Origin of the sequence: Sphingopyxis sp. H053, from assembly GCF_001468225.1 — a bacterium.
Classification (GTDB): domain Bacteria; phylum Pseudomonadota; class Alphaproteobacteria; order Sphingomonadales; family Sphingomonadaceae; genus Sphingopyxis.
Genome location: NZ_LNRU01000007.1, coordinates 114,532 through 169,921, shown reverse-complemented (window position 1 = coordinate 169,921; position 55,390 = coordinate 114,532). Strand labels below are relative to the sequence as shown.

The following is a 55,390-nucleotide window of genomic DNA, read 5'->3' as shown; positions in this document are numbered from 1 at the left end:
GGTCCAGCTGGCTCGCCGGACTCGCGGTCGGTGCGCTGATGCTGCCCGCGGCGGCGCAGGCCGAAACATTGCAGGGTGCGCTGGCCAAGGCCTATGAAAACAATCCGACGCTGACCGGCGCGCGCGCGGGACAGCGCGCGAATGACGAGAATGTGCCGATCCAGAAAAGCTTCGGCCTTCCCGAGGTCAACACCCGCGCGGATTATGAGGAAAATCTGATCATCCCCGGCAACAGCTTCAACGCGCCGATGCGATCGATTACCGCGAGCGGCCAGCTGTCGGTGCCGATTTATCAGGGAGGCGCCGTCCGCAACGCCGTGCGCGCAGCGAAATATCGCGTCGAGGCGGGACAAGCCGACTTGCGCGCAACCGAAGCAAGCGTGTTTTCGCAGGTCGTCGGCGCCTATATGGACGTCATTCGCGACCAGGCGATCGTCCAGCTTAACCAAAAGAACGTCTCGGTCCTGCGGACCAACCTTCAGGCGACGAGCGATCGCTTCGAGATCGGCGACCTGACGCGCACCGACGTTGCCCAGTCGGAGGCGCGGCTCGCGCTCGCCGAAGGCGATTTGCGCAACGCCGAGGCCAATCTGATCGGCAGCCGCGAATCCTATATCCGGCTTGTCGGCGACGCACCGACCGATCTGCAGGCACCGCCGAAGCTGCCGAACCTGCCCGCGAGCGCCGAAGAAGCGGTCGGAATCGCGCTCAACGCCAATCCCGATATCGAGGCCGCGAATCAGCTGGTCAATGCGTCCAAGGCGGACATTGGTGCGGCAAAGGCAGCCCGCGCGCCGAAACTCTCGGCGACGGTCGGCGGCGGCTACAATAATTACCTCGGCTCGCTGAACAGCGGCGTCACCGGCGTCGGCGTATTGCAGGAAACATCGAACGCGGCGGCCGGGGTTTCGGTAACGCTGCCGATCTTCACCGGCGGCCGCCGGTCGGCCCAGGTGCGGCAGGCGCAGTCGCGCGGCAGCCAGGCGATCGAACAATATGTCGAAACCGAACGCGGCGTGATCGCGCAGACGCGCGGCGCCTATGCCGCCTGGCAGGCAAACGAACGCATCATCACCGCGACGCAGCAGGCGGTCAGCGCGAACGCGCTCTCGCTCGAAGGCGTACGCGCCGAAAACAGCGTCGGCACGCGGTCGATCCTCGACATTTTGAACGCCGAACAGGAATATCTGAATACCCAGGTCCAGCTCGTGTCGGCGCAGCGCAACTCGTACGTCGCCGCCTTCTCGGTCCTCGCCGCAATGGGCAAGGCCGAAGCGCGCGATCTCGGCATCGGCGGCGGCGCGCTCTACGATCCCGAAGTCAATTACAAGCGCGTGCGCGGCGAGATCTGGGATTGGGCCGACGATCCGGCGCCGCAGCAAGTCGCAACCGACACGCGCGCCGTTCCCGCCGCCACCGCCAGCGTTCCCGTCGGTCCGCCATCGCTCTCGCCACAATAAGGCTTGGCAAAATCCACCCCGAATCGGTAAGAGGATGGTTAACCATCCGGTAATCGCGATGGTTTAGGGGGTTGGTTATGGGCGATATGTCGCGGGAACCATCGATGGAAGATATCTTGTCGTCGATTCGGCGCGTGATCGCTCGCGACGAGGCGCCGGGCTCGGCACGCGAGATCCGCGTCCCCGAAGCCGACGATATTCTCGACCTTCAGGATGAAGAAGACCGCGCCGATGCGGCGCCCGCAGCCGCGGAGCTCGTTTCCGAAGCAAGCGCCGATGCCGCGCGCCAGTCGCTCGAAGCGCTGACCGCCGCGGTCGCGCCCGCGGTTGCCGCTGCAACCGTTGCCGCCCCGCCCGTCGCCGGCCGCACGATGGAGGATGTCGTCCTCGACGCGCTGCGCCCGATGCTCAAGGACTGGCTCGACACCAACCTGCCCGCGCTGGTCGAGGCGATGGTCGCCAAGGAAATCAGCCGGATTACCGGCAAGCGGCTCTAGTCACTTTATCCTCCCTGTCGCGTAGCGATGGGGAGGGGGACCATCCGCGTAGCGGATGGTGGAGGGGCAGCAACGTTGCGCCATTAGCCCCTCCGTCAGCGCTTCGCGCTGCCACCTCCCCATGCCTGCGGCACAGGGAGGATTTATCTGGCCCAATCTTCCAGCAAATATCGCGCGATCGCCAGCGGCGGCGGCGCCATGAACGGCGCGCCCATGTCGCCCGCGAGCGCGGCGCGCACCTCGGCCTTGTCGACCCACATCGCGGCCTCGATCTCGGTCGTGTCGAGCGTCAGCGCCGGGTCCTTCGCGACCGCACGGCATCCGATCATCAACGATGACGGGAACGGCCAGGGCTGGCTCGCGACATAGCTGACATCCGAGACGCGGATGCCCGCCTCCTCGAACAATTCGCGCGCGACCGCTTCCTCGAGCGATTCGCCAGGCTCGACGAACCCCGCGAGCGCCGAGAAGAATCCCGGCGGAAACCCGCCCTGCCGCCCGACGAGCACACGCCCCTCGCATTCGGCAAGCATGATCACCACCGGATCGACGCGCGGGAAATGCTCGGCATTGCAGCTGCCGCAACGCCGCCCCCACCCGCCGCGAAACAGGTCGGTCGGCGAACCGCACACCGCGCAGAAACGATGCCGTGCATGCCAGTCGACAAGGCTGCGCGCGCCGCCATAAAGCGCCGCATCCGCGCCCGAGAGCAAAGGCAGCAGCCGCATCACCGTGCGCGACCGCGCATCGATCCGCGCTCCCGGCGCCGCCTCGCGGACGAAATGCGGGCTTCCCGCGTCGTCGATCCCGAGCAGCATCAGCGCGCGATCGTCGGCGGGATCGAGCGGCTCCCACAAGAGTCCGCCGCCCTCGCCCGGCACGAAGTCGATGCCGTCGAGCACGAGGCAGCGCGCCCGCGGATCGGCCGCTGCCGCAGCGAAAGCCGCCTCGTTGGTACGCAATTGATCGGCGCGGTCGAGCCACGCCCCGGTGAAACCGAGCGGCAAAGGCATCAGCGCGTCACATCCTTGAAGAAAGTCTCGCCGAACTTGCCCTGGAACGACACCGCGTCGGGCGGCATGATCTGCGTATAGCCGCCGACGCGATAGCCAAGCCCCCGATGGACGAAGCCGATCGTCCCCGCGGCGCCCGCCCAGCCGAAAATCCCTTCGCCACCCGGCGAGGTCGGCAGCGACACGCGGCCGCCGGCACCAAAGCCCTGCCCGTCGATGAACGTCCCCTTGCGGTCGACGCTGTCGGCGATGAGGTTCGACATCGCGAGCCGCGCGGTCTCGCGCTTCATCACGCGCTTTCCGCCGGTTTCGCCCTCGCCCAGCAGCATCGCGAGGAAGCGGTCGTAGTCGCGCGCGCTCGACACGAGGCCGCCGCCGCCGAAGGGATAGGGGGGCGGGTCGAGATAGATCGAGCTTGCCGCGGGATCGAAGGGAATCAGCGCGCCGCCAAAGGGCGCGTAATTGCTCGTGAAGCGTCCGACATCCTTCGCGGCGACCATGAAACCGGTGCTCGTCATGCCGAGCGGATCGAACAACCGCGCCTTCAGAAAGGCATCGAACGGCTGCCCCGAGACGACCTCGATCAGCCGCCCCAAGAGGTCGAGGCTGATCGAATAGCTCCATTTGGTGCCGGGTTCGTAGACGAGTGGCAGCGCCGCAAGCCGGTCGGCCATCACGGCGAGGCTCGGCGCGGGGGTTACCGGCGCGAAACCCGGGATCGGCAGCCGGCTCGCCTGCCCGCCAGTGATGCCATTATCGTCATAGGCCTTTTTGATCGGCCCCTTCTGGATGATATTATAGCCGAGCCCCGCGGTGTGCGTGAGCAGCTGGCGCACCGTGATCGGGCCTTTTGCCGGACGCACATCGGTGATCGAGCCGTCGGGCGTGTTCTGCACCTTCATATTCGCAAAGGCGGGCAGGAAGTCGGCGATCGGCTGGTCGAGCTTCATCTTGCCGTCCTCGATCAGCAGCATCGCGGCGATGCCGGTGACGGGCTTGGTCATCGAATAGAGGCGCCACAAAGTATCGGGGCCGACCGGCGTCGCCGAATCGTTCGACTGCACCCCGGCGCCGAAAAAGACTGCGGCCTCCTGCCCCTTGCCGATTGCGGCGAGCGTGCCCGCAAGTTCGCGGCGGTCGACAAAGCCTTTGATGAACGCATTGGTCGCGGGATAGAGCGCGGCGCCGTCGACCTTCCACGCCAGCGCGGCGCGCGGCAGCAACGCCCCCGCGCCCGCCAGCGCCATCCCACCCATCAGCGCGCGGCGCGACACCATCATGTTCATGCGTCTCTCTCCAGCATCTTGTCGGTCAGTTTGCGATAGAGCGTCGGCAGCCCCGCCGCGTCAAGGTCCGCGATCGGCCACCATCGGCCTTCCGCTGCGGCATCGGGGCCTTGTGGCGGAGCGTCGCGCCGCACCAATGTCAGCGTCAGGTCGAAATGGGTAAAACCATGGTCGACGCTGACGATTCCCGACTCGGACGGCCGCGCATCGCTCCAGTCGCCGCCGGGCAGCGCGCGCATCCCGCCGAGCATGCCCTTGCCCGGCCGGCGCACGAGCCAGACCTGCGCATCGCGCTCGATCCAGTGCGCCAGCCCATGCCGATGCGGCTTGGCTTTCTTCGGCGGCTTCACCGGCAGCCTCTCAATATCCGCTCGCCCGCGTGCGCGGCAGTCGGTCATCAGCGGGCAGGTCGCGCACGCGGGACTACGCGGCGTGCAGACGGTCGCGCCAAGGTCCATCAGCGCCTGCGCAAAATCGCCCGGGCGATCCGTGGGCACTAGCGGCGCCAGAGCGGCGCGAATCTCGCGCTTGGCCATTGGCAGCGGAGTTTCGATCAGGCGGTGGCGCGCGATCACGCGCTCGATATTGGCATCGACGACCACCGCGGCGCGCCCGAAAGCGATCGCCGCGACCGACGCCGCGGTATAGTCGCCGATCCCGGGCAGCGCGCGCAAGGCGGCCTCGCTATCGGGAAATATCCCGCCATGGTCGCGAACGACCGCGCGTGTGCAGGCGAGCAGGTTGCGCGCGCGGGCATAGTAGCCGAGCCCCGCCCACGCCGCCATGACATCGGCATCGTCGGCCGCCGCCAGATCGGCGACCGTCGGCCAGCGTTCGGTAAAGCGCGCGAAATAGCCCGCGACCGCGGCGACGGTCGTCTGCTGCAACATGACTTCGGCCAGCCAGATGCGATAGGGATCGGGGACGCCGCCGCTGTTCGGCGCGATCCGCCACGGCAGCACCCGCGCCGACCGGTCGTACCAGCCGAGCAGCCGGTCCGCGAAGTCGCGGGCGATGTCATCTGCCATGTGGGAAGTCTGGACGCTCACCCCCCGCCTATGGCATGGCACCCGGCATGACGAAAGACGTAGGCGAGGATGCGCCGGCCAAAAAGGCCAGGGCGAAAGGCAAGGCGAAATCCGCCAAGCCGCCCGTGCGCGTTTACGAACGCCCGCGCGGCGGCGAAGCGCGCATGGTGTCCGACCTCGTTCCCGAAATCGGCCGCGCCGCCTTTCGCAAATTCGGCTTTGTCCAAAGCTCGGTCGTCAGCCGCTGGCGCGAGATCGTCGGCGACCGGCTCGCCGACGTCACCCAGCCCGCGATGATCCGTTTCCCGGCGGGCCAGAAAGCGGGCGGCACGCTGCACCTGACGATCAGCGGCGCGCACGCGCCGATGCTCCAGCATGTCGCGCCCGACATCATCGGCGCGGTCAACCGCTTCTTCGGTTATGCCGCGGTCGCGCAGGTTCGCATGACGCACGGTCAGGTCACGCCCGCCGCGCCCGTTCAGCCGCCGGCAATGCTGAAACCCGTACCCGCCGAACTGGGGGACAGCCTGCGCGACATCGGCGACCCGGAACTGCGCACCGTGCTCGAACGCATGGCGGCAGGACTGGCGACGCCGCCCAAGCTTCCCCGTATCAGTTAGGAAAGACGGATGTCCGCTTTTGACGACCCGCTTCTCGATCGCCGCGCGGCGGTGCTGGCGCTTTCGGGCGCCGCGCTCGGCCTGATCGCCGCGACCCCGGCGAAACCCACGCTCTGGTCGCAGACCGTCACGACGACCCCGATCGGCGCCTTCCTCGCCGGCAACCCCGCCGCGAAGGTGCGGGTCGTCGAATATTTCAGCTACACCTGCCACGTCTGCGCCGATTTCGCGAAGGCGAGCGCGCTGCCGCTGAAGACAGGCTATGTCGATCGCGGACTCGTGCTGTTCGAATATCGCAACCTGGTGCGCGACCCGGTCGACATGACCGCGGCGCTGCTCGCGCGCTGCGGCGGTCCCAAGGCGTTCGCGGGCAATCATCAGGCGATCTTCAACAATTTCCCCGCGCTGATCGCCAGTATCCAGAAGGCGACCGAGGCGCAGAAGAAGAGCTGGTTCGAAGGCACCACCGGCGAGCGCGCGCGCAAGATCGCCGCCGGCACGGGGCTTACCGCGCTGATGCGCGCACGCGGCTACACACAGGCGCAGATCGACGCCGCACTCGACAGCGAGGTGGCGCAGGCCGAACTCACCGGCATGACGAACATCGGCCTCAATGCCGACAATGTCGAAGGCACGCCGAGCTTCTTCGTCAATGGCCGCAATGCCGGGGTCACCGCATGGCCCGCACTCAAATCGAAACTCGACCTCGCGATCAAGGCCGCTTAAAAGCGCCGCATTCCCGTTCTGTGGAGAAAGTAACAATATGACCGCATCGCTTCGTATCGCCCTTCTGTCTTCGCTCGGCGCGCTCGCCCTCGCCGGTTGCGGCGACGGCGCGACCGACCCCTCCAAGGAACAGTCCGTGGTCGCCAAGGTCGCGCCGCCGGCCGGCAAGAGCTGGTCGCAGGTCGTGCGCGTCGACGGCGACGGCGTCGTGATGGGCAATCCCGACGCGCCGATCAAACTCGAGGAATTTGGCGCCTTCACCTGCGGCCATTGCGCGCAGTTTACCAAGGATTCGCACGAAGAGCTGAAGCGTGACTTCGTCGACACCGGCCGTGTGTCGTACAAGCTGACGCCGTTCATGCTCCACCCCGTCGACGCGATTTCGGGCGCGATCGTCAAATGCACCGGCCCCGACCGCTTCTTCCCGCTCGCCGATGCGACCTTCCTCGAACATGAAGCCTTCATCGCCGGCGCGTCAAAGCCGGCACCGGGGATCGAAGAAGCGATGAAGCTGCCCCCCGCGCAGCGCTTCGTTGCGCTCGCCAAGGGCTGGGGCATCGACCAATTCTATCAGCAGCGCGGCGTCCCCGCCGCGACGATCCAGCAGTGCCTCGCCAAGGTCGAAAATGTAGAGGCGATCGAAAAGGGCACCAACGCTGGCGTCGAGAAATATCAGATCACCGGCACGCCGACCTTTGTCATCAACGGCCAGGTCGCCGAAGGCGTCGCATCGTGGGCTCCGCTGCGCGACCGCCTGCGCACGATGGGCGCACGCTGATTCGGATTTGATCCTCCCTGCGCCGAAGGCGTGGGGAGGAGGACCGCTCGCGAAGCGAGTGGTGGAGGGGCAGCAACGCTAGCGTCGTAGCCCCTCCGTCAGCCCTTCGGGCTGCCACCTCCCCATCGCTACGCGACAGGGAGGATCGTTTAGCCGGCCCTTGCGCCTCATCGCCCCGCGCGGCATGACGGCCTGCAGGGGGATATGTGACACCAAGGTTGCACCAGCTCCGATTCGATGACCTGCACGGGGCCGCCCCGTGCAGATAAAGCGGCTGCGCCTCACCGGTTTCAAAAGCTTCGTCGAACCCACTGAACTCCGCATCGAACCCGGGCTGACCGGCGTCGTCGGCCCCAATGGTTGCGGCAAATCGAACCTGCTCGAAGCGATCCGCTGGGTGATGGGCGAATCCAGCCCTAAGTCGATGCGCGGCGGCGGGATGGAGGATGTGATCTTCGCCGGCACCTCGACGCGCCCGGCGCGCGATTTCGCCGAGGTGGCGCTTCATTGCGATACCGAAGGGGCGCTCGTTGCGGGTCTGTCCGATTCGAGCGACGGCGACGATCTCGAGGTGATCCGCCGCATCGAGCGCGGCGCGGGCAGCGCCTATCGCGCCAACGGTCGCGACGTGCGCGCGAAGGATGTCGCGCTGATCTTTGCCGACGCCGCGACCGGGGCGCACAGCCCCGCGCTCGTCAGCCAGGGCAAGATCGCCAACGTCATCGCGGCGAAGCCCACCGACCGCCGCGCGATGCTCGAGGAAGCCGCGGGCATCGCGGGGCTGCACGTCCGCCGCAAGGACGCCGAGCAGAAACTGCGCGCGACCGAAACCAACCTCACGCGCCTCTCCGAGATCGTCGCCGACATGGAAGTGCGCGCCAACGCGCTGCGGCGGCAGGCGCGCGCCGCGGAAAAGTACAAGAAACTCAGCGACGATATCCGCATCGCCGAAGGACGGCTGATCTATGCGCGCTGGCGCGACGCCGCCGCCGCCGCCGATCAGGCACGGCGCGACGCCGACGCCGCCGAGACGGCGGTCAAGACCGCGCAGGACGAACTCGAAACCATATCGAAAGCGCAAACCGAGGTCGCAACGCGCGTCGCCGCAGCGCGGAGCGATGCACAGGCGCAGCGGGGCGCACTCGCCGAGGCGACCGCGACGCAGGTGCGCTTGCACGGCGAGGAGCGCGCGGCGCTCCAGCGGCTCGACGATCTGGCGGCGCAGCAACGCCGCATCGCCGACGACCGCGCGCACGAAGGCGAACTGGCGCGCGAAGCCCATGCGGCGCTCACGGCGCTCGACGCCGAAACCAGGACGCTGGCACAGGAGATCGCCGGGCACGACGCGGGCAAGGCTGCCCTTGCCGACGCCAGCCTCGCCGCACAGGCACGGCTGCGTGACGCCGAGGTCGCGCTCGCGCAGGCGCGCGCCAAGGCGGCGAGCGAGGCCGCCGACCGGCGCATCGCGGTGTCGGCTCGCGACAGCGCCGAAACTGCCGTACGCCGCATCGCGGGAGACAAGACGCGCGTCGACGCCGAGGTTGCCGCGCTCGGCGACAGCGCCGCGCTCGCCGCAACGCTCGCCGACAGCAAGAAGGCGGCCGAAGCCGCCGAGGCCGCGATCGCGACCGCCGAAAATGCGCTGCACGAGGCCGAGACCGATCGCGAAGCGACCGCCGCCGACCTCGCGGGCATCGAGGCGGGGCTCGCCGAAGCCCGCGCCGCGCTCGCCGCGCTCGAAGGCGAGGCGTCGACGCTCGAACGCGCGCTCGCCGCGGCGCGCAGCGATGCCGACCGCATTCTCGACCAGCTCCGCGTCGCGCCGGGCTATGAAGCCGCGCTCGCCGCCGCGCTCGGCGACGATCTCGACGCGGGAACCGACAAGGATGCGGCGCGCAGTTGGGGCGGTGCCGACACAGCGAAGGGCGATCCCGCGCTTCCTCCCGGCACCAAATCGCTCGCCGAATTCGTCCAGGCCCCCGCCGCGCTCGCGCGCCGCCTCGCGCAGGTCGCGGTGACAGAAAGCGACGACGACCAATCGCTCGCGGTCGGCCAGCGCCTCGTCACCATCGATGGCGTGATGCGCCGCTGGGACGGTTTCGTTACGCGCGGCGACGGCGCGACCGCGGCCGAGCGGCTGCAACGCCAGAATCGCCTCGACGAACTCGCCGCGCAGCGCCCGCAGGTCGAACTCGGCGTGCAGGATCTGCGCGACCGGCGCGATGCCGCCGCCGCAAAGGCGTCCGAGCTCACCGCCGCCGCCGCCGCGGCACGCAAGGCGCTGGCGCAGGCCGACGAAGCGCGCCGGGCCGCATTGCGCGCCGCCGACCAGGCGCAGGGTGCGATCGACCGCCACCGCGACGCCGCGGCGCTGTTCGACCGCCGCCTCGCCGAAATCGCCGAGGCGGCAAACGACGCCGCCGAACAGCTCGCGGTGCAGGAAAGCGCGCTCGCCGCGCTACCCGACGACAGCATCGCGCGCGCGGCGCTCGAGGCCGAGGAGCATGCGGCGGACCGCGCACGGACCGATGCCAATGCCGCGCGCGACGCGCTGGCGGCGCACGAGCGCACACTTGCCAGTCTGAGCGAACGTCAAGCGGTCGTCAGCGCCGAGATCAAGAGCTGGAAGGCGCGCGCGGGCGAGGCCGCACGCCGCGTGACCGAAATGGACAAGCGCGCCGATGCATTGGCGGCCGAAGCGGCGAAACTCGCCGACGTCCCGGCAATGCTTGCTGAGCAGCGCGCCGCCGCCGAAGCACAGCAGGCCGATCTGCGCGAAAAAGTCGCCGCCGCCGAAGCGCAGGAACGCGCCGCCGAGGCCGCGCTGCGCGAGGCCGAAACCGCCCTCAATGCCATCCGCGAGCGCGTCGCCGCCGCGCGCGAAACGCGCGCCGGCGCGATCGCGCGCTCCGAAAATGCCGAGCTGCGCCGCATCGAGATGGGGCGCCTGTCGGGCGAACGTTTCGAATGCCCGCCGCCGCTGCTGCCGCAAAAGGCCGGCTTCGAATCGGGCAGCGTCGGCGACGCCAACGCCGAATCGGCGCAGCACGACCGGCTCGTTTCCGACCGCGAGCGGCTCGGCCCGGTGAACCTCGTCGCCGCCGACGAACTCGCCGAACTCGACACCGAGCGCGAGAAGAACGCCGCCGAGATCGAGGAACTGACGCAGGCGGTCCATCGTCTGCGCGGCTCGATCGGCAATCTCAATCGCGAGGGCCGGGTGCGGCTGCTCGCGGCGTTCGAGGCGGTGAACCAGCATTTCCAGCGGCTGTTCACGACGCTGTTCAACGGCGGGCAGGCGCATCTCGAGCTCGTCGATTCGGACGATCCGCTCGAAGCCGGGCTCGAAATCATGGCGCAGCCGCCGGGCAAACGGCTCGGCACGCTCACCTTGCTCTCGGGCGGCGAACAGGCGCTGACCGCCGTGGCGCTGATCTTCGGCCTGTTCCTCACCAATCCCGCGCCGATCTGCGTCCTCGACGAGGTCGATGCGCCATTGGACGACGCGAATATCGAGCGTTTCTGCGACCTGCTCGACCGCATGGCGCGCGAGACGAACACGCGCTACCTGATCGTCACGCACAATGCGGTGACGATGGCGCGCATGCACCGGTTGTTCGGGGTGACGATGATCGAGCGCGGCGTCTCGCGCCTCGTGTCGGTCGACCTCGGCGGCGCCGAGGAGTTGCTCGCGGCGGAGTAACTAGGGCGCCATGCCCACGACGAGCATCGCCGCGAACACCAGCAGTCCCGCGAACCGATTGCTCCGGAACTTCGCCAGCGCATCCTCGCCGTTCGCCGGGTCGAGCGTGACCACCTGCCCCGTCAGATGCACCGCTGCGGGCAGCAGCGCGATCAGCACCAGCGGATCGGGCCGCACCGCCCATAGTGCCCCACCCCAGCAGGCGAGCGCGGCGGTGTAGCACATCGCGACCCCGCCCTTCACATGGCGGCCCATCGCGCGCGCGCTCGACTTCACCCCGATCAGCATATCGTCCTCGATATCCTGCAGCGCATAGATGGTGTCGTAACCGATCACCCACGCGATGCAGCCGGCGTAAAGCAAGGGCAGCGCGGGCCCTTCCGCTCCGCCCACCGCGACCCAAGCGACGAGCGCGCCCCAGCTGAACACGAGGCCCAGCCACGCCTGCGGCCACCAGGTGATGCGTTTCATGAAGGGATAGCCCGCGACGAGGATCAGACTGCCGAGCGCGACGATCTGTGCCGGGCGCGGCAACTGGAGCAACACAAGCAGGCCGACGAGCGACAAGAACAATGTCCACAGCAGCGCATTGCGCACCGACACCGCCCCGCTCGCGACCGGACGCGACGCCGTCCGCGCCACTTTCGCGTCGAGGTCGCGGTCGACGATATCGTTATAGACGCAGCCCGCCCCGCGCATCGCGATCGCCCCGACCAGCATCCACAGGAACAAGGGCCAGTGACTGACCGCGCCGCCGCCGAGCGCGAGCGCCCACGCACAGGGCCAATAGAGCAGCCACCAGCCGATCGGCCGGTCGAACCGCGCGAGCAGCGCATAGGGCCGCGCCGCGGAGGGCATCAGGGCGACGAAACCGCGAAGCTGGCTATCGGGAGGATGGGTGGCAGTCATCGATGCGCGGGCGATAGCAGGCGCGGCGCGCGCGATAAATGGCTGATTGAGCGAAGCCCGTCGCGGTCAGGTGCAGGTCGACGCCACGCCGGGCCCAAAGACCCCGCCAGTGAGATTGCGCGCCTCGCGGATATTGAAGGCGGCGGTCGTCGTGATCGTCCGGGCACCCAGCCATTTGCCATAAAGCAGGGGCTGATACTTATAGGTCACTTCGACGAACATCACGGCGGTCCCCGGCGCGGCCGTTACTTCCTCGCCCTCCGGCCCCATGCCTGCGAAGTCGTCGCCGTCCTCGCCCGTCCCTTCCGGACCAAATTCCGAATCGATGTCCAGATCGCCATAACAGCGCTGCCAGTGTATCCACTGACCATTATCGGTGTTGCGCTCGAGGCTGGAGAGGATGAGGCGACCATTTTTCTTGAATTCCAGCCCCCCCGCCTGCTTCTCGATGCCTGCGAACACGTCGTTGATATCGACTTCGCGGACTTGCGGCAGCGCCAGGTTGCTTCCCGCCGCGATGCGCGAGGCATTGTCGGCAACGCTCAGCCCGATCTGGCTGATGCGCGTATTGACGAGCGTCAGATTCGCAATTTCGAGGCCGCCGAAACCGATCAGCGCCAGCAGCGGGATGGCAAAGGCCATTTCGATGATGACCGCGGCCCGGGCGTTGCGCGCGAGCTGCCGGATTGCAATCCGCGCGCGGCGGACGATGTGACGGCGGGCCATCACAGGCACTCGTCCGGCGGCGCATCGCTACCGCTGGCGAACGGCTGATTGCGCAGAACCGTAGAATAGGAAAGCGTCGTCGATTGCGGCTGACCCAGCATTTTCCATACCGGCAGGACACGGTCGAATGTCATCGACACTGTATAGAGAACCACGTCGTCGGCGCCGCCGTTGCCCTCGATGCCGCGATCGGCGTCCCATCGGCCATTGTTGTTGAAGTCGTCGAAACATTCGCCCGCGTCATAGCTGCCGCTGTCGTTGTCGTCGGTATAACGTTCCTCGACGCCAACCTGATCGAAACGGTCATATGCCTTGCGGGTGAAGGTCACCGTCGCATTGTGGAATATGTTCAGAACCTGTGCCTCGATACGATCGTCGAGCGCAGACTGATTGAGCGCGTAGGCCTGTAGCGTGGAGTCGCGGCCGGCCTCGCTCACCGCGCCTTGCAGCACCTGCTGGGCATACATTTGCCAGCAAAAGTCGAATATTCCCAACAGGACGAGAAGGAAGACCGGCGCGGTCAGCGCGAATTCGACCAGGGCGGCCCCGCGCTCGTTCCGGCGCAGACGGCGAAGCAAGGCGGCGCGGCGCGTCACTGCGCCAACCTCAGCTTCGACATCTGCCGCGCGATCGACTGGAAATTCCTGTCCAATTCCTCGGTATTGCTCGACGCGAGCGCCTGACCCGAAGAGGCGCATCGGCCGAGATTCCGATTCGACTCGCTCTCTTCCTCCTCCGCGGAAAGGCCGAAGGACACCACCCAGACGGTGATGCCCCGATCGCGCGCGGCCCGGCAAAGCTGCAGGAACCGGTTGGTGTGCCGCGCATCCGAATCCGCCTTGCTGGTCGAACCGACCCGTACCATCGACCGTTCCAGCCCCTGGTGCGTGTACTGGGTGTTCGACGTGTCGATAAGGCCGTCGGTCATGAAAAGAATGTGCCGGTCGATCGGCTCGCCGTCGTCGGTGGCATCATTTTCGTCGGCGAACAGCCCGGTCGGCGAAATCAGCCGCGCCCCCCACGCCATGCCGACGTCGTGATAGGTGCCGCCGCCCGTAAGCAGGCCGTCGATATAATCGTCGAACGTCTCCTGGTCCGCGCTCGTCATCACGGTCAATTTCATCGCCGGATTGGGACAGGCGACATTGCTGACCCTCGAAAAGTTCGTCGATGACTGGAACGGCGCAACCTGCCGGCGATCGTGGACGAAAGCAGGAAGGAGCAGTTGCCATTGGGTGTCTGCGTTGGCGTTGGGCACCATGTCGATATTCATGTCGAAGGCGTCGGACGGCGCCGTCTCCTCAGGACCGAAAGCCGTGGTCTTCCGCTCCACGATGCAGCCGCCCCAACGGGTGGACACATTCGCGCCTTCGCTTCCCGTTGCGAACCTCAATATGGTGCCATTGGAGCCGATCGTGGGCGATCCGACAGTGAAGGTCCGATCCTCATAATGATAGAGGTTCTTCGTCACCATGCTGCAGACCCATCGCGGGTTCCTGTTCGACCCCTCGTTTCGGCATTCCTCTTCCTGGCCCGACCCCCACCGCCGTGAGGGCACCGTCACGGTTTGCGACAGCCACGCGGTGTTTTCGTCGCGAAGGATTTTTCCGACATTGACCGTGGTGCTATAGGGTACGACGCCGAAACGGAGCTGGCCGTCGCCGATGTCCGCGCTGGTCAGGGTGGTGAAGAAAGACTTCGCCGCCGCTTTCAGCCCGGTTATCTTGTTCTGGTCATCGCCTTCGTTCGTCTGCTCCATCGATCCGGTCACGTCGAGCACGAGCATCACATCGATGTTGGAGATTTCGAGCCTTGCCGTGCAGGCGGCGGAAAGGTTGAACTGGCCCTTGCCAAAAATATACATGAGCGCGGTGGGGAGGGTCGCGCTCGCGGTGCCGGTGACGTCGGCCGTGCCGTCGGCCTCCGACGAGAAGCTGATGGCCGTGGCGCCATAACGGCCGGTCGGGAAGTTGAAGTTGAACATCTTGTCCGCTTCGGCTTCCTCGTCCACGCCATAGGCTCCGGCCCCCATCGCGCGGCGCCCGGCGAGGACGCCGGCGTCGCACGCCTGCTGCAAACGCAGCTGCGTCATATAGGCGCGGCCGATGTCGACCGCCGAACCGACGATACCGATCACGGGCACGATCGCCGCCGCGGTCAGCATGAAAGCGTTGCCGCGCTGGTCGCGCAAAAGCTTTGTGGCGCCGAGCCGCAGCCGGCTGAACACGGTCCCTCGCATGGCCTAACCCCTCTTCGCCCCGCGACGCCCCCCACTAGATTTGGGCCGCTGGTATTCTCGCACCTAGGGGAAGACTGCTTACCAAAATGCTAATCGGGGGCGGGTCGACCGGCCCGGATCGGCGGTTCTGACCCGGATCGGGACAAGGCCCATCGCCTCACGGCAAAGGATGCACAAAATATCGCCTTCTGTTATCGGCCCCATATGCCCGCGACTCCTGCCTGGCCCCCCGCCAGCACACCCCGCCTGTTTGTCGATTTGCCGTTGGGGCCCGATGCCGCCCCCATGATCGACGGCCCCGCCGCGCATTATCTGCTCCATGTGATGCGGATGAAGGCGGGCGACCCGATCCTGCTGTTCGATAATATCAGCGGCGAATGGCTCGCGGTCGTCGCCGACGCCGCGAAACGCGCGCTGACGCTGCGCATCGAGCGGCAGATCAGCGAAATCGAGCAGGTTCCCGACCTCTGGCTGTGCTTCGCGCCGGTCAAGAAGGCGCGGCTCGACTGGATCATCGAAAAGGCGACCGAGCTCGGCGTCAGCCGCCTGCAGCCGGTCATCACCGAACGCACGATCGTCGAACGCGTCAAAAGCGAGCGGCTCGAGGCACAGATCGTCGAAGCGTGCGAGCAATGCGGACGCACCGCGCTTCCGACGCTCGCCGAGCCCGTCAAACTGCCCCAGCTCTTGAAGGACTGGCCGGCCGGGCGCACGCTGCTGTTCGCCGACGAAGCCGGCGGCGCGCCGCTCGCCAGCATCGACGCCCCCGCACCGGCGGCGATCCTCACCGGCCCCGAAGGCGGCTTTACGGAGCGCGAGCGCGAGCTTCTGACCGGCCATCCCGCCGTCCGCCGCATCGCGCTCGGCCCCCGCATCCTGCGCGCCGAAACCGCAGCGATCGCCGCCGTCGGCATCTGGATGGCGCAAAATGGCGATTGGTCGGCGGGCGGCTGAATTCCCGCTTTTGTCCCGTTGCCGCACAGAAATGCGGCCAAGTTGCCGATTTTAACCCGATATTAGCTATGCCCGGGCCATAGCGGCGCCATGCAACGGCGGGACCAGAGCCGATACCGCTGGCGTGGGGGCCAGTGTTTGCAGTCTGTGCGAGTATGTCTCATGCTCGTTTGGCTGGCGTTGACGCTTGCCAGCAATCCCGCCGCCGCACAGACGACCACCAGCTACAGCAACACGGCGACCGGCACGATCAGCGAAACCGCGACCGCGTGCGCCAGCCCGATGGTACGAAATTTCACCGTCGGCGCGAACGCACAGGTCACCGATGTGAATATCGGCGTGCAGTTCACGCACAGCTATCGCGGCGACGTCCGCGCGACGCTGGTTTCGCCGGGCGGAACCGTCGTCAATCTGATCACCAATGTCGGCACCTCGGCCGACAATCTGAACGTCCTGTTCGACGACAGCGCGGCGGCGAGCATCTCGACCCATACGAGCAACGACAATAGCGCCGCGGCGCCGCCCTATCAGCGCACATTCCGTCCAGAGGGATCGCTCGCGAGCTTCAATGGCCAGGGCTCGGCGGGCACGTGGCAGCTCACGATCTGCGACTCGCTCAATGGCGACAGCGGCAACTTCACGCGCACCGACCTGACGCTCACGACGGTGCCGATCGCGCCGTCCGCCGACCTGTCGCTGACCAAGTCGGTGAGCAACGCGTCGCCCGCGGCGGGTGCCAGCATCAACTATATATTGAGCGTGACCAACGCGAGCGGCTCGGCGCTGACCGCGACCGGCGTCACCGTGCAGGACACACTGCCCGCGGGCTTCGCCTTCACCAGCGCCTCGGGTTTCGGCAGTTACAACAGCACGACCGGCGTGTGGACGGTCGGCAGTATCCCGCCCGGAACGACGCGGACGCTGACGATCACCGGCACCGTCTCCGCCACCGCGGGCGCGAGCGTAACCAATATCGCCGAGGTCAGCGCGTCGTCGGCCTTCGACTTCGATTCGACCCCCGGCAACGGCGCGGCGGGCGAGGATGACTATGATGCAGCCAGCTTCACCGTGTCGGGCACGCGCGCCGCGGGAACACCGCCGACACTCGTCTGCCCCGTCGGTACGACGATGCACGACTGGGACGGCGTCACCTGGACCGCGGGCACGACGAGCGGCAGCTATGCCCTGACCGCGATCGGCACGATGAACTTCAATATCGGCATCAGCGGCGGCGCGTTCCTGAACAATGCGACCTATGGCGGCCAGTCGCCGACGCGCCAGAATGTCGTCACCGGCGGCCTCTCCCCGGCGCAATTTTCGATCTTCGAGATCGCCGATTTCACCAGCCAGGCCGGCACCATCACCTCGACGATCACGCTGCCGACCGCGGTGCCGGGCGTGCAATTTCGCGTGTTCGATATCGATTACGCGGCGGGACAATTCGCCGACCGTTTGACCGTGACGGGCAGCTTCAACGGATCGCCGGTGATGCCAACCCTGACCAACGGGGTCAGCAATTATGTCATCGGCAACAGCGCTTATGGCGACGCCACCTCGGCCGACGCCAGCGCCAACGGCAACGTCGTCGTCACCTTTGCCGCACCAGTCGACACGATCACCATCACCTATGGCAGCCACGGCCTCGCCCCCGCCGACCCCGGACAACAGGGCGCCGCGATCCATGATATCACCTTCTGCCGCCCGACCGCGAACCTGACGATCGCCAAGACCAGCAGCATCATCAGCGACCCCACGAACGGGACGACCGATCCAAAGGCGATCCCCGGCGCAACGATGCGCTATTGCATCCTCGTCACCAACAATGGCAGCGGCACCGCGACGGGCATCAATATCGCCGATCCGCTGCCCACCAGCACGGCCTTCACCCCCGGTTCGCTGCGCAGCGGCACAAGCTGCGCGGGCGCGACGGCGGTCGAGGACGACAATGCGAGCGGCGCCGACGAAAGCGATCCGTTCGGGGCATCGATCGGCGGCAATATTGTCGCCGCGACCACGCCGACACTCGCACCCGGCAATGCCTTGGCCGTCGCCTTCGACGTGACGATCAATTGATCGGCATGGCGCCGGGATCGCGCTTCACGATCAACCTTCGCGCCGGGGTGAAATAGCAGGCGGCAACAGCCGATTGCTTTCTGTACCGAACCGTATAATGGCGCGATATGAGCACGCGCACCGCCTCGGGCAGCAACGATCCCATCGTCGAAAGCCGCGATCAGCTCGCGGTCCCCATGATCAAGGGCGAAAAGCCGAAGGACCGCTGGCGCATCGGCACCGAGCACGAGAAATTCGTCTATCGCACCGCCGACCATCGCGCGCCGTCCTACGACGAGCCCGGCGGCATCCATGACCTGTTGATGGCGCTCACGCGCTTCGGCTGGGAACCGGTGATCGAGGGCGGCAAGGTGATCGCGCTCGCGGGCAGCGACGGCACCGTCAGCCTCGAACCCGCGGGCCAGCTCGAACTCTCGGGCGCGCCGCTCGAAAATCTCCACCAGACCTGCGCCGAAACCGGCCGCCATTTGAAACAGGTGAAAGAGGTCGGCGCCGAACTCGGGCTCGGTTTTCTCGGGGTCGGAATGTGGCCCGACAAGACGCGCGCCGAACTGCCGATCATGCCCAAGGGCCGCTACAAGATCATGCTCGACCATATGCCGCGCGTCGGCACGATGGGCCTCGACATGATGCTGCGCACCTGCACCGTCCAGACCAACCTCGATTATCAAAGCGAGGCCGACATGGTGCAGAAATTCCGCGTTTCGCTGGCGCTGCAACCGCTCGCGACCGCGCTCTTCGCCTCGTCGCCCTTCACCGAGGGCAAGCCCAACGGCTTCATGTCGTACCGCAGCCATATCTGGACCGACACCGACCCCGCGCGCACCGGCATGCTGCCCTTCGTGTTCGAAGACGGCTTCGGCTACGAACGTTATGTCGACTATATGCTCGACGTGCCGATGTATTTCGTCTTCCGCGACGGCAAATATATCGACGCCGCGGGGCAGAGCTTCCGCGACTTCCTGAAGGGCGAGCTGCCCGCATTGCCCGGTGAAAAGCCGCGCCTTTCCGACTGGAACGACCATCTCTCGACCGCCTTCCCCGAAGTGCGGCTCAAAAGCTTCCTCGAAATGCGCGGCGCCGACGGCGGCCCGTGGAACCGCATCTGCGCGCTCCCGGCTTTGTGGGTCGGCCTGCTCTATGACCAGGGTGCGCTCGACGCGGCGTGGGATCTCGTCAAGGGCTGGAGCATCGAGGAACAGCAGACGCTCCGCGACGCCGTCCCGCGCGACGGCCTTTGCGCCCCCGCCCCCGGCGGCGGCACCGTGGGCGAACTGGCGCACCGCGTCCTCGACATCGCGGCGGCGGGGCTCGCCGCGCGCGGCGAGGTCAATTCGATGGGCGATAACGAGGTCGGCTTCCTCGAACCCCTCCGCCGCATCGCCAAGAACGGCAAATCCCCGGCGCACGACCTGCTCGACCGTTACGAAGGCCCATGGGGCGGCGATCTTTCGAAAATCTACGACGAGCTCAGCTTTTAGCCCACCGACGCATGCGACGGGCGTCCTCCCTCTCGTCATCCCGGACTTGATCCGGGATCCACGGCAGCGCTGAAGTCATGGGCCCCGGATCAAGTCTAACGAGCCACGTGTCTCGTTAGAGGGTGACGATGATGGTTGGCGTCGTTCGCAGCCGACGGCAGCCGACCGACCCGCCCCCAAAGTGCAGCAAATGCGCAACACTGCTGACATGAAAGTCAGCGGCGCACGCTTCCGCGATTGATTGCGCGCGTGCGGAAAGCCAAAGAGCCTTTGGTTTTTCCACTCTCCCATCGTCAACTCTGTTTCAGGAAGCTCGCCATGCGCCACTTTCCTTCCACTATTGCTATAAGCATCGCTCTCGCCACGTCGGCCTGGGCCGCCCCCGCCGCCGCGCAGGACGCCGCCCCCGTCGCCGAAGACAGCGGCCTCGGCGACATCGTCGTCACCGCGCAGCGCCGCGAGGAAAGCCTGCAGGACGTGCCCGTCGCCGTCTCGGTGCTGTCGGGCAACACGCTCGACGCGATCACCTCGACCGGTTCGGACGTCCGCGTGCTCGCGGGCCGCGTCCCCAGCCTTAACATCGAAAGCTCGTTCGGCCGCACCTTCCCGCGTTTCTATATCCGCGGGCTCGGCAACACCGACTTCGACCTCAACGCATCGCAGCCGGTCAGCCTCGTCTATGACGACGTCGTGCTCGAAAACCCGATCCTCAAGGGCTTCCCGATCTTCGACCTCGACCGCGTCGAAGTGCTGCGCGGGCCGCAGGGCACGCTGTTCGGCCGCAACACCCCCGCGGGCATCGTCAAGTTCGACACCGTCAAGCCCGGCAAGACCGGCGGCTACGCCCGCGCCAGCTATGGCCGCTATGGCACCACGCAGGTCGAGGTCGCGGCGGGCGCCGCCGACGACAATGGCTTCTCGGTCCGCCTGTCGACCTTGTACCAGCACCGCGACAATTGGGTCGACAACATCGCGACCACCAAGAAAAACGATCTCGGCGGCTATGACGACATCGCCGCGCGCCTCCAGCTTCAATATGAAAACGGCCCCTTCACCGGCCGCGTCACCGGGCAGGTCCGCATCTATGACGGCTCGGCGATCATCTTCCGCGCCAACACGCAGCTTCCGGGCAGCAACAAGCTCGTCGGCCTCGGCGGCGCGGGCACCGAATTCAAGCGCGACGAAGTCTATCAGGACGGGCTCAATTTTCAGAAGCTCAACACCTATAATGCCGGGCTGAACCTCGAATATGATTTCGGGCCAGTGACGGCTTATTCGATCACCTCCTATTGGAACGGCAATTTCCGCAGCCGCGGCGACATCGACGGCGGCTTCGGCGCGGTGTTCCTGCCCGTGTCGGGTCCGGGGCTGATCCCGTTCCAGGCGCAGAGCCAGGACAATGTCCCCAGCCTCGACCAGTTCACGCAAGAGATCCGCATCGCGTCGAACAACAGCGGCGGGCTCGGCTATCAGTTCGGCGCCTTCTATTTCGACGAAAAGCTCGACATTTCGAGCTTCGAATTCGGCGGCCCGACCGACGCGACCCCCTCGGCGATCGCCATCCAGCGCCAGGACAGCGAGGCCTATGGCATCTTCGGCTCGGTCAATTACGCGTTCGACAATGGCTTCAAGCTGCAGGCCGGCGCGCGCTACAACCATGACACGCGCGACTTTGTCGCGTCGCGCCCCGTCGAAACGCGCCCGCCCTTCGTCGTCAGCCCTAACACGCCGGTCCCGCCGCAGGCGGCAAAGGTCAAGGGCAAGCTGCTGACGTGGGACGCCAGCGCGACCTATGAAGCGTCGGACGCGCTCACCCTCTACGCCCGCGTCGCGCGCGGCTATCGCGCGCCGTCGGTGCAGGGCCGCCTGACCTTCTCGCGCGTCATTTCGACCGCCGATCAGGAAGAGACGATGTCGTACGAAGCGGGGATCAAGACCAACTTCCTCGACAACCGCGTCCGCTTCAACCTGACCGGCTATTATTTCGACACCAAGGATCTGCAGCTGACCGCGGTCGGCGGCACGTCGAACGTCGCGAGCCTGCTCAACGTCGACGCCAAGGGCCATGGTATCGAGGCCGAACTGCAGGCGGCACCCGCCAAGGGCCTGACCTTCTCGATCGGCGGCGCGTGGAACATCGCCAAGATCGACGATGCCAACGCCTTTGTCGCGGGCTGCGGCTCGGCGACGCCGTGCACCGTGCTCGACCCGGCGCGTCCGGGCAGCCCCGGCATCTTCTCGATCGACGGCAACCAGCTGCCGCAGTCGCCGAAGTGGACGCTCAACTGGACCGCGGGTTATGAAATCCCCGTCGGCGACGGCGCCATCTATGCCTTCACCGACTGGTATTACCGCTCGAAGGTGCAGTTCTTCCTCTATCGCTCGGTCGAATTCTCGGACGACAAGCTGCTCGAGGGCGGCGTTCGCGTCGGCTACAAAACCGACCGCTTCGACATCGCGGGCTTTGTGCGCAACGTCACCAACGATGAATCGCCGACCGGCGGCATCGATTTCAACAACCTGACCAGCTACGTCAACGAACCCCGCATCTATGGCATCGAAGCGGGCTTCAAATTCTAAAAGCCTTCGATCCGCGCGGGGTTTCGCTCCGCGCGGATCGGGCTTCGCTTCCAATTACTTCCATGTTATCATCGCCCTGCAACGATATGGGAGTCGATGATGCGACGTTTGACCACCAGCCTGATCGCGCTTGGCCTGTTTTCCACCGCCGCGGCGGCGCAGGGCATCGATATCAACTCGGCCGCCACTATCGGCGCCAACGCCATGGGCGAACAGGTCCGGGCATTTCCCGCAGGCCGCGACAACAGCCCCAAGGCCGTCCTCGCGCGGCTCAATCAGCTCTGCACAAGCGAGCGGTCTTCCGACAAGCAACGCTGCGAAAAAGCGTGGCGTGCGATCAATGAGGCGCATGCCGAACTGCAAGCGCGCCGTGCAGCCGAGGCCGCTGCAAGCCATGGCGTTACAAACTAGCGCGAACGAAAGCTAGGCGACCGGTCCGACGCGCGCGTCGGGCTCGAGCCGGATCAGCGGGCTCGTGCGGCCGGTCATCCGGGCGAACAGGCGCGGCACCAGCGCATGCTCCTGCGCCCAGTTCCAATAGGCGACATAGGCGGGATCGGCGAGGAGATGCTTCTCCTCGGTCTTGGCGCGCCAGTAATAGACGCCGCTGACCAGCCCGAGCAGCACGACGTTGCGCGCGCCTTCGACCCAGCCGCCCGCGGTGACGAGGAAGGGCAGCGAACCGATCCACCAGGTCATATTCTTTGAAATATAGGCCGGATGGCGCGTGAACATGTACGGCCCATGCGTGATGATGCCGCGGTGCGTCAGGTTCGAAAAGCGGATCCCGAACGCCATCGTCGCCCAGCTGTAGACCGCGGTCAGCAACACCAGCACGATGCCCCAGACGATTAGCAGATTTTCGTGCCCCGCGAGCCAATAGCCCCAGTCGGAGCCGTACATCTGATAATCGAGCGGCCCGCCGTTCATCAGGATGAAGGGCGGATAACAGACGAGCGCCGCGACCCACGCCATGCCATAGGGGTTGGCGGTGCGGATATGCGCGTCGAGCGGCTTCAGGGTCAGGATATAGCCGACCGTCGCGATATGGACGTCGATCAAATAGAGGAAATTGATCGTCCAGATCCCGGTCTTGTACGGATTGGCCAGGATTTCGCTCAGCGGCACCGTGACCAGCGCCGAAAAATTGCCCGGCACGATCGACAGCATGAAGGCGGTAAAAAAGCCCTTCACCGCCCACGCGCGCAGATGATGGCCGATGGCCTTGCCGTCGACGGGCTGGCCGGGTGCGATCAGCCAGCGGCCGAAGGCGTAGCAACCGTCGCGCGGTTCGACCATGCGGCGGTCGAGCCACAGCATATAGGGCACCGAAAAGAGCAGCAGCCACGGCGCGACGGTTTCGAGCAGGTTCATCGAAAAGGCGTAATTGCCCTCCCAATAATAGCGCATCGTCGCATAGATCAGCGCGATCAGCCCCCAGGTCGCCCACATTCCGGCGAGCTTGGTCAGGCTGATGTCGAGCGTCTCGCGCCACGGACGGCGCAGCGCCCAGTCGATCCCGGTCGACGGATTGCGGTGAACCTTGTCGACGAAGATCGACCACAGCACCATCGGTCCGCCACAGGCAAGCACACTCGCGATCGCCGAATTGGGCCCGTTCATCGCCCCGCGGGTTCCCCAGTCGATACCGAGGAAGGCCGCAATGTCGGGCGCGAAACGCGCGATCAACAAATAACTCACCAGACCGGCGAGCCCGACGATGCCCACCCCGGCGCTGACGGCCGAACGCGGCCGGACGCCCGTCGGCGCGATCGGAGCGCTTGCCGATTCGTGGGCGTCGGATGATGCAGATTTCGCCATGATATTCACCCGCTTAGCGTTACCCGAAAATGGTAAGCAAGCCGTCAATCGCATTTTCCGATTCGCGGGCGTTTTCCTGCCAAAATGGCGGCGTTCCGACCGTTTGACACCGTTCACCGCGCGAAAATTTCGACTCGGCCCGAGTCGCCCTCCAAAGATTCGCACCTGTGCAACCGGCCTGATACAGCGCGCATCAATCGGGGCGGAGGGCTCCAATAAAACACAAGATGGGGTCGCCACTTGTCATCGAAAACAACGGGTCTGCGCGATTTGCGCCAGCGTTTTTCTGCGCTGTTTCAGGACCATGAAATCTTCGTCCGCACGCACGGACATGTCCGTTTCGTGCGCGTCAGCGCCATTTGGCAAAAGCGCGTCGCGCTGATCGCCGGCATCGTGCTGCTCGCATGGGCCGGCGCAACGCTGGCCGTGCTCGTCAACCAGCTCCTGAGCTCGGGTGAGCGCGCCGCGGTCGCGCAGCAGCAGGCTGCCGCCGCCGCCTCCGAAGCGCGAATCGCCAAATATCGCAACAATGTCGCCGAAACCGCCGCCGATCTCGAAGACCGGCAGGAACAGCTCGAAGAATGGTCGAAGGTCCACTTCGGCGTCGAGCCCGCGGCCGTGACACCCGAAGCCCATACCGCGGGCGCCGCGCCGGCGGCCGAACAGGCGCCCCTTAAAACCAGCGCGCTGATCGACCCGAACCTGCCCCCCGAAGCACAGATCCTCGCCCGCCTCGAGGCGCGGCAGGAAGATTTCGCGACGCGCCTGCTGACCGCGGTCAACGAACGCGCCGCGAAGGCCGAAGGCGCCGTCGCCAAGCTCGGCATGAACCCCGCCGCGCTCGTCCGCAACGCCGCGGCCGGCCGCGGTGGTCCGTTCATCCCTTATCGCGGCGGCAAGGGCCGCGCGAGTTCGCTCGGCAAGTCGTTCGCCGCGCTCGAAAGCGCGCTGTTCCGCATGGAAGTGCTCGAACGCACGCTCGTTGCCCTCCCCTCGGGCAAGCCCGCCAATGTGCTGATGCTCTCGTCGAGCTACGGTTATCGCAGCGATCCCTTCACCGGCGCCGGCGCGATGCACTCGGGGCTCGATTTCCCCGGTCCGATGGGCTCGCCGATCCTCGCCGCCGCCCCCGGCCGCGTCGTCTATGTCGGGCAAAAGTCGGGTTACGGCAATGTCGTCGAGGTCGATCACGGTCAGGGCATCCTGACCCGCTACGCCCACTTGTCGGGCTTTACCTCGACCGTCGGCGCGCAGGTTGCCGCGGGGCAACAGATCGCCAAAATGGGCTCGACCGGCCGTTCGACCGGCAGCCACCTGCATTTCGAAGTCCGTTTGAATGGCGTCGCGGTCAACCCGCGCCGCTTCCTGGAGGCCAAAGCCGATGTTCTCGAAGTCAAAGACGACGCCCGACAGCGAGTCGGTTCCGTCGCTGCCGCCCGTGGTGCCCGCTAAGATGGCGACCGGCGCGCGTCACACGACCTTTTCGATCCTCGGATCGGACGTCGTCGTCACCGGCAATGTGGCCGCCAGCGTCGACCTGCACGTCGACGGCAAGATCGAGGGCGACCTGAAATGCGCCAACCTCGTCCAGGGCGAGGCGAGCGAGATCAAGGGTTCGGTGGTCGCCGAAACCGCGAAGATCGCGGGCCTGCTCGACGGTGCGATCGAGGCGAAGACGCTGATCGTCCACGCGACCGCGCGGATCACAGGCGATGTGGTCTATGAAAACATCACGATCGAAAATGGCGGCAAGGTCGAAGGCAAGCTGAGCCACCGCCGCCACGGTGCCGCCGCGGCGAAAGCCCCGCCGCCGCTCGAGGTCGTCTCCAACTAAATCGATTCCGATGGGGCCGCGTCCGCGCAGCCTTCAATTCGTTCTCGCAACCTCGCGGGCGGACGCGCGTCCCGGCATGTCATAGTGCCGCTGAACGACCACCTTGTTACGCCCGCCGCGCTTCGCATCATAAAGCGCCTCGTCGGCGAGCCGGTATAATTGCTGGAAATCGCACGCCGGCCGCACCTCGGCGACGCCGACGCTGGCGGTGACCAGCCGCTCGCCGACCGTCGCGCTGTGGTCGCACGCGGCGATCCCGCGCCGGATGCTTTCGGCGAAGCGGCCGAGGATGATCCCTTCCATCCCGATCGTCAGCAACCCGAACTCCTCGCCGCCGAGCCGCGCGACGGTACACATCGGCCCCTCCCAGCGCTCGATCCGCCGTGCGATACCGCACAGCACCACGTCGCCCGCATCATGCCCATAGATATCGTTGATCGACTTGAAACGGTCGATGTCGACGAGCAGCAGCGCCGCGGGCAGATTGTCCGCACGCGCGCGTTCGAGCAGCGGGGTGACGCTTTCGACAAAGCCGCGGCGGTTGGGCAGGCCGGTCAGCGGATCGCGCCGCGCGAGTTGCTGCGCCTGCGCTGCGGCGCTGCGCGCATGGTCGCGTTCGATGCGCAGATGGCCGAGCCGCCGCGTCGCCGCCGCCGCCAGCCAAAGCGCCTGCCAGGTCGCGGCAACCAGCACGAGCAGCTTCGATCCGCCGCCCCAGAAACCGTCCTCGACATCGACGACATGGATGGCGGCCAGCACCGCCATCGGCAGTCCCCACGCCGCGAGGAAATCGCGCGCTTCGACCGATCCGCGCCGCCATGCCCAGCCAAGATAGACGGTCACCGCCGCCAGATCGGCAAGGACGACCAGCCCCAGCGCGTCGCCCAAGAGCCCCAGGCTGCTGCCGCGTATCAGCGCCAACGGGATGCCGGCGAGCCCGACTCCGACCCCAAGGATGAGCGTGCCGGCGCGAAGCCACTTCGGCACCCGTCCGCGGTCGACCGCCGTCGCCGCGCTGACCGTCGCGAGCGCGATGGCAAGGCAGGAAAGGAAGGTGCAGATTTGCGTCGTCACCGTCCCGGCCAATCCGGGCACGAGCGCAAGGTGGATCTGCGACCAGAGCGCGCCCCACAGCAGCATCGTGCCCGACCATGCCGCCTGCCACGCCAGATATTGGCGGCGCACCGCAAAGGCGAGCGACAGGCTGTAGATACAGCTGATGAGCAGCAGCGTGAGCGCCGCACCGATGGCCGCCGCCATGCCCGCCGACTGCATCGCCGCCTCGGCTTTGGGGATGAGCCGCGCGTGGATGAACTGGTGGCCGGACAGGCGATCGAAGCGCATTGTCACCGCGGTCAACGCCGCGCCGCCATCGGGCGCTTCGAACAGGATCTGCCCGCCGGTGCGCCAATGCGATCCATAATCGCCTGCCCGCACCTGCTGCCAGCGCGTCGTGCCGTCGGCGTAGGAAAAGGCGACGGCGAGTCGGTCGAAACGCGACTGATGGACCATCAGGGTGACATCGCCGCGCCGGGCGCCCGGCCCCTCAAGCGGCGCGCGCAGCCAGAGGCTGCCCTGCTGATAATCCGCGGGCGATCCGCTGCACGAAAAGCGAAGCGTGGGCAGGCTGCTATCGCGCCCCGCGACACCGGTCTGCGCATGGCAAAGATCGCGATCGACGTCGAGCGTCCCCGCCGCTGCCGGTGCCGCCCACATCGCGAGCACGAGGACGGCAAAGCCAAGCCCCAGCCGGCCGCACAGGTGCGCCAGAAGATGTGCCGCCGCGATCATCCCTACCCCATCGCATCAATATGTTCGGAAATGTTTACCACCATCGGGAGGGTCGCGCGAATCTAAGGCCGGCCGACGCGCATCCGGACCGCGATCCGATCGCCGAGGCCCACGGCTTCGGACCGCTGGACCGCGACCTTGATCGGCAGCAGATAGGTGCCGTCGCGCGGGAAAAGCGACGTAGCGAACGCCGTCTCCCCCACGGTCGCGACCACGGGCACGACACCCCAGCCATAGCTCTCTGTCATCGCGGCGTAGCGGACGGCACCGACATGTTCGCCCGGAACCGGCGCGAAAAGAAAGGGCGCCGGCCCGCGCCATTCGATGATCTCCGCCTCGAAGACGATCTCCTCCATCAGTTCCTCGGTGCCTGCCGCCGATAACTGAGCGCTTCGGCGATATGGATGCGCCCAACAGCGTCGCTGCCCGCCAGATCGGCGATCGTCCGCGCGACGCGCAATATCCGCGTATAGCCGCGCGCCGACAGCCGCATCGCCTCGGCCGCCTGCGCCAGCAGTTTGCGCCCCGCTTCGTCGGGGGTCGCGACCGCTTCGAGCAGCTCGCCGTCGATCTCGGCATTGGTCCGCGCCTTGTGCGTCGCATAACGTGCGGTCTGCGTCGCGCGCGCCGCCGCGACGCGCGCCGCGACCTCGGCGCTGCCCTCGGCGGGCGGCGGCAGGACGAGGTCGGCGGCGCTCACCGCCTGCACCTCGACGTGCAGGTCGATGCGGTCTAGCAGCGGCCCCGACAGCTTCGCCTGATAATCGGCGGCGCAGCGCGGCGCGCGGCTGCACGCGAGCGCGGGGTCGCCGAGATGGCCGCAGCGGCATGGGTTCATCGCGGCGACGAGCTGCACACGCGCCGGGAAGGTGACATGCGCGTTGGCGCGCGCGACGCTGACCTCGCCGGTCTCGAGCGGCTGGCGCAGCGAATCGAGTACGCCGCGCTGGAATTCGGGCAATTCGTCGAGGAACAGCACGCCCAGATGCGCGAGGCTGACCTCGCCCGGCCGCACGCGCAGTCCGCCGCCGACGAGCGCGGGCATCGATGCCGAATGATGCGGGCTGCGAAACGGCCGCGCGCGGATCAGGCGTCCGCCCTCGAGGTTCCCGGCGACCGACGCGATCATCGACACTTCGAGCGCCTCGGCGGGGGTGAGATCGGGCAGGATGCCGGGCATGCATGCCGCCATCAGCGATTTGCCGGCGCCGGGCGGACCCGACATCATCAGGTTATGCGCGCCGGCGGCGGCGATTTCGAGCGCGCGTTTGGCGGTCTCCTGACCCTTCACCTGGCGGAGGTCGGCGGAGCGCACCGGCATCTCGACCTCGCCCGGCACCGGCGGCGCGAGCAGCGCATGGCCCCTGAAATGATTGAGCAGCGACAGGAGGTCGGGCGCACCGATCACTTCGACATTGCCCGCCCACGCCGCCTCGGGCCCCTGCGCCGCCGGGCAGATCAGCCCGAGCCCGGCGCTGCCCGCGTGGATCGCGGCGAGCAGCACGCCGGGCGACGCCGCAACGCGCCCGTCGAGCCCGAGCTCGCCGACGACCACGTAGGAGGCGAGCGTCTCGGCATCGATCACCCCCATCGCGCCGAGCAGCGCGAGCGCGATCGGCAGGTCGTAGTGCGAGCCTTCTTTCGGCAGGTCGGCGGGCGAAAGATTGACCGTGATGACCTTGGGCGGAAGCGACAGGCCGATCGCGGCGATCGCGGCGCGGACGCGCTCGCGGCTTTCGCCGACCGCCTTGTCGGGCAGGCCGACGACGACGAAGCGCGGGACGCCGGGGGTGATCTGGCACTGCACCTCGACCCCGCGCGCGTCGATGCCGAGATAGGCAGTGGTTGAAACGACTGCGACCATATTCCCCCCGGAACAGCACCGATGTGCCCCCTTTGTTCCGACGCCCTGTTTAGGCGAAGTGGCGGGAAGGTCGAGTCTTTTCGCAACTTCTCGATCATCGCGCACATCGCCGAGGTCTATGCCGATTTGACAACATACCAACTAGTCGGTATGTCGATTCGCATGACGACGAATCACCCGCCCTCGATCCCCGCAGCCGCCGCCCGCGATGTCCCCCCGGCGGGCGGCGGCACCCCTGCGGTCCGCGCGCCGCGCGGCAGCGCGCGCGCCAAGCTGATCGCCGCGGCGCATGCCACGGTGCGCAAGCAGGGCTATGCGGCGACGACGGTCGATCAGATCTGCGCGGCGGCGGGGGTGACCAAGGGTGCCTTCTTCCATCACTTCGCGTCGAAGGAAGAGCTGGCGGTCGCGGCGGCCGAGGGCTGGACCGAACGCGCGCGGCCGATGTTCGAGCTGGCACCGCATGTCAGCCTCGAGGACCCGCTCGACCGGCTGCTCGGCCATATCGATTTCCGCCTGTCGATGCTCGACGGCCCCACCGAAGATTATACCTGCTTCGTCGGCACGATGGTGCAGGAAGCCTATGCGACGAACGACCGCATCCGCGCCGCTTGCGAGGCAAGCATCAACGCCTATTGCCAGGCACTCGCGCCCGACATCCAGGCGGCGATGGACGTTTATAACGTGCCCGAGGATATCACCGCGATCGGCCTGGCCCAGCATGTCCAGTCGGTGCTGCAGGGCGCTTTCGTCCTGGCGAAAACGACGAACGATCCGGCGATTGCGCGCGGCACCGTCACCCATTTGAAGCGTTATGTCCGGATGCTGTTCGGCGCCGGCGGCACGCCATGATGCGACAGGTAATTGTCGCCGCGCACCGCGCACGCTGACTTCAACAATCACCACCCCCCAAAGGAGAGAGTAATGCCCCAGATGATTTTCGTGAACCTGCCGGTCACCGACCTCGACAAGTCGAAAGCCTTTTACGAGGCGGTCGGCGCGGCGAACAACCCCGCCTTCACCGACGAAACCGCCGCGTGCATGGTCGTCGAAGAGGGTTCGATCCACGTCATGCTGCTGACCCACGCGAAATGGGCGGACTTCACGACCAAGACGATCCCCGACGCGCGCACGCATGCGCAGGTCCTGCTCTGCCTTTCGGCCGACAGCCGCGACGCGGTCGACGGACAGGTCGACAAGGCGGTCAAGGCGGGCGGCAAGGCCGACCCGACCCCGACGCAGGATTTCGGCTTCATGTACGGCCGCAGCTACGAAGATCCCGACGGCCATATCTGGGAAGTGATGTGGATGGACCCGACCGCGATCCCCGCCGGCGAGCCCGCCGAAGCATCGGCCTGACATAAAGCATAAGGGAGGAGGAAGAGGATGACCGATACGACCCCCGCCAAGGGCCAGTTGATCGCCGGCCGCGTTTTGAGCGGCCTTGTGATCCTCTTCCTGCTCTTCGACGCCGGGCTCAAGCTGGTGTCGCCCGAGACCGCGATCAAATATAGCCCGCCCGATCTAGGATGGCCGCTCGAGGTCGGCACGATGTATCTGCTTGGGTTCCTGCTGCTGATCCCGACCCTGCTCTATATCTGGCCGCGCACCGCGATCCTCGGTGCGATCCTGATCACCGGCTATCTCGGCGGCGCGATCGGCACGCATGTGCGCATCGACAGCCCGCTGTTCAGCCACAGCCTGTTCGGCGTCTATCTTGGCCTGATGCTGTGGGGCGGCCTGTGGCTGCGCGACCCGCGCCTCCGCGCGCTGATCCCGCTCAGGGCAGGAGCGAGCGCATGAGCTTCCAGGCCTATATCGACAATGTCGAAACCAAGACCGGCAAGTCGGCCGGCGCGTTGACGGCGATCGCGATCGACAAGGGCCTCGCCGACGAAAACGGCCTCGCTCCCGGTATCAAGGCCGGCGCGATCATCGACTGGCTGAAGGCCGATTACGACCTCGGCCACGGCCACGCGATGTCGATCGTCGCCTGGATCAAAGGCAAACGCTCCTAGCCTCCGTCTTTAGAATAAGAGGAATAGTCGAATGACAAACCACTCCTCCAGTTGGAGCCTCGTGCCCGTCTTTGCGCTGTTCGCCGCCGCGGCCCTGCCGCAGCCGGCGCACGCCGCGCCGCCCGCCGCCGCCCCAGAAACCGCCAAAGCCGCGGCACCGGTAACGGTCAAGAATGGCGACGCCGATGTGAATGGCACGCGCATCCATTACCAGCTGCACGGCGATCTCGCGTCGGGCAAGACCCCGCTGCTCATACTCCACGGCGCGTTCATGTTCTCCGACGCGATGAAGCCGCTGATCGCCCCCCTGGCCGCGACGCGCCCGGTGATCGCGATCGATGCGCGCGGCCATGGCCGGTCGGGCGGGGTCGACGGCAAGCTCAGCTATGATCTGATGGCCGACGACGCCGCCGCGGTGCTTGCAAAGCTCGGGGTGAAACAGGCCGACGTGCTCGGCTATTCGATGGGCGCATCGACCGCGATCGCGCTGGGGGTCCGCCACCCCGGACGGGTTGGCAAACAGGTCATCCTGTCGGGAACCTCGCGGCTCGACGGCTGGTATCCCGAAGTGCTCGCCGGTATCGCGCAGATCACCCCCGAGACATTCGCCGGCAGCCCGATCGAAACGGGTTACAAGAGCCTGTCGCCGACGCCCGACAAATTTCCGAAACTGGTCGAGAATATCAAGACGCTCGACGCCACGCCCTTCGCCTATTCCGACGAACAGCTTCGCGCGATCCCCGGCAAGACGATGGTGATCATCGGCGACGCCGACGGCGTCACGCTCGATCATGCGATCGCGCTGTTCAAGCTGCGCGGCGGCGGCGACATCGCGGCAGCGACCCAGGGTTTCATGACCGAAGCGCCGAAGGCGCGGCTCGCGATCCTGCCCGCAACATCGCACGTCGGGATCATGAGCGAGGCGCCCGCGATCGTCGCGACGGTCGTGCCCTTCCTCGACGACGCCAAGCCGCCGATGCCGACCTTCTGACCCCAACGACAAGACAAAAAGAGAGGAACGATCATGTCCGTCAACCCGAACGCCAAGCTCGAGATCACCGCCTTCGACTGGGTTCCCGATTTCGCGCGCGGCTATGTCCGCGACCTCCGCCCGCGCTGGGCGTGCGAGGAAATCGGGCTCGATTATGCCGAGCATCTGATCAGCGCGATCAACCGCCCCGCCGACCATTTCCTGTTCCAGCCGTGGGGGCAGGTGCCGGTGCTCAACGACGGCGGCATCCGCCTGTTCGAAAGCGGCGCGATCCTGCTCCACCTCGCCGAGAAGGACGAACGGCTGATGCCCCGCGATCCCCAGGCGCGCGCCAACACGCTCGCCTGGCTGTTCGCCGCCTATAACAGCGTCGAGCCGATGCTGTTCGAACTCGGCAATGTCGATATCTTTTCGACCGACGAGGAATGGGCGAAGCTGCGCCGGCCGAGCCTGATCGAATTCATCCAGGGCCGGCTCGGCCGCCTCAACGACGCGATCGGCGACAAACAATATGTCGCGGGCGACTTCACCGTCGCCGACATCGCGATGGCGACCGTGCTGCGCGAAGGTGTCGAGGCCGGACTGATCGCCGAACAACCGCGGCTGCAGGCCTATCTCGACCGCTGCCTCGCCCGGCCAGCATTCCAGCGTGCGATGGACGCACAGCTCGAAGCCTTCAGCGAAGAAGCGGGCCCACCCGCCGCCTGAAGTTCCACTCCCACCCCCCTAAGGAGAGATAAGATGACCTATGTAGAAGGATTTGTGGTCGCGGTGCCGACCGCCAACAAGGAAGCCTATCGCAAGCATGCCGCCGATGCGGCGCCGCTGTTCAAGGAATTCGGCGTCGCGCGCATGGTCGAATGCTGGGGCGACGATGTCCCCGACGGCAAGGTCAACGACTTCAAGGGCGCCGTGCAGGCGAAGCCCGACGAGACGGTCGTTTTCAGCTGGTTCGAATATCCCGACAAGGCGACGCGCGATGCCGCGAACCAAAAGATGATGAGCGACCCGCGCATGGCGCAAATGGGCGGCGAGATGCCGTTCGACGGCAAGCGCATGATCATCGGCGGATTCGACTCGATCGTCGACGACGCCAAGGGAGGCGACGGCAAGACCGGTTATGCCGACGGCTATATCGTGCCCGTCCCCGACGCCAACAAGGAAGCCTATCGCGAGCTGGCGCAGAAGATGTCGGGCGTCTTCATCGACTATGGCGCGACGCGCGTCGTCGAGGCGTGGGCGGACGATGTCCCCGACGGCAAGGTCACCGACTATGCGCGGGCGGCGCACAAGAAGGACGACGAAAGCGTCGTCTACAGCTGGGTCGAATGGCCGAGCAAGGAAGCGCGCACCCAGGGCTGGGAAAAGATGATGGCCGACGAGCGGATGAAGGCGAGTTCCGAGAACACGCCGTTCGATGGCGCGCGCATGATTTATGGCGGTTTCGCACCGATCGTCGAGGCGTGATCGCAGCTGCTCCTCCCTGTGGCGAAGCCATGGGGAGGGGGACCGCCGCGAAGCGGTGGTGGAGGGGCCGCAACGCTGCGCCATTGGCCCCTCCGTCAGCGCTGCGCGCTGCCACCTCCCCACCGCTGCGCGACAGGGAGGATCGAGAAGAGGATCCGAACGATGATAAAACTCTACGGAACGCCCCCCACCCGCGCGCTGCGTGCGATGTGGCTTTTGAACGAACTCGATCTCGCGCACGAGATCATCTCGATCGACCTCGGCGCCGGCGAGCAGCTGACGCCCGAGTTTCTGGCGCTCAATCCGGCCGCGAAGCTGCCGGTGTTGGTCGACGGCGATCTGGTGGTAAGCGAATCGGCGGCGATCCAGCTCTATCTGGCGGATAAATATGGCGGCCGCTTTCCCGGCGGCGGGCTGATCCCCGGCACGCCCGAAGGCCGTGGCCAAATGTATCGCTGGCTGTTTTTCCTGATGACCGAGATCGAAGCGCCGCTGTGGCGGATCGCGTTGCACAGCTTCCTCTATGCGCCCGACGAGCAATCGGCCGCGGAAATTGCGCTGGCGAGGCGCGATTGCAAACGGATGATCGCAATATTCGAACAACATATGCAGGGGCGCGACTTTGTCGTCGGCGCGCAAGTGACGGTGGCCGATTTCAATGCCGCCTACACGCTCGATTGGGCCAAGCTGGAAGACATGCTGGACGATGCCCCGGTGCTCCGAGCCTATCTGGAATCGATGTACGCGCGGCCCAAGGCGCCGGTGACGATCGCCGAGGCGATGGCGGAGCTGGAGGCATGAGCCGCAGCGAGCCCGGCATGACGCGCACCGCCTCGTGCCCGTGCGGCGCGGTGCGGCTGGAACTCAGCGGCAATCCGATCGTCGCGGCGACCTGCTATTGCCATAGCTGCCAGGAGGCGGGCCGGACCTTCGCCGCGCTTCCGGGCGCGCCGGGAGTCGTCGGCGCCGACGGCGGGACGCCCTATGTGCTGATGCGCAAGGACCGGTTGCAATGGCTGTCGGGATCGGACCAGCTGGACGAGCATCGGCTGAAGCCCGATTCGCCGACGCGGCGGTTCGTCGCGCGCTGCTGCAACGCGCCGATCGCGCTCGAATTCACCAAGGGGCATTGGCTGAGCGTCTATTCGGGACGCATAGCCGAGGCCGAGCGCCCGGCGGCCGAGATGCGGACGATCGTCGGCGACCGGCCCGACGGGGTCGAGCTGCCGGACGACATCCCCAATTACCGGACGCCGACGGGCAAGTTCATGTGGCGGCTGCTGAAGGCGTGGGCCGCGATGGGTTTCCGCGCCCCGCCGATCGAAGCAACGAAAGGATATGCAGGATGAGCAAAACCATCGAACGCACCGAGATGCGCAGCATAACCAGCCCGGGTTTCGCGATGCAGGTCGACAAGGCGAAATATGACGCAATGAAGGACGCGATACTGGCGGCGGTGCCGAAAACCGTGCCCGGACTGACCGTCGCCGAGATCAAGGCACGCGTGCTGCCGCTGCTGCCCGAGGAGCTGTTTCCCGGCGGCGCCAAGGCGGGCTGGTGGCTGAAGGGCGTTCAGCTCGATCTTGAGGCGCGTGGGCTGATCGCACGCGAAAATGTGAAGCCGCTGCGGCTGCACCGGCTATAAGCGAACCCAGAAGGAGGCAGGCTATGCAACATCTGTCCTTCCCCGGCGAGAGTCCCGAATATCGCGCCGCGCGCGCCGAGCTGCTCGCCGACGAAATCGCGCTGCGCCGCCAGATCGAGGCGGTCGCCGCCAAGCGCCGCGCGCTGCCGCCGGGTGGCGCGGTGCCCGAGGATTATAGCTTCGAACGCATCGGCGAATATGAGCGTCCCGAGCGGGTGAAGCTGTCCGAGCTGTTCGAGGGCAAGCCGAGCATCATCCTGCAAAGCTTCATGTTCGGGCCCGAGCGCGACAAGCCGTGCAACGGGTGCACGCATATGCTCGACGCGATCGACGGCAGCGCGCGTCATGTCGGGCAGCGCGCGCCGCTCTACATCGTCGCCAAGTCGCCGATTGCGCGGCTCGAAGCCTGGGCGAAGGAGCGGCGCTGGCCGCACCTCATCTTTCTGTCGGACGTCGATGGACGCTATTCGGCCGATTATTTCGGCGACACGTCGAAGCTGACCGACGCCAAGCGCGCCGAGCATGGCCTGAAGCCCGGCGAGAATTGGGACGAGACGATCTTCAACGTGTTCTGCAAGGATGGCGCGGACGTCCGCCACGTCTGGGCGAGCGAGATGGCTTATGCGCCCGAGGATCCCGGCCAGCACCACCGCGCGGGCGACCTTGTCGATCCGCTCTGGGGTCTGCTCGACATGACGCCCGAGGGACGCGGCGACTGGTTTCCCAGCCTGACCTATTGAGACCAAGGAAAGAGGAGAGAGACGATGGCATCCAATTTCATCTGGTACGAACTGATGACCCCCGACCCCGCTGGCGCGGCATCCTTTTACGGCGCCGTCGTCGGCTGGACCATCGCGGCGCAGAACGACGCCGCGGCCGGCGGCGTCGATTACCGCATGATCGGGCGCAGCGACGGCGGCACCGCGGGCGGGGTGCTCGCGCTGAGTGCCGATATGCTCGCGGGCGGCGCACGCCCCGGCTGGCTCGGCTATCTCGAGGTCGCCGATGTCGATGCGAGCATCGATGCGATCAAGGCCGATGGCGGCGCGGTGCATATGCCCGCGACCGACCTCCCCGTCGGGCGCATCGCGATGGTCAGCGACCCGCAGGGCGCGCATTTCTATATCATGGACCCGATCCCGCCCGAGGGTGCCGTTCCGGGGGAAGGCGGCGTGTTTTCGGTCACCGAAGCGCAGCATGTGCGCTGGAACGAACTCGCGACCAGCGACCCCGACGCCGCGATCGCCTTCTATAAAAAGCATTTCGGCTGGGGGCAGGAGGGCGAGATGGATATGGGTCCGCTCGGCGCCTACCGCTTCCTCCAGCGCGGCGACGTGATGATCGGCGCGGTGATGCCCTTGATGGAGGGCTATCCGGTGCCCGTGTGGAATTTCTACATCGGCGTCGACGACATCGACCGCGCGCACGCCGCGGTGACCGCGAACGGCGGCACGATCACCAGCGAACCGATGGAAATCCCGGGCGGCGAATATGCGATGAACGCGATCGACCCGCAGGGCGCGCCCGTCGGCTTCGTCGGCCCGCGCAAATAAGCAAAGGAGAGAGAGGATGGAAAACCAGGGCCCGACGACAGGACTCACCCCGCATATCGCCATCGCCGACAAGCGCGCGAGCGAGGCGATCGATTTTTACATCAAGGCGTTCGGCGCGACCGAGAATATGCGCATGCCCGCCGACGATGGCGTGCGGCTGATGCACGCGCATCTGACGATCAACGGCGCGTCGCTGATGATGCACGACGAATTTCCCGAATATGTCAGCGAACCCTCGGGCAAGCCCGATGGCGTGACCTTGCACCTGCACGTCGACGACGCCGACGCCTGGTTCGACCGCGCGGTCGCCGCCGGCGCGACGGTGGTGATGCCGCTCGACAATATGTTCTGGGGGGACCGTTACGGCCAAATCAAGGATCCGTTCGGCCATCAATGGTCGATCGGCGCGCCGATCAAAGGAGAGTGAAAATGACGAACCAACCGACAAGCCAGCCCGTGACCCTCTGCCTCTGGTACGACAAGGACGCCGAGGAAGCCGCGAACTTCTATGCCGCGACCTTCCCCGACAGCAAGGTCGGGTCGGTCCACAAGGCGCCGGGCGACAATCCGAGCGGCAAGGAGGGCGACGTGCTGACGGTCGACTTTACCGTTCTCGGCATATCGTGCGTCGGGCTCAACGGCGGCCCCGCCTTCAAGCATAGCGAGGCCTTTTCCTTTCAGGTCCACACCGACACGCAGGAGGAAACCGACCGGCTGTGGAACGCGATCGTCGGCAACGGCGGACAGGAAAGCATGTGCGGTTGGTGCAAGGACAAATGGGGGCTGAGCTGGCAGATCACTCCGCGCGCGCTGACCGACGCGGCGATGGGGGGCGACCCCGCGGCCGCCAAACGCGCGTTCGAGGCGATGATGACGATGAAGAAGATCGACATCGCGAAGATCGAGGCCGCGGTGCGGGGCGAAGCCGTTGACGCGGCGTAGTCCGGCGCTCTTCGCCTGGCTGCTCTGCGGCACGCTCGACATCGTCTATGCGGCGGTGTCGAGCGTCGTGCAGGGGGGCACCGTCTCCTCGATGCTCCACGCCGTCGCGAGCGGGCCGTTCGGCGACGCCGCGCGCGGCTGGGGCATCGGCGGCGACATCGCGGGGCTCGCGACGCATTATGCGATCATGGGCGCGATGGTCGCGGCGTGGTTCTTTGTCGCGCGGCGCTGGACCGCGCTGACCGTATGGCCATGGTGGCTCACCGGCACGCTCTACGGGCTGCTGCTCTATGTCATCATGAACGGGATCGTGCTGCCGCTGCGCTTCGGAGTGCCCTTCCCGCCGACCGACCTCGTCAAAGGCGCGGTCGCGCTCTTTCCGCATATTTTCTTCGTCGGCTGGCCGCTCGCCTGGCTGACGCGCAAGGATGGTAATTGATGCTGATCTATTATGGCCACCCCTTCTCCTCCTACACCTGGAAAGTGCTGATCGCGCTGTACGAGAAGGGGATCGAATTCGACTATCGCTCGGTCGACCCGGCGTTCCCGGACCATATGCCCGAGCTGAAAGCGCACTGGCCGGTCGGGCAGTTTCCGCTGCTCGTCCACGACGGCATTCCCTATTTTGAATCGTCGATCATCATCGAATATCTCGACCGGCTGGTGCCCGAACCGCGCCTGATCCCGGCGGATTTCGATGCGGCGCTGAAAGTCCGGCTGTTCGACCGCGTCTTCGACAATCATGTCATGGGCCGGATGCAGGCGGTCGTCGCCGACGCGATCCGCGGGCCCGAAAATCACGTCCCGATGATCGTCGAGCAGTCGAAAGCCGCGCTCGATACCGTCTATGGCTGGCTCGACAAGGAGCTGGCGGGCGGCGGATGGGCGACGCCCCATGGCTTCACCATGGCCGATTGTGCTGCGGCGCCTTCGCTCTTCTACGCCGACTGGGTTCATCAAATCCCGGACACATACGAGAATCTGCGCGCCTATCGCGCGCGGCTGCTCGCGCATCCGACGATTTCGCGCTGCGTCGAGGAAGCGCGGCCCTATCGTCCCTATTTCCCGCTCGGCGCCCCCGACCGCGATTGAGGAAGCCAATGGCGGTCGAGCTCAACCACACGATCATCTGGTGCCGCGACACGCGCGCGTCATCGGCCTTCCTGGCCGAAATGTTCGCGCTCGACCCGCCCGAACCCTTCCTCCATTTCATGGTGGTCCGGCTCGCGAATCATGTGTCGGTCGATTTCATGCAGAAGGACGGGCCGGTCGCGCCGCAGCATTATGCCTTTCTGGTCAGCGAAGCCGAGTTCGACGGCGTGATCGACCGGCTCGCGGCGCGCGGGCTCGACTATTGGGCCGACCCGGCGCGCACCCGGCCGGGCGAGATCAATCGCCATTTCGGCGGGCGCGGCGTCTATTTCGCCGATCCCGACGGCCATCTGCTCGAAGCGATCACGACGCCTTATGGCACCGAAAGCGAGCTGTAGCGCGATTGTCCCGGATCGCGGTTAACGGCGCGCTGACACTGCCTGTTCGCCATTTGATAGGCGCGCACGCGCGAAGGCGGACCTATGGTTTCGCCGTCGGCCTTCGTCCGCACGCTCATCGTCGCCGCTTTGGCGGCGGTGCTCGCGTTCGCGCCGGCGCAGGCGCAGCAGGTCGTGACGATCACCACCACGACGGTGACGTGGACTTATGACGATGCCGGCGTCGAAGACGGCGTCGCCGACAGCGATGAGGATGTCATCGACGAAGGCGCCGCGCTGCTGGATGACGAGGCGCTCGCCGAGGATGCCGATTTCGCGGCGACGCGCCGCTACGCCCCCGCCGCCACGCTCGCGACACTCGGCCATGCCAAGGCGCGTTTCGGTCCCTTTTCGGTGATCGACGGCGCGACCGTCCGCATGGCGGGCGACGTCACCTCGGCCACCCCGCGCCAGTTCGCGGCGATGCTCGCGGCGTATCCGGGGCTCAAGCGGCTTGAGATGCTCGACTGCCCCGGCAGCCTCGACGAGGAAGCGAATTTGATCCTCGCGCGCGCCATCCGCCGCGCGGGGCTCGAAACCGTGGTTCCGGCGGGCGGCTCGATCCGCTCGGGCGCGGTCGAACTGTGGCTCGCCGGCGTCACCCGCCGCGCCGCGCCCGACGCCGAATTCGGCGTCCACAGCTGGGCCGACGAATATGGGCGCGAGGCGAACGACTATCCTGCGAACGACCCGGTCCACGCCGAATATCTGGGCTATTACCGCGAAATGGGGCTGAACGACGCGAAGGCGCGCGAATTTTACGCGCTGACCAACAGCACCCCGTTCGACGACGTCCGCTATCTGACGCGCGACGATATGGCGCGCTTCGTCACGCTGAATTGAATGTCGTCGCGACTGCGTTCGTGAAGGCAGCCATGACCGAACCCCGTCATTCCCGCGAAAAAGAGAGCAACGTCCGCTCACCACCCCAAAACCGCCGCGCGCGATCATAAACCCGCGCGCGCCAAGCTGCTTTAGCCTTGCAACACGCCGCAGCCTCCCCACATCGCCCCCATGGCGAAACGCAGCCTTTACCAGCGATTGCGATCGAACCCGCGGGTGCGGACGGCGCTGTTCGTGCTTGGCGTCCTGCTGATGATCGCCGCGCCCTTGCTCGGTCCGCTGCCGGGGCCGGGCTTTGTCATCCTGTTTCCCGCGGGATTGATGCTGGCTTTGCAGAACAGCGAGTGGGCGAAGCGCGTCTATGTCCGCTTCAAGCGGCGCCACCCGCGCTATGCCGGCTGGACCGACCGGTTGATGCGGCGTACCAGCGCGGCGCGGCGGCGCGAACGCGAAGCGCTGGCGGCAGCCGATGGCGAAACGACCGAAAACCGCGCCAATGGCGATTGACTTTGCGCCGACTCTCGCTTATCCGCGCCTCCATCAGTGGCCGCCCACGTTTGGCGGCCCTTTTCTGTTAAAGCCTTTGACGAGAATTAGGGACAACCGCGATGAAGCGTACCTTTCAACCGAGCAACCTCGTGCGCGCCCGTCGCCACGGTTTCCGCGCCCGCAAGGCAACGGTTGGCGGCCGCAAGATTCTCGCCAACCGCCGCGCCCAGGGCCGCAAGAAGCTGTCGGCCTGATCGCTGACGCTTCTGCGCCAGTTCAGCTGGTGCGAACGCTTTCAAAACGTAGCGAATTTCTGGCCGCCAACCGCGGCCTTCGCTTTCCCATGCCCGGCTTTGTCCTGCTCGTCCGCCAGCGCGGCGACGGCGACGACGTGCTGGGCATTGGCTATACCGTCAGCAAGAAAGTCGGCAATTCGGTCACGCGCAACCGGATGAAGCGCCGGCTGCGCGAACTGTGCCGCGCCGCGCTTCCCGAATCGGGGATCGCCGGCGCCGACCATGTGCTGATCGGCCGGCCGGGCGGCAACGACATCGTCTTTGCCGAACTCGGCGAGCATCTCGATTCGGCGCTGAAGCGCGCGGCGAAGAAGCTCGGGACGAAGCCGTCGTGATTGCCGCCCATCTCCTTTATCGTCACCCCGGACTTGATCCGGGGTCCCGCTCGGCGACGTTGAAAAGCGGGACCCCGGATCAAGTCCGGGGTGACGAAGAAGAAAAAACATCATTCGCGCGTGAAGTTGCGCGGATTTCCGGGCTTTTCTCGTGATCGCCAAATTGCTCATCCTGATCGCGCGCGGCTGGCAAATCGGCCCGTCGCGCATCCTTCCGCCGACCTGCCGCTACGCGCCCTCGTGCAGCGAATATGCGATCGTCGCACTGCGGCGCCATGGTGCGATCAAGGGTGGCTGGCTGGCGACAAAGCGGCTATTGCGCTGCCATCCTTGGGGGGGCCACGGCTACGACCCCGTTCCTTGAACGGCATTCCCCGACTTTTTAGAGACGAAGAGAGATCGAAGAGCGTGGACGACAAGCGTAACATGATCGCGGCAATTTTGTTGTCGGTGGCCATCCTGATCGGCTGGAATTTCGTCTCCGAGAAATTCTTCCCCACCCCCGACAAGCCCGATGTGACGACGACGGTCGCCGGGCCGGGCGGCTCCGCGCCCGCCGCGGCGCCGGGCCAGCCCGCCGCGCTGCCCGCCCCCGGGGTGCCCGCTACGGCCGCGCCGCAGGCGATCCGCCCGATCGAAGCGGTGCTCGCCGACGGCAACCGCATTCCGATCGAAACTCCCGCGATCAAGGGGTCGATCAACCTCGTCGGCGCGCGCGTCGACGACATCACGCTCAGCAAATATCGCCAGACGATCAAAAAGGATTCGCCGCCCGTTCGCCTGTTTGCCCCCGCGGGCACCAAGGCCGCCTATTTCGCGAGCATCGGCTGGTCGGCGCAGGGCGTCGTCGTTCCGGGTCCGACCACGGTCTGGACCGCGACCGGGACCAAATTGACCCCGACGACGCCGGTCACGCTGAGCTGGGCCAACGGCGCCGGTCAGACCTTCCGCATCGAATATAGCATCGACAGCGATTATCTGATCACCGCGAAGCAGACGATCGCCAACACCGGCGCCGCCCCCGTCGCGGTGCGCAGCGGCACCTATATCGACCGCACCGGCAAGCCGACCGACCCGCACGAGCAGGACAGCTGGACGATCCACGTCGGCCCGACCGGCTATCTCGACGGCAAGTCGAACTTCACCAATTATGACGAGCTCGAAGAGGCGGCGAACAACACCGTCTCCTACACCTCGGCCGGCTGGCTCGGCTTCACCGACAAATATTGGCTCGCCGCGGTCGTCCCGGCGAAGGGCGAAAAAGTCTCCGCCGCGTTCAATTCGCTGCCGGGCGGCGCCTATCGCGCCGCCTTCGCCCGCGACCTTGTCGAGGTCGCACCGGGCAAGCAGGTCACGACGACCAGCCGCGTCTTCGCCGGCGCCAAGGAAGTGAGCACGCTCTCGCACTATCAGGACGATCAGGGCATCACGCGCCTGTCGAACGCGATCGACTGGGGCTGGTTCGAATTTTTCGAGGTTCCGATCTTCAAGCTGCTCGACTGGCTGTTCAAGCAGGTCGGCAATTTCGGCGTCGCGATCATGGTGCTGACCTTGATCATCCGCGCACTGATGTTCCCGATCGCGCAGCGCCAGTTCGGTTCGATGGCGCAGATGCGCCTCGTCCAGCCGAAGATGAAGGCACTGCAGGAACGCCATAAGGACGACAAGCCCAAGATGCAGCAGGAGCTGATGAAGCTCTATAAGGACGAGAAGATCAATCCGCTCGCCGGCTGCCTTCCGATCGTCATCCAGATTCCGATCTTCTATGCGCTGTACAAGGTGCTGATGCTGACGATCGAAATGCGGCACCAGCCGTTCATTCTGTGGATCAAGGATCTGTCGGCGCCCGATCCGCTGCACATCCTGAACCTGTTCGGCCTGCTGCCCTTCACCCCGCCATCGATCCTGTCGATCGGCATCCTCGCGGTGATCCTGGGCATCACGATGTTCCTGCAGTTCCGCCTGAACCCGCAGGCGACCGACCCCGTGCAGCAGCAGGTGTTCAAGATCATGCCGTGGCTGTTCATGTTCATCATGGCGCCGTTCGCGGCGGGCCTGCTGCTCTACTGGATCACCAACAACCTGCTGTCGATCGCGCAGCAGCAATGGATGTACCGCAAGTTCCCGCAGCTGAAGGCGGCACCGGCGAAGTGAGCGACAACGAGGATCTTGACCCGGGGGCCGACCCCGAACGGGCGGAGCGCGCGCGCAAGCTGTTTTCGGGACCGATTACGTTCCTGAAATCGGCGCCCGCGCTCCAGCATCTGCCGCCTCCGAGCGTGCCCGAAATCGCGTTCGCGGGGCGCTCGAACGTCGGCAAGTCGTCGCTGCTCAACGCATTGACGAACCGCAACGGGCTGGCGCGCACGTCGGTGACGCCGGGACGGACGCAGGAGCTGAACTATTTCGACGTCGGCGAGGATCCCCTGATCTTCCGGCTCGTCGACATGCCCGGTTACGGCTTTGCCAAGGCGCCGAAGGATGTCGTCAAGAAATGGCGTTTCCTGATCAACGATTACCTCCGCGGCCGCGCGGTGCTGAAACGCACGCTCGTGCTGATCGACAGCCGCCACGGGATCAAGGACGTCGACCGCGACGTGCTCGAAATGCTCGACACCGCGGCGGTCAGCTATCGAATCGTGCTGACCAAGGCCGACAAGATCAAGGCGACCGAACTCGAAGCGGTGCAGGCCGCGACCGAGGCCGAAGCCCGCAAGCATCCCGCCGCGCACCCGCAAGTGATCGCGACGAGCAGCGAAAAGGGCATGGGGATCGCCGAGCTGCGTACCGCGGTGCTGGAGGCGGTCGAGTCATAATTTCTCCTCTCCCCTTGCGGGAGAGGATGGTGCAGGTTGCGGACTTGTCCGCTACCGGAACCTGGAGAGGGGGCGTGCGCACGCAACCGTTGACACCCCCTCTCCCAGCTACGACTAGGCAGCAAGCTGCCAAGTCTGCGCAACCCTCTCCCGCAAGGGGAGAGGGATTAAAGGAGACACCATGAAACTCTTCCTCGGCAACAAGGCATACTCCAGCTGGAGCCTGCGCGGCTGGCTCGCGGTCAAGCATAGCGGCCTGCCGTTCGAGGAAGTCACCGTCCCGCTTTACGACGAGGATTGGTCGAACCGCCGCGAGGGCGACGAGTTCGCGCCGTCGGGCGGCAAGGTGCCGATCCTGTGGGACGGCGACGATATCGTCGTGTGGGACAGCCTCGCGATCATCGACTATCTCAACGAAAAGACCGGCGGCACCAAAGGTTTCTGGCCCGACGACATGGCGGCGCGCGCGATGGCGCGCTCGATGGCGGCCGAAATGCATTCGAGCTTTGCCGCGCTCCGCCGCAACCACAGCATGAACATCCGGCGCATCTACCCCCCCGCCGAACTGCTCCCCGAAGTGCAGGCCGATGTCGTGCGCATCTTCCAGATCTGGGCCGAGGCCCGCGCGCGCTTCGGCGGCGACGGCGATTATCTTTTCGGCAAATGGTCGGCGGCCGACATCATGTTCGCGCCCGTCGTCACGCGCTTTATCACTTACTCGATCCCGCTGCCGCGCTTTGCCGCCGCTTATGCGCAGGCGGTGATCAGCCACCCGTGCATGCAGGAATGGATCGGCGGCGCGCAGGCCGAGGACTGGATCATCGAGAAGTTCGAGGGGCCGGTCGAGGGCTGAGCCCAAGCTATCGCGGCGATGAACCGGCCGTTCAGGACATGACCATGTCGGCCTGCTATTCCGGGCCTATGCGATATCCTGTCACCGCGGCGCTGATCGCCTTTGCCCTGCTGCTCCCCGCCATCAGCCCGGCGGCGGCGCAGCGCGGGGCGGACTGGGAGATCGGCCCGATCATTCGCGGCAAGAATTATTCGCAAGGCATGCCGCTGCGTCCGCAGCCGACCCGTACCGGGTGGCAATTCGACTTTCCCGTCGGCAGCGCCGCAGCCGGCCATGTCCACTATGTCACCTTCCGCCCCGGCCCGATCTCGCCGCAAGCCCGCATCGTCGTGCGCTACCGCGTCGATGCACAGGCCGGCACGCGCTTCGTGCCGCAGGAAAGCCCCGATGTTCCCGCCACCGTGTCGCTCTATTTCCAGCGGCGCGGCGACAATTGGAGCGCGAAGGGCCGCTACGAAGATTTTCGCTGGTACGCCCCCGCCGCCACGGTGCGCGAAATCGCGCCGGGCGAACATGAAATCAGCGTGCGGCTCGACGATCCGAACTGGATTTCCGTCCTGGGCCGAACCGCCGGATCGAAGCCGGGCGCGATCGAGGCCGCACTCGCCGATATCGACCGCATCGGGCTGGTCTTCGGATCGCCGGCGGCGCGCGGTCACGGCGTCTATGCGACCGCATCCGCCCGCTTCACACTGCTGAGTTACCGAATTCTCTAGGGAATCCGCGACGTCGGATAGGGCGTGCCGTCCTTGTGGAAATAGCCGTCGGGCGTGAAAAGCATGTCGATGTCCGAATAGCCGCCGCCGGTGTCATATTTCTTGCCGCCGCCCAAGGCGACGAAGACGCAGTCGGCATCCGATTCGTTGACGAGGTGATGGCCGTTGGTGCTGCCCTTCGGCCACACCGCGATGTCGCCGGGCCGCATCGGCCAGCGTCCGTCGTCCTCGATCAGCACCGCCTCGCCCGAAATCATCACGAGCATCTCGTCCTCGCCGTCGTGCCAGTGACGCTGCGACGACCAGGCACCGGGTTTGAGCACGACATGGCTCGCGGCGAAGTCGCTGAGCCCCGTCGGCGGCGCGAGGCGGCGGTACCAGCGGCCCTGCACAGGCGCATCGTAAGGCGCGGGATAGCCCGTCGTGTTGGTTTGCGGGATCGTATCGAGATCGAGCTTGGGCATGGCAGTCCTCGTGGCTTTGTTCCCACTTTGTTTCGCACAACGGCGGCGCGATGCAAAGCCTCGACTTGCGGCCGCGCGAGGGAGTAAGGGAGCGGCATGAGCATCACCGTCGATCCCGTAGAGCTTGCCAAGGCGCTGATCGCCGCGCCGAGCGTCACCCCCGCCATGGGCGCCGTGTTCGACACGCTGGAGGCGGCGCTGACCCCGCTCGGCTTCACCATCGAGCGGTTCATCGACGGGATCGAACCCGACGGCCCCGTCGAAAACCTGCTCGCGGTGCGGACGGGCAAGGGGCCGAAGCATTTCGGCTTTGCGGGGCACCTCGACGTTGTGCCGCCGGGTATCGGCTGGACCGGCGATGCCTTTGCTCCCGAGGTGCGCGGCGATTTGCTCTACGGCCGCGGCGCGGTCGACATGAAGGGCTCGATCGCCGCCTTTGTCGCTGCGGCGGCCGCGACGCCGGTCGAGGCGGGCACGATCAGCCTGATCATCACCGGCGACGAGGAAGGCCCGGCGATCTTTGGCACGCGCGCGCTGATGGAGCATATGGACGCGCGCGGCGTCCGCCCCGACATGATCGTCGTCGGCGAGCCCACGTCGGTGAACCGGCTCGGCGACATGGTGAAGATCGGCCGGCGCGGCTCGGTCAATATCTGGATCGACGTGCCGGGAACGCAGGGCCATGTCGCCTACCCGCACCTCGCCGACAATCCGATCCCCAAGCTGGTCAAGATTTTGGCCGCGATCGATGCGGTGGTGCTAGACAGCGGCAACGACTGGTTCCAGCCGTCGAACATCGAATTCACCGACGTCGAGGTCGGAAATGGCGCAACCAACGTCATCCCCGCGTCGGCACGCGCCCGCCTGTCGATCCGCTTCAACGACCGGCATAAGGGCGCCGACCTCGTCGCGATGATCGAGCGTCTTGCGCACGACGTCGAGCCCAATGCCAAGGTGCTCGGCAAGATTTCGGGTGAAGCCTTCCTCACCCCGCCGGGCGACCTGTCCGAACTGGTCGCCGAGGCGATCCATGCCGAAACCGATGTGCGCCCCGAAATGTCGACCACCGGCGGCACCTCGGACGCACGCTTCCTCCACGCGCTCTGCCCGGTGGTCGAGTTCGGGCTGACCAATGCCACGATGCACAAGCTCGACGAAGCCGTCGCGGTCGAGGATCTGCACACGCTCACCGCCATCTATCGCGGCATATTGATGCGCGCTTTCGTCTAATCTTCGCGGGCGCGCCGCAGGATGACATAGACCGCGCCCGCGCCGCCGTGGCTGATGTGCGCGGGGCGGAGCGCGACGATCTGGTCGGCGTAGGGCGAGTAAGCAAGCCAGTCGGGCAGCGACGCGCGGATCGCGCCGCGCGGGCGCGGATCGCCGTGCATCTGCGGCAGGCGGTCGGCGCCGGGGCGCAGCCGTCCCGCGACCACCAGCAGCACGCGCGCGCCGCGCATCAGCCCGCGCCCGATCGCCTCGTCGAGCAAAGCCTGCGCCGAGGCGAGTGTATGGCCGTGGAGGTCGATGCTGAGATCGGGGCGGACGAGCCCCTTGCGCAAGCGGCGGTCCCAATGGCCGTCGAGCGTCGCCGCCTGGTGTGTACGGCGCGGCGGCGGCAGTTTCGTCGCGGGTCGCGGCGCGGCGGCGGGCACCGCGACGCCGCGCGGGGTGGGTTTCGGCGGCTTCACGGTCGGCGGCGCCACGGGCGCGGACGGCGCCTTCGCCTTGGCGAGCGGCTTTACCGTCGCCGCGACCTTTTTCCACAGCGCGCTTTCTTCGGGGGCGAGGCGCCGCGGCACATCAAGGCGCCGGGATCAGCCGTGCGATGCTGGCGCGCGGAAGCAGCAGCAGCGCCGAGCCGCGCCCCGCCATGCCGCCCGCGATCGCGCGCGCATCGTCGCCCGCGCCCCAGAAGCTGTCGAAGCGGTTGGCGCCCTTGATCGCGCCGCCGGTGTCCTGCGCGATCCACAGGCCATTGGGTTCGGCGCGGTCGAGCGAAAGGACAACGGGGGCGCCGAGCGGCACATATTTGGGATCGGCGGCGACGCTCGCGCGGCCGGTCACCGGGACGCCGAGCGCGCCGAGCGGCCCGGGGCCGGTGAGTTCGCGGAAAAAGACCCAGCTTGGGTTCTCGTTCATCACCGCGGCGCCGCGCACCGGATCGGCGCGGAGATAGTCGAGGATGCCCTGCATCGACGCCTGCCCGCGCTGCAGCTCGCCGCGGTCGAGCAGAAGCTTGCCGATGCCGACATAACCGCGGCCGTTCTGCGTATCATAGCCGATGCGCATGATGCCGCCGTCGGGCAGGCGGAGGCGGCCCGAGCCCTGCACCTGCAGGAAGAAGAATTCGGCGGCGTCGGCGGCATAGGCGATTTCGAGCCCGCGCCCGTCGAGCGCGCCGCTCTCGATCGCGGTGCGGTCGTAATAGCGCGTGAAATTGCTGCCATCGACGCGCCCGCGGATCTTGCGGCCCTTCAAATCGTCGGCGAACTGGCCGAGGTCGACTTCGATCAGGTCGGCGGGGCGGCGATAGATGGGGACGTCATAACCCGGCTGCTTCGTGCGCGAGCCGGCGATTTCGGGTTCGTAATAGCCGGTGACGAAGGCGGTGCCGGCGCCGACCTGTACGGTGCCGAAATAGTTGGTGAAGAAGGCCGAAGCGTCGCCGTCCTTCCAGCTTTTCGCCGCGTTGCAGCTTTCGGTCCAGTCGGCGCCCTGCGTCAGGCCGCTGGTGTCGGTGCGGCGCTGGACCGAGGGGCAGCTGATCCGAAACGCGACGAGCGCCGCGCTCGCCTGTTCGGCGGTCACACCGAGCGTCGCGAAATCGGGACCCGCGACAACGCCGCTGGCAGCGGCGGTCGTCGCATCGGCCGGGACGGGCGTTGCGGGAAGCGCCGCTCGTGGGGTCGCGGGAATCGGCTGCGCGGCGGCGCCGGCGCCCTCAGACGGGCGCGGTATATAGGGGCGCGGCGTGCCAGCCGGACGCGGCGGTGCAGGGCTGGTGGTCGCGGGACGGCCGCTATCCGCCTCGGGAATCACCGACGCGCAACCCGAAAGCAGTGGCAGAGTAGCGAGCAGCGCGAATCCGAAAGTCCGCGCGCGCGGCGCCCCCACCGCCCGGATCATGCGATCAGGCCGATTCGGCTTCGTCGAGCACCCAATTGGGGTCGTTGCTGCCGATCTGGCGGCGGAAGGTCCACAAATCGTCGGTCTGCGACGCGTCGCTCATCGACCCGGCGATCAGCTTGCCGTCGGCGTCGCGCGTCACCGCGCTGATATCGGCGTGGTAACGAACGGTGACGCGCGCCTCGCTGCGATTCAGTTCGACCGCGGTGATCTTGGCCGAATCGATTCCCATCAGGCGGTTGTCGAGCGTTTCCCCGCGGCTTTCGCGCGCGGCGATCGCGTCGGCAAAGGCTTCGTAGCTGTCGTCGTCGCACAGGTCGCGCAGCGTGTCGCGGTCGCCCTTCCAATAGGCTTCGAGGATCATGCGATACGCGGCTTCGGCGCCTTCCATGAAGCGGCCGGCGTCGAAATTGCGGTCGGAAGCCAGCAACTGGCGGAGGCCCGCCTCGGCAGCGGGTTCGTAAACGAGACCCGAAGTGTCGGCCGGTGCGGTCGCGGGCGCCTGCGACCCGTCATTCTCGTCGAGCCGGACCGGCGAGGCGGCGGTGCGCTCGCGCGGCAGCACGGGCTCCTGCTCATGCCCCGTGCGCTTGCCGAGCACCGAGTAGAGCCGCATGCCGAGGAAGGCGGCAATCATGGCGAGCAGGACGATCGAAAAAGCGGTCACGGGCAAAAGTCCAATGCGGGCAATAGAAACATAGTGGTTGATACATAGGCGATACGCGCCTCAGTTTCAAATGACCATGACCGCTGCCGCGCGGCGGGTCAACGATTCGCCCTTAACTATAGGATCGACAGGGCGGCCATTGTGCTCGCCGCCGGGCGCTGCTAAGCGCCGCGGCAACCGTCCGCCGCGGTTCCGACACGGTCCGCGGATGCCGATATTGTTTCCATCTTTTCAGTGAAAGCTTCTTCATCATGGCTGACGAGACCAGCGCCGACATCAACAATCCCGCCCTGCAGCCCAATGGCGAGGACACGAGCCCGGCGATCGGCCTGATTTCGCAATATGTGAAGGATCTGTCGTTCGAAAATCCGAACGCCCCCGCGGTTTACCAGTGGCAGGACGCGCCGCAGGTCGATGTGCAGTTCAACATCGCCGCCGACAGCGTCGGCGACAATCTGTACGAAGTGACGCTGAAGATCGACGTGACGTCGAAGACCGATGCGGGCACGAGCTTTGTGATCGACCTGAAATACGCCGGCCTGTTCGGCGTCCGCAACGTCCCCGACGACCAGCTGCAGCCCTTCTTCCTCGCCGAAGCGCCGCGCATCCTGTTCCCCTTCGCGCGCCGCGTCGTTGCCGATGCCGTCCGCGACGGCGGCTTTCCGCCGCTGCTGCTCGAACCGATCGATTTCCACGGCCTGTTCATGCAGCAGGTCCAGCAGGTCGAAGCCGAGCAGGCGGGCGACGTCGCGCCGGTCGGCCAGGCTTAACCCCCTTTCGGACGGGCTGACGGGTTGAGCAGCCTCATCAAAAATGTCGGGACGATCGGCGGGCTGACGATGGTCAGCCGGATCTTCGGTTTCGCCCGCGACATGCTGCTCGCCCGCGTGCTGGGCGCCGGCCTCGCCGCCGACGCCTTCCAGCTCGCCTTCACGCTGCCCAACACCTTTCGCCGCCTGTTCGCCGAGGGCGCCTTCTCGGTCGCCTTCGTCCCGACATACAGCCGCGCGCTCCACGGCACCGACGCGGAGGGGGGCGGCGAGGCGGCGGCGGCGAAATTCGCCGACGATGTCCTCTCGGTCTTCCTCTGGATATTGCTCGTTTTCTCGGCTGTGATGATGATCGCGATGCCGGGAATCGTATGGCTGCTCGCGCGCGATTTCCAGGAGGTGCCGGGCAAGTTCGAATTCGCGGTGTTCCTGAGCCGCGTCACCTTCCCTTATCTGGCGCTCGTCAGCCTGGTCGCGATGCTGTCGGGCCTGCTCAATGCCCGCTCGCGCTTTGCGCCGGGCGCCTTTGCGCCCGTGCTGCTCAATATCGTGCTGATCGGCGGCATCATCACCGGATGGTGGCTGCGCGGTCCGGGGGGCGACGACCGGATCGTCGCCGAAGCGCTGTGCGTCGCGGTGAGTATCGCGGGCGTCGTCCAGCTCGCCTATATGTGGTGGGCGGTGCGCCGCGCCGGGCTGAAGCTGCACTGGCACCTGCCCCGGTTGACGCCCGAGGTGAAAAAGCTCGGCATGCTGATCCTGCCTGCGACCTTCGGCGCGGGGATTTATCAGATCAGCCAGTTCGTCGACACCTTCTTCGCGACCTCGCTGGCGCAGGGCTCGCTGACGCTGCTCAAGCTCGCCGACCGGCTCAACCAGCTGCCGCTAGGCATCGTCGGCATCGCGCTCGGCACCGCGATCCTGCCGATGCTCTCGCGGCATATCCATTCGGGCGATGCCGCCGAGGCGCAGCGATTGCAGGGCAATGCGTTCGAGATTGCGACGCTGCTGACGCTGCCCGCCGCCGCTGCGCTCGCGATCTGCGCCCCCGCCTTCGTCACCGCTTTTTTTGTCGGCGGGCGGTTCACCGAGGCCGACGGCGCGATCATGGCGCAGATCGTCGCCGCACTCGTCGCGGGGCTTCCCGCCTATGTCATCGTCAAGATTTTGAATCCGGGCTTCTTCGCGCGCGAGGATATGCGCACCCCTGTGTGGACCGCGCTCGCGGCGCTGATCGTCAATATCGCGATCAACCTTTATGTCGTCGAACATTATGGCATCGTCGGGCTCGCGGGCGCGACTGCGGCGTCGGCGTCGCTCAACTGCCTGCTGCTCTACACGGTGCTCCACCGCCGCGGCTGGTTCCATTTCACCGCGAAGCTTGGCGGTAGGATCGCGCGCCAGCTGATCGCGGTCGCGGCGATGTCGGCGCTGCTGTGGTGGATGATGCCGATGATGGCGCCTTATTATGGCGGCGGCGTTTTCGAGCGGATCTGGTCGCTTGTCGCGCTCTGTACGGCGGGCGGCGCGGTGTTTTTCGTCGTCGCCTTCCTCGTCGGCGCGCTTGACAAGGATCTGGTCGCCATGCTCACGCGGCGGCGCGCCAAACCGGCGGTTGAACAGGAGTAAGACATGCGGACGCTATCGGGCATCCAGCCCACCGGAAATTTGCATCTCGGCAATTATCTGGGCGCGATCCGCAACTGGGTGCGCATGCAGGACGAGATGCCGGGCGAAAAGCTCTATTTCCTCGCCGACCTGCACGCGATCACCGTCTATAACGACCCCGCCGAGCTGACCGCGAACACGCGCGAGATGGCGGCGGCGTTGCTGGCCGCAGGGATCGACCCCGCGAAATCCATCCTGTTCAACCAGGCGCGCGTTCCCGCGCACGCCGAACTCGCGTGGCTGCTCTTCTGCACCGCGCGCATCGGCTGGCTGAACCGGATGACGCAGTTCAAGGAAAAGTCGGGCAAGAACCGCGAGGGCGCGAGCGTCGGGCTGTTCGCCTATCCGGTGCTGCAGGCGGCCGACGTGCTGATCTATCAGACGACGCATGTGCCCGTCGGCGACGACCAGAAGCAGCATCTCGAGCTCGCGCGCGACATCGCGACCAAGTTCAACCTCGACACGGCCACCGAGACCTTCACCCTGCCCGAACCGACGATCCCGGCGGCGGCGGCGCGGATCATGAGCCTGCGCGACGGCAGCGCGAAGATGTCGAAGTCGGACCCGAGCGATGCGAGCCGCATCAACCTCGTCGACGACGCCGACACGATCATGGCGAAGATCCGCAAGGCGAAGACCGACGCCGAGCCGCTGCCGTCCGAGGCCGCGGGACTCGAAGGGCGCGCGGAAGCACGCAATCTGGTCGCGATCTATGCCGCGATGGCCGACGAAAGCGTCGATCAGGTGCTCGCGCGCTTTGCCGGGCAAGGCTTCGGCGCGTTCAAGCCCGCGCTCGGCGAACTGCTCGTCGAAACGCTGCGCCCGATCGCGACGCGGCTGAACGAACTCAAGTCCGACCCGGCGGCGATCGACGCGGCGCTCGAGGCCGGTGCGGCGCGCGCATCGGCGCTCGCCAAGCCGACCCTCGACGCTGCTTATGCCGCGCTGGGGCTGTGCCGCTGACAGCGCGCTGTTTCGCAGGCGAAATTTCTTGTTTTTGCGGCGCGCGACCCCATATCGGGTCGTGGAACCGCCATGCGATGAAACGAGTTCAACCAAGGTTAAGTCGCACCGGCGTAGTCTATGGTACGAGAGCGCGGCTATATGCGCTTCCCGAATACGGAGCCAAGACGATGAGCAAGATGAATCTTAGACGGCTGGGTCTGGCCGCGATGACCGGCGCGGCGCTCGCGCTCGCGGGTTGCGCGACGCCGTTCAAGGCCGATGTCGCGCGCTTCCAGACGCAGCTTCCCGCACCGCAGGGCCAGAGCTTCACCGTCGAGGCGAGCAACCCCGCGCTGCAGGGCGGCATCGAGTTCGGGCATTATGCCAATCTCGTCGCCGGCGAACTGACGCGCTATGGCTATCGCCCCGCGGCGAATGGCGAACGCGCCGACCTGATCGTCCGCATGGATTATGGCGTCGACAAGGGGCGTGAGCGCGTCGTGTCGAGCCCCGGCTTCGGCGACCCCTGGTACGGCGGTTACGGCGGCTATTATGGCCGCGGCTTCTATCGCCCGGTGATCGTCAGCGGCCGCGGCGGACGCCGCTATGTCTATGGCTATCGCGACCCGTTCCTGTGGGGCGGGTTCGGCCCGGGATGGGGCGGCTATAACGACGTCAGCAGCTACACCGTCTACACCAGCGGGCTGAACCTCCAGATCAACCGCGCCGCCGACGGCTCGCGCCTGTTCGAAGGCCACGCCGAGGCGCAGTCGCGCGACAACAATCTCCAGGCGCTCGTCCCGAACCTCGTCGAGGCGATGTTCACCGGCTTCCCCGGCAATTCGGGCGAGCGGGTGCGGATCACGGTGGCGCCGCCCGAAAAGGGCTGAACCGCCTCGCAAGCCAAAGCAAAAGGCCCGCCATCCGAAAGGAAGGCGGGCCTTTTTTTGTTTGGCATCAAAGCGATATCCGCTTTCGACCGGTTGCGGACTCCAACACTCTCGTCATCCCGGATCAAGTCCGGGATGACGAAGGGTAGGGAAGCAACGTCCGCTCACCACCCCAAAGCGGACCTCACGGCCCGCGACGATGTGGATAACCCCGGGGACAACCCCGGGATAAGTCTGTGGATCAGCTGTTGAGACTGCGCCGGATCGCCGCGATCTCGGCGTCGAGCTCGCTGTCGGCGACGCGCAGTGCCTCGACCGTGCGTACCGCATGGATCACCGTCGAATGGTCGCGCCCGCCGAAGCGGCGCCCGATTTCGGGGTACGAACGCGGGGTGAGTTCCTTCGCGAGATACATCGCGACCTGGCGCGGGCGCGCGACCGCGCGAACGCGACGCTTCGACGACATTTCGGACTTGTCGAGCCGGTAGTGCGCGCAGACCGCACGCTGGATCTCGTCGATCGTGATCCGCGGGCGCGCGGTGCGGACATTTTCGGCGAGCCGGTCTTCGGCGAGCGCGATATCGACCGTCGTGCCGGTGAGCGCGGCGTAAGCGAGCAGCTTGTTGAGCGCACCTTCGAGTTCGCGGATGTTGCGTGTGAAATGCTTGACCAGATAGGCGACGACATTGTCGGGAACATCGACCATCGGCATCGCGGTCAGCCGCTGGCGGATGATGCGTTCACGAAGATCATCCTCGGGCGCCTCGATATCGGCGACCAGCCCGCCCGACAGGCGCGACAGCAGGCGTGCCTCGACCCCGTCGAGCATCGCCGGCGGACGGTCGGCGGTGACGACGAGGCGTTTGCCCGCGGTCATCAGGTCGTCGATCGTGTGGAGCAGTTCTTCCTGTGTCGAATTCTTGCCGATCACGAACTGCAGATCGTCGAGCAGCAGCAGGTCGGCGGCGCGCAGCCGCGCCT

60 protein-coding genes (2 of these 60 running past the window's edge) are annotated in these 55,390 nt (G+C 66.4%); 44 read left to right on the top strand and 16 right to left on the bottom strand.

Annotated elements, in window-relative coordinates; translation table 11 throughout:
• Together ATE70_RS15245 and ATE70_RS15240 are read left to right on the top strand one after the other, a co-directional pair.
• Positions 1-1,460: the 3' portion of a TolC family outer membrane protein gene (locus tag ATE70_RS15245; protein WP_058538745.1), read on the top strand. It extends 34 nt beyond the left edge of the window; the window shows 1,460 of its 1,494 coding nt (coding positions 35-1,494); its start codon lies beyond the left edge, outside the window; its stop codon occupies positions 1,458-1,460.
• A gap of 104 nt (positions 1,461-1,564) precedes the next feature.
• Positions 1,565-1,957 (top strand): DUF2497 domain-containing protein, encoded by a 393-nt coding sequence (locus ATE70_RS15240; protein WP_058538925.1) that lies wholly within the window; start codon positions 1,565-1,567, stop codon positions 1,955-1,957.
• 143 nt (positions 1,958-2,100) lie between these two features.
• Here the strand turns inward: ATE70_RS15240 and nudC are convergent, their stop codons facing one another.
• Genes nudC through ATE70_RS15225 form a run of 3 tightly spaced genes read right to left on the bottom strand, consistent with a single transcriptional unit; the run spans position 2,101 to position 5,284 of the window.
• Complete coding sequence (nudC, locus tag ATE70_RS15235) at positions 2,101-2,970, bottom strand: NAD(+) diphosphatase (RefSeq protein ID WP_058538744.1); 870 nt, start codon at positions 2,968-2,970, stop codon at positions 2,101-2,103.
• Entirely contained in the window at positions 2,970-4,256 is a 1,287-nt protein-coding gene (locus tag ATE70_RS15230) for a serine hydrolase domain-containing protein (RefSeq protein ID WP_058538743.1), read from the bottom strand. Before ATE70_RS15230 ends, nudC begins: the two co-directional genes overlap by 1 nt.
• Entirely contained in the window at positions 4,253-5,284 is a 1,032-nt protein-coding gene (locus ATE70_RS15225; RefSeq protein ID WP_058538742.1) for an A/G-specific adenine glycosylase, read from the bottom strand. The genes ATE70_RS15230 and ATE70_RS15225 overlap by 4 nt, the downstream gene beginning before the upstream one ends.
• A 47-nt stretch (positions 5,285-5,331) precedes the next feature.
• On the opposite strand from ATE70_RS15225, the gene ATE70_RS15220 reads away from it, so the two are divergent.
• The 4 genes from ATE70_RS15220 (at position 5,332) to smc (ending at position 11,111) form a co-directional block, all read left to right on the top strand.
• Positions 5,332-5,904: a DUF721 domain-containing protein gene (locus ATE70_RS15220; RefSeq protein ID WP_058538924.1), complete on the top strand. Its 573-nt coding sequence runs from the start codon at positions 5,332-5,334 to the stop codon at positions 5,902-5,904.
• A gap of 9 nt (positions 5,905-5,913) precedes the next feature.
• Positions 5,914-6,630, top strand: a complete 717-nt coding sequence (locus ATE70_RS15215) for a thioredoxin domain-containing protein (protein WP_058538741.1) — start codon at positions 5,914-5,916, stop codon at positions 6,628-6,630.
• 37 nt (positions 6,631-6,667) lie between these two features.
• Positions 6,668-7,408 carry a DsbA family protein gene (locus ATE70_RS15210; protein ID WP_058538740.1) on the top strand — a complete coding sequence of 247 codons (741 nt, stop codon included), beginning with the start codon at positions 6,668-6,670 and terminating at the stop codon, positions 7,406-7,408.
• A 259-nt stretch (positions 7,409-7,667) separates the two neighbouring features.
• Positions 7,668-11,111, top strand: coding sequence for a chromosome segregation protein SMC (gene smc, locus ATE70_RS15205; RefSeq protein WP_058538739.1), 3,444 nt, complete (start codon positions 7,668-7,670; stop codon positions 11,109-11,111).
• On the opposite strand, the gene ubiA is transcribed toward smc, so the two are convergent.
• From ubiA to ATE70_RS15185, 4 genes are all read right to left on the bottom strand, one after another.
• On the bottom strand, positions 11,112-12,020 hold the full coding sequence (ubiA, locus tag ATE70_RS15200; protein WP_058538738.1) for a 4-hydroxybenzoate octaprenyltransferase: 909 nt from the start codon (positions 12,018-12,020) through the stop codon (positions 11,112-11,114). It lies immediately after the preceding gene.
• A gap of 66 nt (positions 12,021-12,086) precedes the next feature.
• On the bottom strand, positions 12,087-12,746 hold the full coding sequence (locus ATE70_RS15195) for a TadE/TadG family type IV pilus assembly protein (protein WP_058538737.1): 660 nt from the start codon (positions 12,744-12,746) through the stop codon (positions 12,087-12,089).
• Entirely contained in the window at positions 12,746-13,342 is a 597-nt protein-coding gene (locus ATE70_RS15190; protein WP_058538736.1) for a TadE/TadG family type IV pilus assembly protein, read from the bottom strand. The genes ATE70_RS15195 and ATE70_RS15190 overlap by 1 nt, the downstream gene beginning before the upstream one ends.
• The gene (locus ATE70_RS15185) at positions 13,339-14,985 is read right to left on the bottom strand and encodes a TadE/TadG family type IV pilus assembly protein (protein WP_058538735.1); all 1,647 of its coding nucleotides are present in this window, start codon (positions 14,983-14,985) and stop codon (positions 13,339-13,341) included. Before ATE70_RS15185 ends, ATE70_RS15190 begins: the two co-directional genes overlap by 4 nt.
• Positions 14,986-15,189: 204 nt before the next feature.
• On the opposite strand from ATE70_RS15185, the gene ATE70_RS15180 reads away from it, so the two are divergent.
• The 5 genes from ATE70_RS15180 (at position 15,190) to ATE70_RS15160 (ending at position 22,484) form a co-directional block, all read left to right on the top strand.
• Positions 15,190-15,939 (top strand): 16S rRNA (uracil(1498)-N(3))-methyltransferase, encoded by a 750-nt coding sequence (locus ATE70_RS15180; protein WP_058538734.1) that lies wholly within the window; start codon positions 15,190-15,192, stop codon positions 15,937-15,939.
• Between the two features lie 162 nt (positions 15,940-16,101).
• Positions 16,102-18,012 carry a proprotein convertase P-domain-containing protein gene (locus tag ATE70_RS15175; protein ID WP_058538733.1) on the top strand — a complete coding sequence of 637 codons (1,911 nt, stop codon included), beginning with the start codon at positions 16,102-16,104 and terminating at the stop codon, positions 18,010-18,012.
• Positions 18,013-18,119: 107 nt separating this feature from the next.
• A complete protein-coding gene (locus ATE70_RS15170; protein ID WP_058538732.1) occupies positions 18,120-19,493 on the top strand; it encodes a glutamate--cysteine ligase in 1,374 nt (457 codons plus the stop codon).
• 318 nt (positions 19,494-19,811) lie between these two features.
• Positions 19,812-22,073: a TonB-dependent receptor gene (locus tag ATE70_RS15165; RefSeq protein ID WP_058538731.1), complete on the top strand. Its 2,262-nt coding sequence runs from the start codon at positions 19,812-19,814 to the stop codon at positions 22,071-22,073.
• A 108-nt stretch (positions 22,074-22,181) separates the two neighbouring features.
• On the top strand, positions 22,182-22,484 hold the full coding sequence (locus ATE70_RS15160) for a hypothetical protein (protein WP_156419652.1): 303 nt from the start codon (positions 22,182-22,184) through the stop codon (positions 22,482-22,484).
• 12 nt (positions 22,485-22,496) lie between these two features.
• Here ATE70_RS15160 and ATE70_RS15155 read toward each other — a convergent pair whose 3' ends face one another.
• On the bottom strand, positions 22,497-23,903 hold the full coding sequence (locus ATE70_RS15155; RefSeq protein ID WP_231732668.1) for a methyltransferase family protein: 1,407 nt from the start codon (positions 23,901-23,903) through the stop codon (positions 22,497-22,499).
• Between the two features lie 231 nt (positions 23,904-24,134).
• On the opposite strand from ATE70_RS15155, the gene ATE70_RS15150 reads away from it, so the two are divergent.
• A complete protein-coding gene (locus tag ATE70_RS15150; RefSeq protein WP_058538729.1) occupies positions 24,135-25,346 on the top strand; it encodes a M23 family metallopeptidase in 1,212 nt (403 codons plus the stop codon).
• A 1-nt stretch (position 25,347) separates the two neighbouring features.
• Positions 25,348-25,728, top strand: coding sequence for a bactofilin family protein (locus ATE70_RS15145; RefSeq protein WP_156419654.1), 381 nt, complete (start codon positions 25,348-25,350; stop codon positions 25,726-25,728).
• Positions 25,729-25,761: 33 nt separating this feature from the next.
• Here the strand turns inward: ATE70_RS15145 and ATE70_RS15140 are convergent, their stop codons facing one another.
• The 3 genes from ATE70_RS15140 to ATE70_RS15130 all read right to left on the bottom strand — a co-directional run bounded on the left by ATE70_RS15140 (position 25,762) and on the right by ATE70_RS15130 (position 29,383).
• A complete protein-coding gene (locus ATE70_RS15140) occupies positions 25,762-27,519 on the bottom strand; it encodes a GGDEF domain-containing protein (RefSeq protein ID WP_058538727.1) in 1,758 nt (585 codons plus the stop codon).
• A 62-nt stretch (positions 27,520-27,581) separates the two neighbouring features.
• Complete coding sequence (locus tag ATE70_RS15135; RefSeq protein WP_058538726.1) at positions 27,582-27,875, bottom strand: DUF1905 domain-containing protein; 294 nt, start codon at positions 27,873-27,875, stop codon at positions 27,582-27,584.
• The gene (locus ATE70_RS15130; protein ID WP_058538725.1) at positions 27,875-29,383 is read right to left on the bottom strand and encodes a YifB family Mg chelatase-like AAA ATPase; all 1,509 of its coding nucleotides are present in this window, start codon (positions 29,381-29,383) and stop codon (positions 27,875-27,877) included. The genes ATE70_RS15135 and ATE70_RS15130 overlap by 1 nt, the downstream gene beginning before the upstream one ends.
• Before the next feature lie 162 nt (positions 29,384-29,545).
• On the opposite strand from ATE70_RS15130, the gene ATE70_RS15125 reads away from it, so the two are divergent.
• The 26 genes from ATE70_RS15125 to ATE70_RS15000 all read left to right on the top strand — a co-directional run bounded on the left by ATE70_RS15125 (position 29,546) and on the right by ATE70_RS15000 (position 45,876).
• Positions 29,546-30,235 (top strand): TetR/AcrR family transcriptional regulator, encoded by a 690-nt coding sequence (locus ATE70_RS15125; RefSeq protein WP_082639623.1) that lies wholly within the window; start codon positions 29,546-29,548, stop codon positions 30,233-30,235.
• Between the two features lie 72 nt (positions 30,236-30,307).
• Positions 30,308-30,742 (top strand): VOC family protein, encoded by a 435-nt coding sequence (locus ATE70_RS15120; RefSeq protein WP_058538724.1) that lies wholly within the window; start codon positions 30,308-30,310, stop codon positions 30,740-30,742.
• A gap of 27 nt (positions 30,743-30,769) precedes the next feature.
• The gene (locus ATE70_RS15115) at positions 30,770-31,186 is read left to right on the top strand and encodes a DoxX family protein (RefSeq protein WP_058538723.1); all 417 of its coding nucleotides are present in this window, start codon (positions 30,770-30,772) and stop codon (positions 31,184-31,186) included.
• Complete coding sequence (locus ATE70_RS15110) at positions 31,183-31,401, top strand: DUF4287 domain-containing protein (RefSeq protein ID WP_058538722.1); 219 nt, start codon at positions 31,183-31,185, stop codon at positions 31,399-31,401. Before ATE70_RS15115 ends, ATE70_RS15110 begins: the two co-directional genes overlap by 4 nt.
• Positions 31,402-31,432: 31 nt before the next feature.
• Positions 31,433-32,392 carry an alpha/beta fold hydrolase gene (locus tag ATE70_RS15105; RefSeq protein WP_082639579.1) on the top strand — a complete coding sequence of 320 codons (960 nt, stop codon included), beginning with the start codon at positions 31,433-31,435 and terminating at the stop codon, positions 32,390-32,392.
• A gap of 33 nt (positions 32,393-32,425) precedes the next feature.
• A complete protein-coding gene (locus ATE70_RS15100; protein ID WP_058538720.1) occupies positions 32,426-33,100 on the top strand; it encodes a glutathione S-transferase family protein in 675 nt (224 codons plus the stop codon).
• Positions 33,101-33,133: 33 nt separating this feature from the next.
• Positions 33,134-33,859, top strand: a complete 726-nt coding sequence (locus tag ATE70_RS25845; RefSeq protein ID WP_058538719.1) for a DUF1428 domain-containing protein — start codon at positions 33,134-33,136, stop codon at positions 33,857-33,859.
• Positions 33,860-34,021: 162 nt separating this feature from the next.
• Complete coding sequence (locus ATE70_RS15090; protein WP_058538718.1) at positions 34,022-34,660, top strand: glutathione S-transferase family protein; 639 nt, start codon at positions 34,022-34,024, stop codon at positions 34,658-34,660.
• Complete coding sequence (locus ATE70_RS15085) at positions 34,657-35,208, top strand: GFA family protein (RefSeq protein ID WP_197411469.1); 552 nt, start codon at positions 34,657-34,659, stop codon at positions 35,206-35,208. Before ATE70_RS15090 ends, ATE70_RS15085 begins: the two co-directional genes overlap by 4 nt.
• On the top strand, positions 35,205-35,504 hold the full coding sequence (locus ATE70_RS15080) for a DUF6958 family protein (RefSeq protein ID WP_058538717.1): 300 nt from the start codon (positions 35,205-35,207) through the stop codon (positions 35,502-35,504). Before ATE70_RS15085 ends, ATE70_RS15080 begins: the two co-directional genes overlap by 4 nt.
• 23 nt (positions 35,505-35,527) lie before the next feature.
• A complete protein-coding gene (locus tag ATE70_RS15075; protein WP_058538716.1) occupies positions 35,528-36,244 on the top strand; it encodes a DUF899 family protein in 717 nt (238 codons plus the stop codon).
• 24 nt (positions 36,245-36,268) lie between these two features.
• Positions 36,269-37,057: a VOC family protein gene (locus ATE70_RS15070; RefSeq protein WP_058538715.1), complete on the top strand. Its 789-nt coding sequence runs from the start codon at positions 36,269-36,271 to the stop codon at positions 37,055-37,057.
• A 16-nt stretch (positions 37,058-37,073) separates the two neighbouring features.
• Positions 37,074-37,484 carry a VOC family protein gene (locus ATE70_RS15065; RefSeq protein ID WP_037517040.1) on the top strand — a complete coding sequence of 137 codons (411 nt, stop codon included), beginning with the start codon at positions 37,074-37,076 and terminating at the stop codon, positions 37,482-37,484.
• Between the two features lie 2 nt (positions 37,485-37,486).
• Positions 37,487-37,999 carry a VOC family protein gene (locus tag ATE70_RS15060; RefSeq protein ID WP_058538714.1) on the top strand — a complete coding sequence of 171 codons (513 nt, stop codon included), beginning with the start codon at positions 37,487-37,489 and terminating at the stop codon, positions 37,997-37,999.
• Entirely contained in the window at positions 37,986-38,438 is a 453-nt protein-coding gene (locus tag ATE70_RS15055; protein ID WP_058538713.1) for a hypothetical protein, read from the top strand. The genes ATE70_RS15060 and ATE70_RS15055 overlap by 14 nt, the downstream gene beginning before the upstream one ends.
• Positions 38,438-39,091: a glutathione S-transferase family protein gene (locus ATE70_RS15050; RefSeq protein ID WP_058538712.1), complete on the top strand. Its 654-nt coding sequence runs from the start codon at positions 38,438-38,440 to the stop codon at positions 39,089-39,091. The genes ATE70_RS15055 and ATE70_RS15050 overlap by 1 nt, the downstream gene beginning before the upstream one ends.
• An 8-nt stretch (positions 39,092-39,099) precedes the next feature.
• Positions 39,100-39,489: a VOC family protein gene (locus ATE70_RS15045; protein ID WP_058538711.1), complete on the top strand. Its 390-nt coding sequence runs from the start codon at positions 39,100-39,102 to the stop codon at positions 39,487-39,489.
• Between the two features lie 84 nt (positions 39,490-39,573).
• Entirely contained in the window at positions 39,574-40,371 is a 798-nt protein-coding gene (locus ATE70_RS15040; protein WP_058538710.1) for a hypothetical protein, read from the top strand.
• A gap of 171 nt (positions 40,372-40,542) precedes the next feature.
• Positions 40,543-40,878 (top strand): PGPGW domain-containing protein, encoded by a 336-nt coding sequence (locus ATE70_RS15035; RefSeq protein WP_058538709.1) that lies wholly within the window; start codon positions 40,543-40,545, stop codon positions 40,876-40,878.
• Between the two features lie 101 nt (positions 40,879-40,979).
• On the top strand, positions 40,980-41,114 hold the full coding sequence (gene rpmH / locus ATE70_RS15030; protein WP_039570342.1) for a 50S ribosomal protein L34: 135 nt from the start codon (positions 40,980-40,982) through the stop codon (positions 41,112-41,114).
• Between the two features lie 29 nt (positions 41,115-41,143).
• Positions 41,144-41,491, top strand: coding sequence for a ribonuclease P protein component (rnpA, locus tag ATE70_RS15025; RefSeq protein WP_082639576.1), 348 nt, complete (start codon positions 41,144-41,146; stop codon positions 41,489-41,491).
• Positions 41,492-41,642: 151 nt separating this feature from the next.
• The gene (gene yidD / locus ATE70_RS15020) at positions 41,643-41,855 is read left to right on the top strand and encodes a membrane protein insertion efficiency factor YidD (RefSeq protein WP_058538707.1); all 213 of its coding nucleotides are present in this window, start codon (positions 41,643-41,645) and stop codon (positions 41,853-41,855) included.
• Positions 41,856-41,899: 44 nt separating this feature from the next.
• Entirely contained in the window at positions 41,900-43,645 is a 1,746-nt protein-coding gene (yidC, locus tag ATE70_RS15015) for a membrane protein insertase YidC (protein ID WP_058538706.1), read from the top strand.
• Positions 43,642-44,307 (top strand): ribosome biogenesis GTP-binding protein YihA/YsxC, encoded by a 666-nt coding sequence (yihA, locus tag ATE70_RS15010; RefSeq protein WP_058538705.1) that lies wholly within the window; start codon positions 43,642-43,644, stop codon positions 44,305-44,307. The genes yidC and yihA overlap by 4 nt, the downstream gene beginning before the upstream one ends.
• Positions 44,308-44,488: 181 nt before the next feature.
• Positions 44,489-45,160, top strand: a complete 672-nt coding sequence (locus ATE70_RS15005; RefSeq protein ID WP_058538704.1) for a glutathione S-transferase family protein — start codon at positions 44,489-44,491, stop codon at positions 45,158-45,160.
• Positions 45,161-45,228: 68 nt separating this feature from the next.
• Positions 45,229-45,876 carry a hypothetical protein gene (locus tag ATE70_RS15000; RefSeq protein WP_058538703.1) on the top strand — a complete coding sequence of 216 codons (648 nt, stop codon included), beginning with the start codon at positions 45,229-45,231 and terminating at the stop codon, positions 45,874-45,876.
• On the opposite strand, the gene ATE70_RS14995 is transcribed toward ATE70_RS15000, so the two are convergent.
• The gene (locus tag ATE70_RS14995) at positions 45,873-46,340 is read right to left on the bottom strand and encodes a cupin domain-containing protein (RefSeq protein WP_058538702.1); all 468 of its coding nucleotides are present in this window, start codon (positions 46,338-46,340) and stop codon (positions 45,873-45,875) included. The genes ATE70_RS15000 and ATE70_RS14995 overlap by 4 nt on opposite strands.
• Positions 46,341-46,436: 96 nt before the next feature.
• Between ATE70_RS14995 and dapE the strand changes: the two genes are divergently transcribed.
• Entirely contained in the window at positions 46,437-47,570 is a 1,134-nt protein-coding gene (dapE, locus tag ATE70_RS14990) for a succinyl-diaminopimelate desuccinylase (RefSeq protein ID WP_058538701.1), read from the top strand.
• On the opposite strand, the gene ATE70_RS14985 is transcribed toward dapE, so the two are convergent.
• Genes ATE70_RS14985 through ATE70_RS14975 form a run of 3 tightly spaced genes read right to left on the bottom strand, consistent with a single transcriptional unit; the run spans position 47,567 to position 50,136 of the window.
• The gene (locus ATE70_RS14985; protein ID WP_058538700.1) at positions 47,567-48,142 is read right to left on the bottom strand and encodes a Smr/MutS family protein; all 576 of its coding nucleotides are present in this window, start codon (positions 48,140-48,142) and stop codon (positions 47,567-47,569) included. The genes dapE and ATE70_RS14985 overlap by 4 nt on opposite strands.
• A 1-nt stretch (position 48,143) precedes the next feature.
• Complete coding sequence (locus ATE70_RS14980) at positions 48,144-49,469, bottom strand: murein transglycosylase A (RefSeq protein WP_058538699.1); 1,326 nt, start codon at positions 49,467-49,469, stop codon at positions 48,144-48,146.
• 4 nt (positions 49,470-49,473) lie between these two features.
• Positions 49,474-50,136 (bottom strand): Tim44/TimA family putative adaptor protein, encoded by a 663-nt coding sequence (locus ATE70_RS14975; RefSeq protein WP_137893901.1) that lies wholly within the window; start codon positions 50,134-50,136, stop codon positions 49,474-49,476.
• A 251-nt stretch (positions 50,137-50,387) separates the two neighbouring features.
• On the opposite strand from ATE70_RS14975, the gene secB reads away from it, so the two are divergent.
• From secB to ATE70_RS14955, 4 genes are all read left to right on the top strand, one after another.
• Positions 50,388-50,906 carry a protein-export chaperone SecB gene (secB, locus tag ATE70_RS14970; protein WP_058538698.1) on the top strand — a complete coding sequence of 173 codons (519 nt, stop codon included), beginning with the start codon at positions 50,388-50,390 and terminating at the stop codon, positions 50,904-50,906.
• 24 nt (positions 50,907-50,930) lie between these two features.
• Positions 50,931-52,535, top strand: a complete 1,605-nt coding sequence (murJ, locus tag ATE70_RS14965; RefSeq protein WP_082639575.1) for a murein biosynthesis integral membrane protein MurJ — start codon at positions 50,931-50,933, stop codon at positions 52,533-52,535.
• 3 nt (positions 52,536-52,538) lie between these two features.
• Positions 52,539-53,537, top strand: coding sequence for a tryptophan--tRNA ligase (gene trpS, locus ATE70_RS14960; protein ID WP_058538697.1), 999 nt, complete (start codon positions 52,539-52,541; stop codon positions 53,535-53,537).
• Positions 53,538-53,707: 170 nt separating this feature from the next.
• On the top strand, positions 53,708-54,409 hold the full coding sequence (locus ATE70_RS14955; RefSeq protein ID WP_058538696.1) for a DUF4136 domain-containing protein: 702 nt from the start codon (positions 53,708-53,710) through the stop codon (positions 54,407-54,409).
• A gap of 241 nt (positions 54,410-54,650) precedes the next feature.
• Here ATE70_RS14955 and dnaA read toward each other — a convergent pair whose 3' ends face one another.
• On the bottom strand, positions 54,651-55,390 hold the 3' portion of the coding sequence (dnaA, locus tag ATE70_RS14950; RefSeq protein ID WP_058538695.1) for a chromosomal replication initiator protein DnaA. The gene runs 625 nt beyond the window's last position; 740 of the gene's 1,365 nt are visible here — the last part of the coding sequence; its start codon lies off the right edge, out of view; it ends in the stop codon at positions 54,651-54,653.

Coding starts and splice junctions, on each gene's coding strand:
- nudC (WP_058538744.1), bottom strand. CDS start 2,970: ATGCCTTTGCCGCTCGGTTTCACCGGGGCGTGGCTCGACCGCGCCGAT.
- rpmH (WP_039570342.1), top strand. CDS start 40,980: ATGAAGCGTACCTTTCAACCGAGCAACCTCGTGCGCGCCCGTCGCCAC.
- ATE70_RS25845 (WP_058538719.1), top strand. CDS start 33,134: ATGACCTATGTAGAAGGATTTGTGGTCGCGGTGCCGACCGCCAACAAG.
- ATE70_RS15170 (WP_058538732.1), top strand. CDS start 18,120: ATGAGCACGCGCACCGCCTCGGGCAGCAACGATCCCATCGTCGAAAGC.
- ATE70_RS15065 (WP_037517040.1), top strand. CDS start 37,074: ATGGAAAACCAGGGCCCGACGACAGGACTCACCCCGCATATCGCCATC.
- ATE70_RS15125 (WP_082639623.1), top strand. CDS start 29,546: ATGACGACGAATCACCCGCCCTCGATCCCCGCAGCCGCCGCCCGCGAT.
- ATE70_RS15210 (WP_058538740.1), top strand. CDS start 6,668: ATGACCGCATCGCTTCGTATCGCCCTTCTGTCTTCGCTCGGCGCGCTC.
- ATE70_RS15120 (WP_058538724.1), top strand. CDS start 30,308: ATGCCCCAGATGATTTTCGTGAACCTGCCGGTCACCGACCTCGACAAG.
- dapE (WP_058538701.1), top strand. CDS start 46,437: ATGAGCATCACCGTCGATCCCGTAGAGCTTGCCAAGGCGCTGATCGCC.
- ATE70_RS14995 (WP_058538702.1), bottom strand. CDS start 46,340: ATGCCCAAGCTCGATCTCGATACGATCCCGCAAACCAACACGACGGGC.
- ATE70_RS15130 (WP_058538725.1), bottom strand. CDS start 29,383: ATGGTCGCAGTCGTTTCAACCACTGCCTATCTCGGCATCGACGCGCGC.
- ATE70_RS15220 (WP_058538924.1), top strand. CDS start 5,332: ATGACGAAAGACGTAGGCGAGGATGCGCCGGCCAAAAAGGCCAGGGCG.
- ATE70_RS15180 (WP_058538734.1), top strand. CDS start 15,190: ATGCCCGCGACTCCTGCCTGGCCCCCCGCCAGCACACCCCGCCTGTTT.
- ATE70_RS15070 (WP_058538715.1), top strand. CDS start 36,269: ATGGCATCCAATTTCATCTGGTACGAACTGATGACCCCCGACCCCGCT.
- ATE70_RS15045 (WP_058538711.1), top strand. CDS start 39,100: ATGGCGGTCGAGCTCAACCACACGATCATCTGGTGCCGCGACACGCGC.
- ATE70_RS15075 (WP_058538716.1), top strand. CDS start 35,528: ATGCAACATCTGTCCTTCCCCGGCGAGAGTCCCGAATATCGCGCCGCG.
- ATE70_RS15115 (WP_058538723.1), top strand. CDS start 30,770: ATGACCGATACGACCCCCGCCAAGGGCCAGTTGATCGCCGGCCGCGTT.
- secB (WP_058538698.1), top strand. CDS start 50,388: ATGGCTGACGAGACCAGCGCCGACATCAACAATCCCGCCCTGCAGCCC.
- ATE70_RS14955 (WP_058538696.1), top strand. CDS start 53,708: ATGAGCAAGATGAATCTTAGACGGCTGGGTCTGGCCGCGATGACCGGC.
- ATE70_RS15090 (WP_058538718.1), top strand. CDS start 34,022: ATGATAAAACTCTACGGAACGCCCCCCACCCGCGCGCTGCGTGCGATG.
- ATE70_RS15230 (WP_058538743.1), bottom strand. CDS start 4,256: ATGAACATGATGGTGTCGCGCCGCGCGCTGATGGGTGGGATGGCGCTG.
- ATE70_RS15185 (WP_058538735.1), bottom strand. CDS start 14,985: ATGCGAGGGACCGTGTTCAGCCGGCTGCGGCTCGGCGCCACAAAGCTT.
- ATE70_RS15080 (WP_058538717.1), top strand. CDS start 35,205: ATGAGCAAAACCATCGAACGCACCGAGATGCGCAGCATAACCAGCCCG.
- ATE70_RS15140 (WP_058538727.1), bottom strand. CDS start 27,519: ATGATCGCGGCGGCACATCTTCTGGCGCACCTGTGCGGCCGGCTGGGG.
- ATE70_RS14980 (WP_058538699.1), bottom strand. CDS start 49,469: ATGATCCGGGCGGTGGGGGCGCCGCGCGCGCGGACTTTCGGATTCGCG.
- ubiA (WP_058538738.1), bottom strand. CDS start 12,020: ATGACTGCCACCCATCCTCCCGATAGCCAGCTTCGCGGTTTCGTCGCC.
- ATE70_RS15050 (WP_058538712.1), top strand. CDS start 38,438: ATGCTGATCTATTATGGCCACCCCTTCTCCTCCTACACCTGGAAAGTG.
- trpS (WP_058538697.1), top strand. CDS start 52,539: ATGCGGACGCTATCGGGCATCCAGCCCACCGGAAATTTGCATCTCGGC.
- ATE70_RS15240 (WP_058538925.1), top strand. CDS start 1,565: ATGGAAGATATCTTGTCGTCGATTCGGCGCGTGATCGCTCGCGACGAG.
- ATE70_RS15215 (WP_058538741.1), top strand. CDS start 5,914: ATGTCCGCTTTTGACGACCCGCTTCTCGATCGCCGCGCGGCGGTGCTG.
- ATE70_RS15035 (WP_058538709.1), top strand. CDS start 40,543: ATGGCGAAACGCAGCCTTTACCAGCGATTGCGATCGAACCCGCGGGTG.
- ATE70_RS15040 (WP_058538710.1), top strand. CDS start 39,574: ATGGTTTCGCCGTCGGCCTTCGTCCGCACGCTCATCGTCGCCGCTTTG.
- ATE70_RS15145 (WP_156419654.1), top strand. CDS start 25,348: ATGGCGACCGGCGCGCGTCACACGACCTTTTCGATCCTCGGATCGGAC.
- ATE70_RS15110 (WP_058538722.1), top strand. CDS start 31,183: ATGAGCTTCCAGGCCTATATCGACAATGTCGAAACCAAGACCGGCAAG.
- ATE70_RS15085 (WP_197411469.1), top strand. CDS start 34,657: ATGAGCCGCAGCGAGCCCGGCATGACGCGCACCGCCTCGTGCCCGTGC.
- ATE70_RS15165 (WP_058538731.1), top strand. CDS start 19,812: ATGCGCCACTTTCCTTCCACTATTGCTATAAGCATCGCTCTCGCCACG.
- ATE70_RS15195 (WP_058538737.1), bottom strand. CDS start 12,746: ATGGCCCGCCGTCACATCGTCCGCCGCGCGCGGATTGCAATCCGGCAG.
- ATE70_RS15005 (WP_058538704.1), top strand. CDS start 44,489: ATGAAACTCTTCCTCGGCAACAAGGCATACTCCAGCTGGAGCCTGCGC.
- ATE70_RS15060 (WP_058538714.1), top strand. CDS start 37,487: ATGACGAACCAACCGACAAGCCAGCCCGTGACCCTCTGCCTCTGGTAC.
- ATE70_RS15225 (WP_058538742.1), bottom strand. CDS start 5,284: ATGGCAGATGACATCGCCCGCGACTTCGCGGACCGGCTGCTCGGCTGG.
- ATE70_RS15100 (WP_058538720.1), top strand. CDS start 32,426: ATGTCCGTCAACCCGAACGCCAAGCTCGAGATCACCGCCTTCGACTGG.
- ATE70_RS15135 (WP_058538726.1), bottom strand. CDS start 27,875: ATGGAGGAGATCGTCTTCGAGGCGGAGATCATCGAATGGCGCGGGCCG.
- ATE70_RS15000 (WP_058538703.1), top strand. CDS start 45,229: ATGCGATATCCTGTCACCGCGGCGCTGATCGCCTTTGCCCTGCTGCTC.
- ATE70_RS15105 (WP_082639579.1), top strand. CDS start 31,433: ATGACAAACCACTCCTCCAGTTGGAGCCTCGTGCCCGTCTTTGCGCTG.
- ATE70_RS15175 (WP_058538733.1), top strand. CDS start 16,102: ATGCTCGTTTGGCTGGCGTTGACGCTTGCCAGCAATCCCGCCGCCGCA.